The organism is uncultured Gordonia sp. (assembly GCF_937858515.1).
Classification (GTDB): Bacteria; Actinomycetota; Actinomycetes; order Mycobacteriales; family Mycobacteriaceae; genus Gordonia.
This window is the reverse complement of sequence record NZ_CALLZT010000010.1, coordinates 1-43,927: the sequence shown is the minus strand read 5'-3', so window position 1 is coordinate 43,927 and position 43,927 is coordinate 1. Positions and strand designations below refer to the sequence as shown.

The 43,927-nt window shown below is 67.2% G+C and carries 24 protein-coding genes; 12 read left to right on the top strand and 12 right to left on the bottom strand.

The window, feature by feature from the left end; genetic code table 11:
• The first annotated feature begins 189 nt into the window (after positions 1-189).
• The 5 genes from Q0627_RS22445 (at position 190) to Q0627_RS00880 (ending at position 6,312) form a co-directional block, all read left to right on the top strand.
• Positions 190-1,020, top strand: coding sequence for a DUF6529 family protein (locus tag Q0627_RS22445; RefSeq protein ID WP_367180747.1), 831 nt, complete (start codon positions 190-192; stop codon positions 1,018-1,020).
• 31 nt (positions 1,021-1,051) lie between these two features.
• Entirely contained in the window at positions 1,052-2,476 is a 1,425-nt protein-coding gene (locus Q0627_RS00895) for an FAD-binding oxidoreductase (RefSeq protein ID WP_291012817.1), read from the top strand.
• A gap of 185 nt (positions 2,477-2,661) precedes the next feature.
• Positions 2,662-3,423, top strand: a complete 762-nt coding sequence (locus Q0627_RS00890) for a decaprenylphospho-beta-D-erythro-pentofuranosid-2-ulose 2-reductase (protein WP_291012819.1) — start codon at positions 2,662-2,664, stop codon at positions 3,421-3,423.
• A gap of 95 nt (positions 3,424-3,518) precedes the next feature.
• Positions 3,519-5,477 carry an arabinofuranosyltransferase gene (locus Q0627_RS00885; protein WP_291012897.1) on the top strand — a complete coding sequence of 653 codons (1,959 nt, stop codon included), beginning with the start codon at positions 3,519-3,521 and terminating at the stop codon, positions 5,475-5,477.
• Positions 5,478-5,550: 73 nt separating this feature from the next.
• Positions 5,551-6,312 carry an MBL fold metallo-hydrolase gene (locus Q0627_RS00880; RefSeq protein WP_291012821.1) on the top strand — a complete coding sequence of 254 codons (762 nt, stop codon included), beginning with the start codon at positions 5,551-5,553 and terminating at the stop codon, positions 6,310-6,312.
• A gap of 63 nt (positions 6,313-6,375) precedes the next feature.
• Here Q0627_RS00880 and Q0627_RS00875 read toward each other — a convergent pair whose 3' ends face one another.
• Both Q0627_RS00875 and Q0627_RS00870 read right to left on the bottom strand, forming a co-directional pair.
• Positions 6,376-6,795: a type II toxin-antitoxin system VapC family toxin gene (locus Q0627_RS00875; RefSeq protein WP_291012824.1), complete on the bottom strand. Its 420-nt coding sequence runs from the start codon at positions 6,793-6,795 to the stop codon at positions 6,376-6,378.
• The gene (locus Q0627_RS00870; RefSeq protein WP_291012826.1) at positions 6,779-7,012 is read right to left on the bottom strand and encodes an AbrB/MazE/SpoVT family DNA-binding domain-containing protein; all 234 of its coding nucleotides are present in this window, start codon (positions 7,010-7,012) and stop codon (positions 6,779-6,781) included. The genes Q0627_RS00875 and Q0627_RS00870 overlap by 17 nt, the downstream gene beginning before the upstream one ends.
• A gap of 68 nt (positions 7,013-7,080) precedes the next feature.
• On the opposite strand from Q0627_RS00870, the gene aroQ reads away from it, so the two are divergent.
• From aroQ to Q0627_RS00835, 7 genes are all read left to right on the top strand, one after another.
• Complete coding sequence (gene aroQ, locus Q0627_RS00865) at positions 7,081-7,539, top strand: type II 3-dehydroquinate dehydratase (protein ID WP_291012828.1); 459 nt, start codon at positions 7,081-7,083, stop codon at positions 7,537-7,539.
• Between the two features lie 80 nt (positions 7,540-7,619).
• Positions 7,620-11,042 (top strand): arabinosyltransferase domain-containing protein, encoded by a 3,423-nt coding sequence (locus Q0627_RS00860; protein WP_291012830.1) that lies wholly within the window; start codon positions 7,620-7,622, stop codon positions 11,040-11,042.
• 90 nt (positions 11,043-11,132) lie between these two features.
• Entirely contained in the window at positions 11,133-14,507 is a 3,375-nt protein-coding gene (locus Q0627_RS00855; RefSeq protein ID WP_291012900.1) for an arabinosyltransferase domain-containing protein, read from the top strand.
• Positions 14,497-17,877, top strand: a complete 3,381-nt coding sequence (locus tag Q0627_RS00850) for an arabinosyltransferase domain-containing protein (protein WP_291012832.1) — start codon at positions 14,497-14,499, stop codon at positions 17,875-17,877. Before Q0627_RS00855 ends, Q0627_RS00850 begins: the two co-directional genes overlap by 11 nt.
• Before the next feature lie 510 nt (positions 17,878-18,387).
• Positions 18,388-20,931, top strand: coding sequence for a hypothetical protein (locus Q0627_RS00845; protein ID WP_298807179.1), 2,544 nt, complete (start codon positions 18,388-18,390; stop codon positions 20,929-20,931).
• A 202-nt stretch (positions 20,932-21,133) separates the two neighbouring features.
• On the top strand, positions 21,134-24,403 hold the full coding sequence (locus Q0627_RS00840; RefSeq protein ID WP_291012902.1) for an arabinosyltransferase domain-containing protein: 3,270 nt from the start codon (positions 21,134-21,136) through the stop codon (positions 24,401-24,403).
• The gene (locus Q0627_RS00835; protein WP_291012837.1) at positions 24,396-27,761 is read left to right on the top strand and encodes an arabinosyltransferase domain-containing protein; all 3,366 of its coding nucleotides are present in this window, start codon (positions 24,396-24,398) and stop codon (positions 27,759-27,761) included. Before Q0627_RS00840 ends, Q0627_RS00835 begins: the two co-directional genes overlap by 8 nt.
• Before the next feature lie 58 nt (positions 27,762-27,819).
• On the opposite strand, the gene Q0627_RS00830 is transcribed toward Q0627_RS00835, so the two are convergent.
• From Q0627_RS00830 to Q0627_RS00785, 10 genes are all read right to left on the bottom strand, one after another.
• Complete coding sequence (locus Q0627_RS00830; RefSeq protein WP_291012839.1) at positions 27,820-28,311, bottom strand: SRPBCC domain-containing protein; 492 nt, start codon at positions 28,309-28,311, stop codon at positions 27,820-27,822.
• 5 nt (positions 28,312-28,316) lie between these two features.
• Positions 28,317-28,679 carry a metalloregulator ArsR/SmtB family transcription factor gene (locus Q0627_RS00825; RefSeq protein WP_291012841.1) on the bottom strand — a complete coding sequence of 121 codons (363 nt, stop codon included), beginning with the start codon at positions 28,677-28,679 and terminating at the stop codon, positions 28,317-28,319.
• A gap of 98 nt (positions 28,680-28,777) precedes the next feature.
• Positions 28,778-30,043 carry an ATP-binding protein gene (locus tag Q0627_RS00820; protein WP_291012843.1) on the bottom strand — a complete coding sequence of 422 codons (1,266 nt, stop codon included), beginning with the start codon at positions 30,041-30,043 and terminating at the stop codon, positions 28,778-28,780.
• Positions 30,044-30,462: 419 nt separating this feature from the next.
• Positions 30,463-32,010: an acyl-CoA carboxylase subunit beta gene (locus tag Q0627_RS00815; RefSeq protein ID WP_291012845.1), complete on the bottom strand. Its 1,548-nt coding sequence runs from the start codon at positions 32,008-32,010 to the stop codon at positions 30,463-30,465.
• Positions 32,011-32,121: 111 nt separating this feature from the next.
• The gene (gene pks13 / locus Q0627_RS00810) at positions 32,122-37,533 is read right to left on the bottom strand and encodes a polyketide synthase Pks13 (RefSeq protein WP_298807176.1); all 5,412 of its coding nucleotides are present in this window, start codon (positions 37,531-37,533) and stop codon (positions 32,122-32,124) included.
• A 143-nt stretch (positions 37,534-37,676) separates the two neighbouring features.
• On the bottom strand, positions 37,677-39,578 hold the full coding sequence (gene fadD32 / locus Q0627_RS00805) for a long-chain-fatty-acid--AMP ligase FadD32 (protein WP_291012849.1): 1,902 nt from the start codon (positions 39,576-39,578) through the stop codon (positions 37,677-37,679).
• A gap of 319 nt (positions 39,579-39,897) precedes the next feature.
• Positions 39,898-40,893, bottom strand: coding sequence for an LLM class F420-dependent oxidoreductase (locus Q0627_RS00800; RefSeq protein ID WP_291012851.1), 996 nt, complete (start codon positions 40,891-40,893; stop codon positions 39,898-39,900).
• Between the two features lie 217 nt (positions 40,894-41,110).
• Entirely contained in the window at positions 41,111-42,097 is a 987-nt protein-coding gene (locus Q0627_RS00795) for a cutinase family protein (RefSeq protein ID WP_291012853.1), read from the bottom strand.
• Positions 42,098-42,107: 10 nt separating this feature from the next.
• Positions 42,108-42,842: a DUF732 domain-containing protein gene (locus tag Q0627_RS00790; protein ID WP_324384795.1), complete on the bottom strand. Its 735-nt coding sequence runs from the start codon at positions 42,840-42,842 to the stop codon at positions 42,108-42,110.
• Positions 42,843-43,088: 246 nt separating this feature from the next.
• Positions 43,089-43,927 (bottom strand): alpha/beta hydrolase-fold protein (locus Q0627_RS00785; protein WP_298807172.1); only part of this gene is annotated, 839 nt, incomplete at its 5' end.

The window sequence follows — 43,927 nt, the reverse complement described above, 5'->3', positions numbered from 1 at the left end:
CCCCCGCGCCCCCCCCCCTGCGGCGGGGGGGGGGCAGGCTCCCCCCCCTTTGGGGGACAGGGGGGGCCGCCCCCGCCGATGTCTCCTGACCAGCCCCGGAATCCTGACCAGCCTCGGAATCCGGGGCAACCCCCGCGCCGGGACACGCCGAGCACCCGGCCCACGCAGCAGATCGCCCGGCCTCCCCAGTTGGCCGGATCCCCGGCAGACGACGCGACGCGGCCGATCGTTCGGCCGGGGAACCCGGCCGGTCCCCAGCGTCCCGGCCCCCAGCATCCCGGTACACCGCCCGGACCTGCCCGCCAGGGTGTCCACCCTGGGCCTCCCGCCCCGTTCGGCCCGGCCCAGCAGGCGCCCTATCCGGGGCCGGGTGCGGGTTTCGGCCCGACCCAGCAGGCCCCGTTCTCGGGCCGCGTACCTCCCGGCCACGTGTCTCCCGGTGGCGCGCACCCGGCGCCGGACCCGCATCCGCCCGGAGTACCCACCGACACCCGGTCGCCGTCACCGGCGGCCGTGTTCGTCCCACTGCTGGTCGGTGCCGCGGTGTCGATCGAACTCGGCGTGTTCGCGAAAGTCCATGAGGCGCAACCAATTTCCTTCGACGTGGCGGGATTCTCCGGACCTGCGTCGATGAAGGCGTGGCTGGCCACCGTCGCGGCTGTGCTCGCACTCACCCAGGTGCTTTCGGCGGTGGTGATGGGCGCAGGATCCGGGAGCCCGAAACGGGCGCTGCGCGTGGTCCATGTGTGGACGGGACGGCTGGCGGTGCTCGTCACGGTCCCCGTGGCGGTGCACTGCCTGTACTCCCTGGGCTTCGACGCCCGCAATGCCCGCGTCCTGCTGCATTCGGTGCTCGGCTGCTTCCTGTACGGCGTCTTCGTCACCAAGATGCTGCTGCTCACGCGGGAATCGGTGCCCAAGTGGGCCGTCCCCGTCGCCGGCGGCATCCTGCTGGCCACGTTCGCCGGCATCTGGGCCACCTCATCGCTGTGGTTCTTCCACAACTCGGGCCCGCAATAGTCTCAGGTTTTCAGGAGTATTCTGTGCCCCGATGTCTACAGAAGAGCTCTTGCCGATCGAAACCCGGAAGCTGGTGGGGTGGTCGCGCACCACACCGATCACCGGGCACGTACTGTCCACGCCGTACCCCGAGGTCATCGCCGAGGCCGTCGCCCGAGTCGCCGACGACAACGCCGACAAGCCCGACTACCTCAAGCGCGGTGTCATCGCCCGTGGCCTGGGCCGTTCGTACAACGAGTCCGGCCAGAACAGCGGTGGCCTGACCGTCGACATGACGCCGCTGCAGCGGATCTACGCCATCGACGCCGACACCGCCACCGTCGACCTCGACGCCGGCGTCAGCCTCGACGCGCTGATGCAGGCGGCGCTGCCGTACGGGCTGTGGGTTCCGGTGCTGCCCGGCACCCGGCAGGTCACCATCGGCGGGGCGATCGCGCACGATATCCACGGCAAGAACCATCACAGCCAGGGCAGCTTCGGCAATCACATCGTCGAGATGCAGCTGCTGGTGGCCGACGGGCGCATCCTCACGCTGACCCCGGACGGTTCCGGCGATGACCCCGACGCGTCGATCTTCTGGGCGACCATCGGCGGTATCGGGCTCACCGGCATCGTGCTGCGGGCCAAGATCCAGATGAAGCGCACCGAGAGCGCGTACTTCATCGCCGATACCGCGCGCACGAGTTCGCTGCAGGAAACCATCGACCTGCATCTGTCCGACGGGTTCGAGGACGGCTACGAGTACGCCTCCGGCTGGTTCGACACCATCAGCGCCCCGCCCAAGCTCGGACGCGGCACGTTCAGCCGCGGCAACCTCGCCCGTGTCGACGAGCTGCCCGCGAAGTACCAGAAGGACCCGCTGAGCTTCAACAACAAGCCGCTGCTGACCTTCCCCGACGTCTTCCCGCGGGGCCTGGCCAACAAGCTGAGCTTCGGCTCGATCGGCGAGGCGTACTACCGGATCGGCCCGCCGAGCGAGGGCAAGGTCAAGAATCTCGCGCAGTTCTATCACATGCTCGACGTGTTCGGTGACTGGAACAACGCCTACGGCCGCGGCGGCGGATTCTGCCAGTACCAGTTCATCGTGCCCACCGGCAACGAAGAAGAGTTCACCCGCACGATCGAGCACATCCAGGCGTCGGGGCACGTCAGCTTCCTCAACGTGATCAAGCTGTTCGGCGACGGCAACAAGGCGCCGCTGAGCTTCCCGTTCAAGGGCTGGAACGTGTGTGTCGACTTCCCCGTCAAGCGGGGGTTGGCCGAGTTCCTCACCGACCTCGACCAGCGGGTCATGGCGATGGGTGGGCGGCTGTACACCGCGAAGGATTCGCGGACGTCGGCGGAGAACTTCCACAAGATGTACCCGCGTATCGACGAGTGGATCGCGGTGCGCCGGCGTATTGACCCGAATCGGGTGTTCATGTCCGACATGGGCCGGCGGCTCGAGCTGGCGTGATCGGTCGCGGGAGGTGGTCACGTCAGGTGTCGAAAGGTCACCGGACCCTTCGTGACCCTCGCTCCTTCGTCGCTTCGGCCTCAGGGATCAAGATGATTGGTCACTTCGGCCTCAGGGATCAAGATGATTGGTCGCTTCGGCCTCAGGGATCACGAAGCGGCACCAGAACTGAAAGAGAGAAATAGATGTTCAACGCCGTCGGCGTTCCCCAATCGATCCTGGTCCTGGGCGGTAGCTCCGAGATCGGGCTGGCCATCACCGAGGAGTATCTGAAGAAGGGGTCGATGCGGGTCGTGCTGGCCACGGTCCCCGGCGATACGGCGGCTGCCGCGGCCGTCGAACAGCTCAAGGCCGCCGGCGCGTCGTCGGTGGAGTGCATCGACTTCGATGCCCGCGCCCCCGAGACCCATCCCGATGTCATCGACAAGGCATTCGCCGGTGGGGACATCGACGTGTCGATCGTCGCGTTCGGTATCCAGGGCGACGACGAGCAGGCGTGGCAGGACCAGAAGCTGGCCGTCGCCGAGGCCGACATCAACTACACGGCCGCGGTGTCGGTGGGTGTGCTGCTGGGGCAGAAGCTGCGTGCGCAGGGGTTCGGACAGATCATCGCTATGAGTTCGGTGGCCGGTGAGCGGGTGCGCCGCTCCAACTTCGTCTACGGCTCCACCAAGGCCGGTCTCGACGGGTTCTATCTCGGCCTCGGTGAGGCGCTGCGCGAATTCGGTATCCGGGTTCTCGTGGTGCGTCCCGGAATGGTCCGCACCCGGCTGTCGGCGCACGTCGCCGAGGCCCCGCTGACCATGAACAAGGAAGACGTGGGCAAGCTCGTGGTGGCCGCCGCCGACAAGGGCAAGGAGATCGTGTGGGCGCCCGCCCCGTTCCGCGTCATCATGTCGGTGCTGCGGCACGTCCCGCGCCCCATCTTCCGCAAGCTGCCGGTGTAGATCCCCCCGTTGGTTGAGGCTCGCAAGCTCGCACCTCAACCGGCGAAGGGGCGGCTGATACAAAGAAGGGCGTGACCGCTACAGCGACCGACACCGTGCCCGCATCCGGCGATACCGGCCGGTCATCGCCCGTGTCGTCGGCGGGTGCACTGGTGGTGGCGGCCGTCGTCGGCGGGGTGGTGGCTTTCGCCGGGCTCGAGGTGATCGCGGCCGTCGACTGGCCGGCCTACAACTCGTCGAATGTGACGCGGTCACTGACGACGCTCGGACAGGTCGTGTCGATCGCGTTCCTGGTGGTCGCGGCGCTGCTGTACCGGTACGGTCGGTCGGCCGTCGGGCAGTTGCTGGCGTCGGTGATCGGCGTGGCCGGGCTGGTGACCGTGACCCTCGGGATGCCGTTGGGGGCTACCAAGCTGTACCTGTTCGGGCTCAGCGTCGATCAGCAGTTCCGCACCGAATACCTGACGCGGCTCACCGACTCGCCGCATCTGTCGGATATGACGTACGCCGACATGCCGCCCTACTATCCGGCCGGCTGGTTCTGGTGGGGTGGGCGATTCGCCGCCGCCCGCGGCCTCGACGGCTGGGAGGCGTACAAGCCGTGGGCGATCATCTCGATGGCCGTGGCCGCGGCGATCGCGGTGGTGCTATGGAACCGGATGGTGGGCACCGACAAGGGTGCCGCCGCCGCACTGGCGGTCACGGTGGCGACGCTGATGTACGCCTCCCCCGAACCCTATTCGGCGGTGCTGATCCTGCTCGGCGTCCCGATGCTGGCGACCGTGCTGTACGCGCTGCGCGGACGATCGCGGCTGGCCGGCGGGGTGGTCGATGACCTGCGCGGTGGGACGAGCTGGGCGGCGGTGGCGGCATCGGGCCTGTTCCTGGGCGTGTGTGCGATGTTCTACACGCTGTACGCGGGACTGTTCGCGTTCGTCGCCTGCCTGCTGGCGCTGTATCTCGCGGGGTCGGGGTGGATGGCCGCCCGCAACTCCTCCCGGCCGGTGGCCGAGGTGCGCGCGGCCCGGCGGCGGGTCGTCGTCGCGGTGGGTGCGCGGTTGGTGGCGATGGCGGCGGTGTCGGGGGTCTTGGCCCTGACGGTGTGGGCGCCGTACCTGCGGGACCGGCTCTCGGGTGAGGCGGCGGGTACCGGAACCGCGACACACTACCTGCCCGAACGTGGTTCGTGGCTGCCGATGCCGATGTTCGAGTGGTCGCTGCTCGGGGCGCTCACCCTGGCCGGGCTGATCTGGGTGGTGCTGCGGTTCCGGGAAAGGACCCTGGCGATGGCGCTGGGTGTCGCCGTCGTCGCCGTATACCTGTTCTGTCTGTTGTCGATGGCCGCGACCGCCGCCGGCACCACCCTGCTGGCGTTCCGCCTCGAACCCGTACTGGTGGCGATCCTTTCCGCCGCAGGTGTTTTTGCTGCCGCCGAGCTGGGTTCGTGGGCGGTGCGGCAGTTCGGCGACGTGCGGACCGTCGTCGGCGTCGTGGCTGTTGCCGCGGCCGTGGCTGTGGCGCAAGGTATTCCGGGACATCTGTCCACCGACATCACCATCGCCTACACCGACACCGACGGCACCGGCCAGCGTGCCGACAAACGGCCCGCGGGCGCCGAGACATACTTCCCGCAGATCAACAAGCTCATCGCCGAACAGACCGGGGCACCGGCGCGCGAGACGATCGTGCTGACCGCTGACTACGGATTCCTGTCGGTGTATCCGTACCGCGGATTCCAGGGACTCACCTCGCACTACGCAAATCCGTTGGCGGAGTTCGACAAACGTGCCGCGGCCATCGCCGACTGGGCGACGTCGATGACGCCCGATGAGTTGATCGGGCACCTCGACAAGTCGCCGTGGCCCGCGCCGGAGGTGTTCCTGTTCCGGCACAGCGACGATGGCTACACATTGCGCCTGGCCCGCGACGTCTACCCCAACGACCCGAACGTCGAACGGTACACCGTCACCTTCAACCCGAAGGTCTTCGCCGACAACCATTTCCAGGTCACAGCGGTCGGTCCGTTCGTACTGGTAGTCCGGAAAGCAAGGTAATCGGAATCCTGGTGCCAGGATGTGACATCAGGATTCCGAATTGGTGTGAGTTCTTAAGAGGTGAGGAGTAAGCATGGGTGAGATGATCGTGTCGCAGGTCGACGCCGGGGCGTCGACGGCGTATCTGGTGGAGACACAGGTCGTGAATTGGGTTCTGCTGCAAGAGGGTACCGATCTCACGCTGATCGACGGCGGGTATCCGGGGCAGGCCGACGCCGTGGTGGAGTCCATTGAGCGGATCGGTCGACGGCCCGAGGACATCCGCGGCGCGCTGCTCACCCACGCCCACGTCGACCATCTCGGCGGGCTGGTGAAACTCCAGCAGCGCTACGGATTCGACGTCTACATGGATCCGATCGAGGTGGCCCACGCCCGACGCGACTATCTCCAACAGGCCAACGCGGCCACCCTGGCGAGCATCCCGCTACGCAATTGGCCGCTGGTGCTGCGGTGGCTGAGCCGGGTGACCCCGCTCGGCGTGCTCAGCCGCAAAGGTCTCGACGGAATAGCTTTCGGCCAGACCGGCCCTCTCGATCTGCCAGGTTCTCCCGAACCCGTTGCCGCACACGGACATACCGATGGTCACAGCGCCTACCTCGTCGCCGGCGGCCAGGGGTTGGTGTCCGGTGACTCCCTTGTCAGCGGTCACGAGGTCTCCCGCATCACCGGACCGCAGTGCCTGCACGGCGCGTTCCAGCACGACGCCGCCGCCAACCGGCGCGCCGTCGAACACTTCACCACCCTCGACGCCGACACTCTGCTTGCCGGCCACGGCCCGTTCCACCGGGGCAGCGTCGCCAAAGCCGCACAGCAAGCCCTCAACCTCGCCAACTGATGCCTATGTGGAACGGTCTCAGGCACTGAGCAGTGTCACACCTACGGCCCATGTGGAACGGTCTCAGGCACTGAGCAGCGTTACACCCACGGCCTGATAGGTCGGTTCGGCACGACGATCGAAAGTCAGCAGCGGCAAGCCGTGCTGGACTGCGGCGGCACCGACGAGCGCGTCGTATACAGATCCACCTGATATGCCCAGCGCCGCGAAGGACCCGATCAGATCGGCACACCGTTCAGCTGGGAGGAACCGGCTCTGCGGGAAATTGGTGGCGATGAGCCGGGCCGCGGCCGCCGCCGACAACCGTTGCGGCGGTGGAAGCCTGGTCAGTACCGAGTACGTTTCGAATGTCGCATGCCCGCTCAATCCGAGCTGTCGCCCGCGAACAGCGGCGACCGCGCTGTCATGACCGTCCTGACCTGGCCGCACAAGTGCGATCGCGGCACTCGTGTCGAGAAGGATCAGGTCAGCGTTGGTCGCCAAGGCGCAGCTCCCGGATGTCGTCGGCTGAAAGCTCCGGACCACCCGCGGGAAGCATCAGCAGGCCATCCGATTCGATGAGCTGATCGGTCACCACGGGTTCGATCACCAGCGCGCTGCCCGACACCGTGATCTCTATTTCGCCCGGCTCGAGTCCGATCCGCGCACGCAGTTCCTTCGGGACGACGATGCGCCCCGAGCGATCGATGGTTGTTCTCATGGCATCAATGGTGCCATGAAAATGGCATCGGGTAGGTGCGGTGCGCCGGACCGCATAACGTAGTCGCCATGACTGAGACCCCGCAATCACCTCACCTGCCGATCCTGCTGCTCAACGGGCCCAACCTGAACACGCTCGGGACGCGGCAGCCGGAGGTGTACGGCACCGATACCCTTGCCGACGTCGTCGAGCTCGCCGAACGCACCGCCGCCGAACTCGGCTTCGGAGTGCGGGCGCTGCAGACCAACCACGAGGGCGAGATGATCGACGCCATCCACGAGGCGGTGGGCAAGATCAGCGGGATAGTCATCAATCCGGCGGGGTGGACGCACACTTCGGTGGCCCTGGCCGACGCGTTGGTGATCCCCGACGTGCCGATCATGGAAGTGCACATCAGCAACGTGCACAAACGGGAGAAGTTCCGGCAGCATTCGTATGTGTCGCCGATCGCGTCGGGCATCGTCGCCGGTTACGGCATCCGCGGCTACGAGTTCGCGGTCAGACGCCTGGCCGAGCTCGTCGGCTAGCCGGTTCAGCGGCGCCCGTTCAGGTGCGAGGCGCCTGGCCGAGCTCGTCGGCTGGTACCCGGCGACTACGATCACTGATTGTGCCAGCGCCGACCGTTCGACGAGCAAAACTTCTCGCCATCGTCACCGGACTTCTGGGACTGGTACTTGCCCTGGCCACACCGTTGATGCCGGTGAAGCAGACCAGCGCCGAAATCGACTGGCCCGCGCAGACCGGGCCGGTGACGTCGGTGTCGGCGCCGCTGACGGCGTATGTGCCGGTCACAATGTCGGCGACGATCCCGTGTGCGGCGATCGATCACCTCGGACCCGACGGCACCGTGTTGCTGTCAACCACACCGAAGGACGCCGAGAAGTCGGCGCAACGCGGCCTGATCGTCCGCAAGACCGGTAGCAGCAACGGGACTTCTGTCGAGGTCGTCATCCGCAATGTGCCGATCGTCGCGGCCACCGTGGCGCAGATGCGGGCCCAGGATTGCCGCGCCATCACCGTCCGGGCCACCGCCGACGAGGTCAGCGCCGAGTTCGTCGGCATGAGCGGTGACGACGGCACACCGCTCGCCGGAACCACCGCGACCCGCATCTCCCCCACCTATCAGGCCGACGAACGACCGCAGGTGACGGGCCTGTTCACCGACCTGACCGGCGACGTATCCGAGCTCACATCCGCACCACCGGCAACTTCGGCCGACGACCTGGCCCGGCTCAACGCGCACGTCGTCATCGATTCCCGGTACGCCACCTCCCCCTCCCTGCTGAAGCTGCTGACGCTGATCATCGGCATCGCGTGCACCCTGCTCTCGCTGGCGGCGCTGGCCGCCCTCGACGCGACCGACGGCCGGCGCCACCGACGGATCTTCCCGGCCCGCTGGTGGCGGCTGCGGCCCCGCGACTACGTGGTGATCGGGGCACTGCTGGTGTGGCACCTGGTCGGGCCCAACACCTCCGACGACGGCTACCTGCTCACCATGTCGCGGGTGGCGCAGAACAGCGACTACACGGCCAACTATTTCCGCTGGTACGGGGCGCCCGAGGCACCCTTCGGCTGGTACTACGAGGTGTTCGGCTGGCTCAGCCAGATCTCGGTGGCCAGCCCATGGGTGCGGCTGCCCGCGCTGGCCTGCGGCATCGCGGTATGGCTGATCGTCAGCCACGAGATCCTGCCGCGCCTGGGTCGGGCCGCGCTGGCCCGGCCGGTGGTCGGCTGGACGGCCGCGTTCGTGTTCCTGGCCTCCTGGTTTCCGTTCAACAACGGTCTGCGGCCCGAACCGATCATCTGCCTGGGCGTGATGCTCACCTGGTGTTCGGTGGAACGGGCCATCGCCACCGGACGTCTGCTGCCGGCCGCGCTCGCCTGCCTGTTCGGCGCGTTCAGCGTGGCCGCCGGGCCGACCGGGCTGCTGGCGGTGGCGGCGCTGATCGCCGGCGCCCGGCCGATGATCACCGCGCTGGTCAAGCGGGCACGGGTCATCACCGACCTCACCACCGACACCGACCGGGCCCCGCGCACGAACCGGCCCGGCATACCGAAACCCGCCGACCTGTGGTCGTCGGCGGCATTGATCGCCCCGATCCTGGCGGCCGGCACGTTCGTGCTGTTCGTGGTGTTCTCGGATCTGACGCTACGGTCGTTCACCGACTCGTCGTCGATGAAGACCGACCTGGGTCCGTCGATGCACTGGTACGACGAGATCAGCCGGTACACCGCACTGTTCTCATATTCTGCCGACGGCTCCCTGGCCAGGCGGTTCGCGGTATTGGCGATGCTGCTGGGCCTGGTGGTATCGGCATCGGTGCTGATCCGCAAGAACCGTATCCCCGGCACCGCGCTCGGCCCGTCGCGACGCATCGTCGGGATCACCTTCGCCTCGCTGGTGTTCCTGATGTTCACCCCCACCAAGTGGACACACCACTTCGGGGTGTTCGCCGGGCTCGCTGCGGCACTCGCGGCGATCGCCGCCATCGCGGCAAGCCATTCGGCGATGCACTCCCGCCGCAACCGGACTTTGTTCGCGGCGTTGGTGCTGTTCATCGGCGGTTTCTCGTTCGCTTCCCCCAACTCGTACTACTACTACTCGGCATGGGGGATGCCGTGGGGCTGGGCACAGACCAAGTTCGGGCCGGTGATGCTGCACGAGGCGTTCCTGTACGCGTCGCTCGCGCTGCTGGTGGTGGCGTTGTGGTTCCACTTCCGCGAACCGTTCGTCGGCGCCGACCCCACCGAACGTCCGCACACCGATGCGCCCGAACCGGGCCGCGCCGCACTCGCCCTCGGCCGAGTGTGGCGTTCGGTGGCCGGCGCCCCGCTCGCCTACCTGGCGGCGGCCGTCGTCGCGTTCGAGCTGCTCACGGCCATTTTCACCGGCATCAACCAGAGCCGCTCATTCTCGGTGCCGCAGTCCAATCTGGCCGCGCTCACCGGTAAGCAGTGCGCGATGGCCGACAAGGTCTGGGTCGAGACCGACCCGAACCGGGACATGCTGACACCTGTCGACGCCACGCTGGAGAATCCGCTCGGTGGTTCGCCGGCCCGGCCCGGTGCCGACGCCAACTACGGTTTCAGCCCGGACGGGGTGCCCGACGAGCTGTACTCGGTGACGTCGTCGGGATCGCTCGGTGTGCTCGCCGGCAACGCCACGGCCGCACCCGACGTGCTGCGATCCAATCCGGGCGGTACGGGCGGCGGAGTCCTCGACACCCCCGGCGTCAACGGCAGCCATGCCGCGCTGCCGTTCGGGCTCGACCCGGCCACCACCCCGGTGCTGGGCAGCTACTCCGAAACCGACCCCGTCCCGGCGCGACTCACCACCGGCTGGTACGCGCTGCCCGCGAACTGGCGCGACCGTCCCCTGCTGACGATGTCGGTGGCCGGGCAGTTCGACACCCCCGAGGTGATGCTCGAATACACCACCACCCCGATCACCCCCGGCATCCGGGACGACGACCTGTTCACGACGGGTGAGACCACCCTCATCGACCCGGGACCGCGGCCGTCGTGGCGCAACCTGCGGTACGAGACCGACGACCTGCCCACCGGCATCACCGCGGTGCGGGTGCGCGTCGTCGACGACAACCTGTCCGACGGACGGTTCGTCGCACTCACCCCGCCCCGGGTTCCGCAGATGGCGACGCTACAGGAGGTCGTCGGCAGCGACGATCCGGTGCACATCGACTGGACGTCGGGGCTGGCGTTCCCGTGCCAGCGCCCGTTCACCCATCGTGCGGGGGTCGCCGAGATCCCGCGGTGGCGGATCAAGCCCGGAGCGGATCTGGCGGCGGCGGTGTCGGCGTGGCAGAACTCCTTCGGTGGCGGCCCGGTCGGCTGGATGGAGCTGTCGCAGCAGCCAACGGCTCTGGCCACGTACCTGCCCGGCGACATCGGGCGCGACTGGGGCGCCCTGGAACGGTTTACGCCGTACAACGGGGTGACGCAGGAGGCCGATATCGTCAAGCGCACGGTCACCCGCAGCGGCCTGTGGAGTCCGGCGCACCTGCGATACTGAGTATTCCGACAACCGAGTACCCGAGGGTATTGAACCCTCCGGAGTGCTGATGCGGTACTGCGCACAATCGCCGGTGGCATACGATCAGACATCGTGTCCACCAGCACCCGGCTTCCCGATCCCACCGCACCCAGGCTGCGGTTGATCGCCCTGGTGGCCGGACTGATCGGCATCCTCGCGTGTGCGCTGACCCCGCTGCTGCCGGTCACCACCACCGAGGCGACGATCACCTGGCCGCAGGGGCAGAAGCTGAGCGGGGACAACTCTTCCGTGTCGGCGCCGCTGATCGCGCAGACCCCGCGCACGCTCGACGCGCGCATCCCGTGTTCGCTGCTCGCCGACGCACCCGCCACCTCGCAGGCCCCAGGTATCCGGGAAACCGCCGGAACCACCGTCACCCGGCCCACGGTCGTCGTGTCGACGACACCCTACGACGCACCGAACGCCAAGGGTTCGGGCATGTTCGTGATCGCCACCCGCGACGCCGTGACCGTCACCTTCCGCAACAATGTCGCCGCCCGCGCCACCCGCGCCGACCTGCGCCGATGCTCGGTCCTGCGGATCTGGTCGGCCCCCACCGGACCGGGTGCGCGGTTCGTCGGCGCCGGTCCGGCGACCACCCTCGAACCCGACAAACGCCCCAAGGTCAACGGCATCTACAGCGACCTGCCCCCCGAGCAGATCAAGGCCGCGCAGATCAAGGCCGCCGGGGGCCTGCGGATGAGCGTGGCCGTCGACAACCGGTACGAGAACTCACCGTCGGCGATCAAACTGCTGGTGATGGCCGTCGCGGTGCTCGCGGTGCTGGTCGCGCTGTGGGCGCTGTGGCAGCTCGATCGAGCCCGGTTCGGTGCGCGGTCGCGGCCGTCAGTGTCCCGGCTCGTGCGGATGCGCCCGACCGATGTGCTGGTCACGACGACGCTGGCGGTGTGGACGTTCCTGGGCGCCGGTTCGCCCGACGACGGCTACATCCTCAACATGGGCCGCACCGCGGATGATTTCGGCTACCTGGCCAACTACTACCGCTTCTACGGCATCCCCGAGGCGCCGTTCGACTGGTACTACTCGTTCCTCGGTCACTGGTCGTCGGTGTCGACGTCGCTGCTGTGGCTGCACGTGCCGCAGCTCGTCGCGGGCCTGGTGTCGTGGTTCGTGCTGTCGCGGGTGCTGCTGCCGCGCCTCGGGCCAGCGGTCAGCCGGGGCGGTTGGCCGGTGTGGGCGGCGGCGCTGACGTTTGCCGCATTCTGGTTGCCGTTCGCGTCCGGCCTGCGCAGCGAGACCGTCATCGTGCTCGGTTCGCTGCTCACCTGGTGGGCGGCCGAATCGGCAATCACGACGCGGCGGCTGCTGCCCGCGGCCCTGGCCGCGCTGACGGCGGGGCTGACGCTGGGGGTGGCGCCGCACGGGGTGATCGGAGTGGCGATCCTGCTGGTCGCCGCCCGGCCTATGCTGCACGTACTGCTCGATCGCTGCGACGACCGCTCACGGTGGCTGTCGGCGGTGAGCCTGGCCGCACCGCTGGTCGCGTCGGGGACGCTGGTGCTGGTGGTGATGTTCCGCGAACAGACCCTGGCCACCGTCTACGAGACGGTCAAGATCCGGTGGAGCGTGGGGCCGGTCATCCCCTGGTACCAGGAGTTCATGCGGTACTACTTCATGTCGGTGGCCACCGACGACGCCGCGCTGGCCCGCCGCGTGCCGCTGCTGCTCCTGCTCGCCTGCGTCGTGGTCACCGTGGCGGTTCTGTTGCGGCGCAGCCACATTCCGGGCCTGAACAACGGTCCGGTATGGCGGCTGATCGGGGGTGTCGGAGTGACCCTGCTGCTGCTGGCGTTCACGCCCACCAAGTGGACCATCCAGTTCGGGGTGCTGGCCGGGCTCGGCGCGGCGCTCGCCGCGACGGCCACCGTGGCGGTGGTGACCGCGGCACGCAGTTCCACCCGCAACCTGACGGTGTTCATCTCCGGGCTGTTGTTCGCGATGGCGGCGGCACTGGCCGGGTACAACGCGTGGGCCTACGTCTACGACTTCGACATCGCCTGGTTCGACCGGGCCCCGCGGATTCTGAACATCGACCTGTCCGCTGCGGCGCTGGCGCTGGCGGTGCTGGCCGCCGCGCTGGCCGCCTGGCAGCATCTGCGCCAGGACTATGTCGCGCACCGGGGTATCGCGCACACCGACAGCGCACACACCGGTGACGCGGGTGACCGACGGCGGCTGCTGGCGGCGTCGTCGCCGATCGCGGTGATCGCCGCACTCATCCTGCTCGTCGACGTGGTGGTGTTCGCCAAGGCCGCGATCACCCGCGCACCCGCCCCCACCATCCTGTCGGAGCATCTGAATGCGTTGGGCGGCAACAGTTGTGGTCTGGCCGACAAAGTGCTGGTGGAGATCGACCCCAATGCGGGGATGCTGACACCCGCGGGTGGACTCTCGGCGACCGAAGCGCTGTCGGGCACGAGGTCCGTCGGTTTCACCCCGGACGGTATCCCCACCGACCTGTATCCCAAGGGCCAGGTGCGCCGCCCCGGGCGCATGAACGTCGACCACACCGTCGCCAAGGCGTTCATCGTCACCGGCGGCCTGGGTGCGGGCACCACCGGCGGCACCGGACCCAAGACGGTCAACGGTTCGACCGCCGCATTGCCATTCGGTCTGGACCCGGCGCGCACCCCCGTGCTCGGCAGTTACGGATACAGGGGTGAGGCCCGGCTGACGACCGGCTGGTACGAGCTGCCCGCGCGGCGTTCGGTGTCACCGTTGCTGGTGTTCGCCACCGCCGGGGCCGTCTCCACCGTCGACGCCTACGGGGTGCGCACCTTCGGCCAGAAGCTGGTGGTCCAGTTCGGAAAAGGGGGCCCGGCAGGACAATTCGAGAAGTTCGGGGACGATGTGCTGCCCATCGACCCCGGCCCACAGATCATGAACATGCCGTGGCGCAACCTCCGCATCCCGATGTCGCGGGTACCCGCTGACGCCACGGTGATGCGATTGTCGTTGCTGGACAACAATCTTGGTCCGAAACAGTTCATCGCCATCACCGGCCCCCGGGCGCCGCGGCTACGCACCCTGCAGCAGGTGGTGGGCGAGAACACCCCGACGTTGATCGATTTCAGTGCGGCAGCACACTTCCCGTGTCAGCGACCGATGCAGGTTCGGCACGGCGTTGCGGAGGTGCCCCGCTGGCGCATCCTGCCCGACTACATCGTCGCCAACTCCCAGTCCAAGACGTGGCAGCGTGGCACCGACGGCGGTCTGCTCGGCATCTCGCAGGCCACGACCACGGCGCAGGCGGTGCCGACATATCTGAAGGACGACTGGGTGCGCGACTGGGGCGCGCTCGAACGGCTGATCCCGTTCGCGCCCGACCCGCCCCCGGCCGCCGTGCGAGCCACCGACATCACACAGTGGGGCTGGTCGCGGACCAGTTCGATCAGGCTGGAGCCGGACACCGATGACGACTGACACAGCACCGGGCACGAGCACCGCCGCACCGGACCGCACCCGGCTGTGGCGAATCGTCGCCGTCGTCGCCGGCCTGATCGGTGCCGTCCTGGCGATCCCGATGCCGCTGCTGCCGGTGAAACAGACCACGGCCGAACTGAATTGGCCGCAGAATGACTCCGTCGGCAATGTGTCGGCACCACTGGCCTCGTTCGTGCCGATCGACATGTCGATGACGGTGCCATGTTCGCTGGCTGCGCACCTGCCCCGCGAGGGCGGCGTCCTGGTGTCGACGATGCCGTCGAAGGGCCAATCCGCCTCGGCACGTGGACTTTTCGTCCGGGCCACCGCAGACTCGCTGACGGTGACCGACCGTGACCTGGTGCTGGTGAGCACCGATCGTCGTGCCGCGCAGTCGAATCCGGACTGCCGCATCAAGTTCTCCGCCGACGGCACCCGCACCCAGGCGCGGTTCGCCGGCATCCCCGCGTCGGCGGACCCCGACGACGAGGACGGTCCGCAGACCGAATTCACCCTCGATGACCAGCAGATGCGTCCGCAGATCGTCGGCGTCTACACCGCGCTGCCCGCCGGCGTTCCGCGCGACGGACTGTCGCTGCACGCCACGATCGACACCCGGTACGTGTCCTCCCCCACGGTGCTGAAACTCGTCGCGATCGTCCTCGGTGTGCTGCTGACGCTGGCGTCGCTGGTGGCGCTGCACATGCTCGACGTCCGCGACGGCCGCCGCCATCGACGTTTCCTTCCTGCGGGCTGGTTCAGCATCCGTCCGCCCGACGTGGTGGTGGCCGCGATCCTGGGCTTCTGGTGGATCGCCGGCGCCAACACCTCCGACGACGGCTACAACTTCGTCGTCGGCCGCATCACCGCCGACGCCGGTTACGCCGACAACTATTTCCGCTATTTCGGGGTGCCGCAGGACCCGTTCGGCTGGCATTTCCAGGTGATCTCGTGGATGTCGCAGATCTCGGTCGCCGGGCCGTGGATGCGCCTGCCCGCGTTCGCGCTCGGGCTGCTCGGCTGGTGGCTGATCAGCCGGGAGGTGATCGGGCGGCTGGGCCGCACGGTGCGGCATTCGTCGCCCGCGGTGTGGTCGGCGGCGTTCGTATTCCTGGCGATGTGGCTGCCGTACAACAACGGTCTGCGGCCCGAACCCGCCGAGGCCGTCGGTGCGCTGCTCACCTGGTGCTGCGTGGAGCGGGCCATCGCCACCCGCAGGTTGCTGCCGTACGCGGTGGGTGTGGTGACCGCCGCGTTCACGCTGGCACTGGCCCCCGGCGGGCTGATGGCGGTAGCCGCGCTGCTGGCCGGTATCCGGCCGATCGTCAAGACCGTCGTAACCCGGCTCGAGCCGAAGGACCGGTGGCTCAGCCTGGCGGCGATGCTCGCACCCATCCTGGCCGCCGGGACCGCGGTGCTGTTCCAGATCTTCGCCGACCAGCCGCTCGGGGTGCTGCTGGAGGGCAGCAGGGTGGCCACCGACGTCGGCCCGACGATGGAGTGGTGGCAGGAGCCGGTGCGGTACTACTGGCTCGATCTGCCCACCGCCGACGGCACCCTCGCGCGCCGGTTCGGGGTGCTGGCGATGATCCTGTGCCTGGTCGTCGTCCTGCTGCGGCTGTTGCGCCGCGAACACCCGAACGGCATTGCCCGCGCACCCATCTGGCGCCTGGTGGCGGTCACCCTGGGCACGATGTTCCTGATCTCGTTCACCCCCACCAAGTGGACGCACCACTTCGGTGTGTACGCGGGTATCGCGGGCGCGCTGGCCGCGGTGGCCGGTGCGATGATGTCGCCGGCGATTCTGCGGTCCCGGCGCAACCGGACGTTCTTCGCCGCCGCCGTGCTCGTCATCATGGGAATCTCGTTCGCCGGGCCCAACGGCTACTGGTTCGTCGGCAGTTACGGTGTGCCGTGGTGGGATCGGGCGCCCCGGATCGCGGGCGTCGACCTGTACTGGTTCATCCTGGCCGCGGCCATTGTCACCGCGCTGGCCGGGCTGTGGTTCCACTTCCGCGACGACTTCGTCGACGAGCAGACTCGCACCCGCGGCGGTGACCACTGGTATTCGAAGCTTAAATTCGCTCCGCTGCCGGTGATCTCACTGCTGATGGTGTTGTTCATGGTGGCCTCACTGGCCAAAGGCGCCTATGGACAGCGTGATTCGTGGTCGTGGGCCAAGTCGAATATCGCTGCATTCCAGGGAAATTCGTGTGCGCTGGCCGAGGACGTCATGGTGGAGGCAGATCCGACCACCGCACTGCTCACACCCGCCGCCGTCGGCGGAAAGCCCACACCGTCCGCGGCCGTCGCACTGGCCGGACGCTCAACCGGTTTCACCCCGAACGGTATCCCCGAATCGGTGATGATCGACGCCACCGAGGAGGAGGCCACCGACGAGGGTACGGACGAGTCGGCCGGCGCCGGGGACTCCGGCAGTACTGAAAGCACCAACAGCACAGACGATTCCGGAAGTGACGAAACCGGCGACACCGAAACCGGTGACACCGAATCCGGCGGAACACCGGTGACCCCGGCGAGCACCCGTGCACCCGGCATCAACGGTTCGACGGCACGCCTGCCGTTCGGCCTCGACCCCGCCCGCACCCCCGTTCTCGGCAACGCCACCACGCCGGGAACGTCGTCGCTGACCACCGGCTGGTACCGGCTGCCCGCCCGGTCGGCGGACCGGCCGCTGCTGACCGTCGCCGTCGCCGGCTTCGTCGCCGCCACCGATCCCGTCGGCGCGGCGGTTCCCGGCCGCACGGTGGTCGCCGAGTTCGGCCGTACCGGCAAGAACGGTGCCGTTCTTCCCATCGCCCGCCTGGCCCCGCGCGACGTCATCGACCCGCCGACGTGGCGCAACCTGCGGTTCCCCCTCGCCGACGCACCGCCCCGCGCCACCCTGGTCCGCATCGTCGTCGACGAAAAGGCCGCCCCCGGTCAGTGGGTGGCGCTCACCCCACCCCGGGTTCCGAAGCTGGCCACCCTCAATGACGTCGTCGGCAGCACCGACCCGGTGTTCATCGACTGGGTCGTCGGGCTGGTGTTCCCCTGCCAACGCCCGATGCGCGTGCAGAACGGCATCCTGGAAGTGCCCAAGTGGCGGATCATGCCCGACGCCGAGGCCACCAAGAAGAACAGCCAGACCTGGATGTCGGGCAAGTCCGGCGGCCCCCTCGGCATCAGCACCGGCCTGCTCACCCCGACGCTGGTCCCCACCTACCTGCGCAACAACTGGGGTCGCGACTGGGGTGGCCTGCAACGCTTCACCGAGATCGTCCCCGCCCCACCGGCCGACCTCACCCTCGGCACCGCCCGCCGCTCCGGCCTGTGGAACCCGGCCCCCATGCGTTCGGTCGGCTACTGACAATCTGCCGCGCCCTATTCTCTTGTTCTGCGGTTGGTTTCGATGTCGAGAATCCGCGCGTCGTTCGGGCCAGGCCGCCCCCGACAGGCATTCACAATTGTGTCCGAACCTTCAACATTCTGTACCGATTCTCAGAAATTGTGATCGATGGCTGCGTAGATGGCACAGAATGATGCGGTGAGCGACGATAACCAGAATCCTACAGGTGAACTCGATGAGATCCCCCGACGATCGTTCGCGTCGCGCATCAGATCGTTCGCGTCGCGTCATAGATACGGACTGCTTGCGATTGCCGCGCTGTCGCTGGCGGCAATATTTGCGGTACTGGCTTTGGGGGGAATATCCGCGAATTCCGGCACATGCAAAAGCAATCTGTCACTATATATTCAGTTCGCGGCGCTCCCGGGCAGCGATTCCGAGAACCAGCTGGCCGAATGCGCTTCGGTGAACCGCAATATGGTCATCGGGTGGGATTTTTTGTTCATACTCGCGTACCTTATTGCCGCCTGCGTGGTCATCAAGGTCGGCTGGTGGCGGTACCGGGCACCACAACTAACGGCGGTAGCGAAGTCCGTCAAATGCCTGCCCTTCGTTGTCGCGGGCATCGATATCGTGGAGAACACCCCCTCCTTCTTCGCCGTCCAGTGCACCACCGGCGGCTGCGAAGTGGCCCATATGACGTTGGCACGGTTCGTCACCACCTTCGCGTCCCTGAAATGGGCGCTGGCCGCGATCCTGCTCGTCGTGTGTGTGATGTCGATTGCCGTACTACTGGCACGGCCTGGAATGGAACCGCAGGACGCCACTCCCGCTTCAGTGTCTGCGCAAGGACACCTCCTCGAGGAACCCGCCATCCTCGCCGGCAGAGAACAGCAGCGGGGTGTGTGCTTGAGCGGCGGCGGAATCCGTGCAACCGGTTTCGCCCTCGGAGCCCTGTCCTCGTTGGAGTCCCAGTGCGTGGCGGAGGTAGACGGCTCCCGTCAGCCGATCATCGATACTGTCCACCGGCTGACCGCTGTCTCCGGCGGGTCATGGGCCGGTACCGCCTGGGTGCTCGACCGGGCGGGGGAAAGCATGCCGGGAGGCGGTCGGAACACCGCAGAAAGCGTTCGCGACCGGGTCGCACCGAACGCGAGAACTCCCTGGTTCACACCAATGCGATACCTGCTCAACGGCCCGGGTGGGCTCCTCGGACCAGTGCTGTGGGTGCTGTTCTGCACCGTCAGTACGCTGTCCACAATTGCCGCCATCACCTATATACCAGCGTGGCTGCTCGGCAAGATTCTCACGCTCCCGTTCCTTTTTTCGCAGTATTCCGGAAGCGCCGATGATATGGCGGGAGTCGCGGCCGTCCCCGTCAATTGGGCCAATCCAGGTGTGTTTGTCGCCGTCTTCGGCCTCGGGCTGCTCGTGGCAGTCTCGCTGCTCCGCGCAGTCAACCTGCTGTGGAAATTCTGTGCGGGGATCATCGTCGGCGGTGCCGTCATCTTCCTGTACACCGGCGTGGCACCGGTGATTCTGAGTGTGGTCGCCGAGAACGCCGGCGCCGACGACGCCAGCGCCGACGGCCAGGCCCTAGGAATGCTCGGCATAGGCGGTGCGGGGGCCACCGCGATCCTCGCCACGCTGTGGAGCCAGTCTGGCAAGACCGCGACCGGTCGGATTGCAGGAAAGCTGTGGACGAACCTGCCGCGGCTGTTCGGCGTGCTTCTCGCTCTGCTGCTCCTGCTGTGCGGGCTGGGCGTCGCCGGTGCCGCTGCGGTAGGCGCAAGCTCCGAGAAATTGTTCAGGATTCCGGTGTGGGTCGCCGACCCGAAAGCATTCTTCGCGACAGTCGCCGTCGTCGTGGTCGCGTACCTGTTCCTCAGTGCCAACTCGCCGACCCTGGCGCAGTTGTACGGCGGGCGCTTGACGCGCAGCTTCGACGGTGTGAGTACGGACGCAGCAAGCCCCCTTCGGTGGCGCCACGGACCACCGTTCCCGGCAGACATCCGGCAGGTGAACCGGGAGAATGCGACACCGCCCAACATCGACACGCTTCGGCGCACGATCAGTACCGACAACCGCCCTGGTACCTGGGCGTGGCTCGCTGACAAGAACAACGTGCCCGAATTGATCCTCTGCTGCGCACAGCAACGCACCGGATTGAGACCCGGAGCCGAGCCCGCCGAGTCGTTCACGATCTCCCCCACACAGGTGACCTGCGGCAACCTGGTACGGCCCCTCGATGACTATCTTCTGGACGCCGCAGGGATCAGCGGGGTTCTCTCCTGGCGTGCGTATCCGCGCATCGAGCACGTCTCGGCGTGGTTGGCGGTGACCGGCGCGGCGTTTTCCTCCGCGATGGGACGGCACAGTCTGGGATCGACCAATGCAGCGCTCGCCGCCTGCAATGCCGACCTCGGAGTCTGGCTGCCGAATCCGACGTGCAGGGTCCGTCCTCGACCCAAACCGCGCATCGCCTATCTCGCCAAGGAGATCCTGGGCTGGTACGAGAAGGAAGACGACTTTATCTTCGCCACCGACGGCGGGCATTGGGACAACCTCGGGCTCATCGAACAACTCCGTCGCGGCAGCACCCGCATCATCTGCATCGACGCATCAGGTGATGCGCCCGGCAGATTCACCACCCTGCGCGAGGCGATCGCCCTCGCGCAACAAGAGTTCAGCACACCTCTGACCATCGAGGATCTCGATGGCCAACTCGCACCTGTCTCGCCACCCGGCGACGGCCTGACGTCCCCCGCGTCAATGGCCGCACGTATTTCCTTCAGATGGGAATCAGGCTCAGGCATCGACGGCGTGATCTATTACGCCAAGCTGCAGATCAGCACCTCCATGAGCCGCGATCTCGCGGAGTACGGGGCCCGCGACAAACAGTTCCCCGGCTACTCGACGTTGAACCAGGTCCTCAAGAATGAGCAGTTCACCAAGCTGTTCGAGGCCGGCGAACAAGCCGGCCTCGACGTCGCCAAGCTGATCCGCGCCGACCATCTGGCCGGCCAGACCCCCTGGAATCCCGACCAGCAACCCAGTACGGAAGCGGAATCATGATGGCCCCAGGCAGGCGCGACAATCTGTCGGTCGGACAGCCCCGCCGGCACCCGGATATCGACCGCCCGCACTACACGCGTGGCGTAATTCGGTAACACTGCGCTGAGCTGACTACGATGCGCGTGTGTCAAGAACGCCGGAAGTGACCCCATCGGACGACGTTTCCGCAGGAAAATACGATGCTGACGGCGCTGCGACCGGTATGTCCCGATCCCAGCTCTACGCGCTGATTGCGACGATCGCGGGGCTGGTGGCGGTGGCCGCGGGGGTGTTGACGCCGCTGCTGCCGGTGTCGACGGTGACCGCAACCATCACCTGGCCGCAGGGGCAGCAGCTCTCGGGTGCCACGCCGTCGGTGACGTCGCCGCTGGTCGCCCAGACCGCCCGTGACCTCGACATTCGTATCCCGTGCAGGTTGCTTGCGCAGACCCCGGCCGACTCCTCGACCGTGGTGCTGGCGACGATGCCGCCGACCGCGCCGCGGGCCAAACCGCTCGGCCTGGTGGTGACAGCCGGTGCCGAACGGGTCGAGGTGTCGATCCGCAACCAGATCCCGGCCCGCGCCGCGCGCACCGACCTCGGCAAGTGCACCGAGTTGCAGATCTGGGCGAACTCGACCAACTCCGGCGCGCGATTCGTCGGGCTCACTCCCGTGGGACTGACCGACCCGGCGGCACAGCCGCAGGTCGCGGGCCTGTTCACCGCGCTCACCACCGCGCAGGTGACCGGCGCCCACGGCCTGGCGGTGCGGATCGTCGTCGACAACCGGTTCGACTCGTCGCCGTCGCTGATCAAGCTGCTGGTGATGATCATCGGTATCCTCGCGGCGATCGTCGCGCTGGTGGCCGTCTGGATGCTCGACCGCATCCACGGCTATCACCGCAGGTTCACGCGGTCGGTGAGCCGCACCCGTGCGCTGATCCCCACGCCGACCGATGGGGTGGTCGGCTTTGTGCTGGTGGCGTGGCATTTCCTCGGCGGCGGCACCGCCGACGACGGCTACATCCTGAACATGGGCCGCGACGCCCAGCACACCGGGGTGCTGGCCAACTACTACCGTTACTACGGCAGCCCCGAAGCACCGTTCGACTGGTACTACAGCTTCCTGTCGCACTGGTCACAGATCTCGACGGCCGGGGTGTGGATGCGGCTGCCCGCGCTGGCGGCCGGGTTGCTGAGCTGGCTGCTGCTGAGCCGGATCCTGCTGCCGCGCCTGGGCCGCACGGTCCGGCATTCGCGGTGGGCGATGCTCACCGGCGCCGCGGTGTTCCTGGCGTTCTGGCTGCCGATGTGTTCGGGTCTGCGCGCCGAACCGATCATCGTCGCCGGCACCCTGCTGACCTGGTGGGCCGTCGAGGTGAGCGTGGTGAGCAGGCGAGTACTGCCAGCGGCGCTGGCCGGACTGGCCGCCCTGGCAACACTGGCCGCCGCCCCGCAGGGCGTGATCGCGCTCGCACTGCTGTTCACCGGCGCCCGGCCGATGATCCGCACCCTGGTACGCAGGCGCGGCGAGGCGGGTCTGCTGCCGCTGGTCGCGCCGATGGCCGGCGCACTCGCCGCCGTCGTGATCATTGTGTTCCGCGACCAGACCCTGGCGACGGTGGCCGAGGCGGTGCGCATCAGATACGCCGTCGGCCCCACCCTGGCGTGGTATCAGGAACTGCTGCGCTACTACTTCCTGCTGGTGCCCTCGGCCGACGGCTCGCTGGTCCGCCGGGCACCGGTATTGCTGCTGATCACGGCGCTGCTGGTGATCCTCGCCATCATGTTGCGCCGCAAACGGATCACCGGCGTCGACTCGGCCGTCGTGTGGCGCCTGGTGGGGGCCACCCTCATCACGATCCTGCTGCTGTCGTTCGTCCCCACCAAGTGGACCATCCAGTTCGGGGTGTTCGCGGGCTTCGGCACCGCGCTGGCCGCGCTGGCCTGCGTGGCCGTCGAACAGGCCGCCCGCCGCACAGTGCGCAACTTCTCGCTGTTCGCCGCGGCGCTGCTGGTGGTGTGCGCAATCGTCGCCGCCGGCCGCAACGCGTGGCCGTGGCCGTGGTACTTCGGCATTCCCTGGTACGACAAGGCGCCCGTGCTGGCCGGCAAGCAGATCTCCACCGCCATCCTCGTGCTGGCCGCCGCCGCCCTGCTGATCGCCCTGTGGCAGCACCTGCGGATCGACTACGTCGACGACGCCGGCCTCGGTCACGACAAGGGTGCCGAGCCCGCCCGGTGGAAGGTCGCGGTCGCGTCGTCGCCGATCGCGGTGATCGCGGTCGTGGTGGTCCTGGCCCAGCTCGCGGTGTTCGCCAAGGCGGCCGTGGCCCGGGAGGACACGTTCAGCATCTTCGGCACCAATGTGTCGGCGCTGGCCGGCAACACGTGCGGTATGGCCGACGACGTGCTCGTCGAACCCGACCCCAACAAAGGCATGCTCACCCCCGTCGGCACTCGCGACGTGTCGGCGGCACTCAGCGGTGAAGGCGTGGGCGGCGAGTCCGTCGGTTTCGACCCGAACGGCGTCGCCGACGAACTGCACGCCAAGGGTGAGATCCAGCGTCAGGGCGCGATGCACGCCTCCGGCGACCTGACCACCGGCCTCGTCTCGTACGGTGTCAACCCCGGCACCACCGGCGGCACCGGACCGGTCGGCATCAACGGCAGCACCGCCAAACTGCCGTTCGGCCTCGATCCGTCGACCACCCCGGTCCTCGGGTCGGCCGACGCGACCGGCGCGGCACGCCTGACCACCGGCATGTACCGGCTGCCCAAGAACCGGTCCGCCGGCAACCCGCTCATCGTGATCTCGGCGGCCGGCGCCATCGCCACCCCCGACCGCGACGGCGTGGTCAGCAACGGCCAGTCGCTGACCGTCGAATTCGGTAAACCCGAGAACGGCAAGTTCGTGCAGGTCGGGCGGCCTGCTCCGCTGATCGACGTGATGCGCGCCAAAGGTCCGTGGCGTAACCTGCGGCTGCCGCTCGACCGGGTACCGCGCGGAGCGACGGTGCTGCGGCTGGTGGCCAAGGACAACAACCTCGACACCGCGCAATGGCTGGCGGTGACACCGCCGCGGCTCGCACAGCTCAAGACGCTGCACGAGGTGGTGGGCTCGGAAGATCCGGCGCTCATCGACTTCCCGGTCGGTGCGGTGTTCGCCTGCCAGCGGCCGATGTCCTCGAACGACGGGGTCAGCGAGATCCCCAAGTGGCGGATCCTGCCCGACACCACCACCGCCGGCCTGCAGTCGCGGACCTGGATGTCGGTCAACGGCGGCGGTCCGCTGGCCGTCGTCGAGACGCTGACCACGCCGACATCGCTGGCCACGTACCTGAACAACGACTGGTATCAGGACTGGGGCGATCTGCAGCGTCTCGACCCCCTCGACGACAGTGCCGTGCCCGCGAAGGTGAGCACGGGTACCGAGTCCACCTGGGGCTGGTCGCGGCCGGGAGCGATCCGGGTGGTAGCCGACGATGAGTGATTCGCGTGCCGATACCAGTGACGAGAGGACTTCGCCGGTGAGCGAGGAAACCACAGCAACCGGGGACCGCTGGGAGCGCCTGGCGCCCAGGGCCCGCATCGTCGCAGTCGTCGCCGGGATCGTGGGAGTGCTGGCGGCCGTGCTGAGCCCGATCCTCCCGGTCGACTACACCAAGGCCGAATTGTCTTGGCCGCAAAATGGCTCGGTGGAGAATGTGGCGGCGCCGACTGTGTCGTTCGTGCCGGTGTCGATGACCCTTTCGGTACCGTGCGCGCTCGGTGCCGAACTGCCCGCAGCGGGCGGGGTACTGCTGTCGACGGTCCCCGAGGACGGCGAGGACGCCGCCAAGGTCGGCCTGTTCGTGCGCGCGACCGCCGACTCGCTCCAGGTCACCTCCCGCAACGTGGTGCTGCTGGATGTGCCACGCGCACAAGCACAATCGGCACCCGGCTGTGTGGTGAAGATCCGCGGCGGCGACGACGGCGTGCACGGCGCCATCGAGAACATGCCGCCCACCCCGAATCTCGGTACGGCCGAGGATGATTCGCCGTACAGCTTCGACATCGCCGAACCCAACAAACGGCCGCAGCTGATCGGCGTGTACACCTCGCTGCCCGCAGGCGTGTCGACCGAGGGGTTGTCGTTCCACGCGACGCTCGACACGCGGTTCATCTCCACCCCCACCTCGCTCAAGTTCTGGGTGCTGGCGCTGGGCATCGCCGCCACTATCGCGTCGATCCTGGCGCTGGCCGTACTCGACGCCCGCGACGGCCGCAGCTACCGATTCCGGCTGTCCGCGAGCAAGTGGCGGCCACGCTGGGTCGACGGCTTCGTCGCCGGAATCCTGCTCGTATGGCTGTTCGTCGGCGCCAACACCGCCGACGACGGCTACCAGGTGACGGTCGGCCGCGTCGCCAAGGACGCCGGTTACCTGGACAACTACTACCGGTACTTCAGCGCGCCGCAGGATCCGTTCGGCTGGCACTACCACTACCTGTCGATGTGGATGCAGGTCAGCACCGCGACGCCGTGGCTGCGGTTGCTGCCGTTCATCTTCGCGCTGGCGTCATGGTGGCTGATCTCGCGGTTCGCGATTCCGCGCCTGGGCCGGGGCGTGCGGCAGTCCACGCCCGCGCTGTGGGCGGCGGCGCTGGTGTTCCTGGCGGTGTGGATGCCGTACAACAACGGCCTGCGAGTAGAACCGCTGATCGCGCTCGGTGCGCTGTTCACCTGGGTGTGTGTGGAGCGGTCGATCGCCACCGGCCGGTTCCTGCCGCTGACCATCGGCATCATGGCGGCTGCGCTCACGCTCACCGCCCACCCGACGGGTGTGATGGCCGCGGTCGCGTTGCTCGCCGGGCTGCGTCCGCTGCTGCGCCGGTTCATGGCCCGGCGCCATCGCGACGGCATCCTGCCGATACTGATGCCGATCCTGGCTTCGGGGCTGGCGATCCTGTACCTGATCTTCGCCGATCAGGCACTCGCACCGATCCTCGAAGGTGTGCGCGTCAACGGCGAGGTCGGACCCACCAACAAGTGGTGGGAAGAGCCGCTGCGCTACTACATGCTGATGAACCCGACCGCCGACGGTTCGATCGCCCGGCGATTCGGCATCCTGATCACGTTCGTCTGCGTGATGCTCGTGGTGATCATGCTGCTCAACCGCAAGCGGCTCACCGGGATCGCGACGGCGCCCACGTGGCGCCTGGTGGCGATGGCCCTTGGCTGCACGGCCCTGCTGGCGTTCCAGCCCACCAAGTGGACCCACCAGATGGGCATCTACGCGGCGATCGCAGGAGCGCTGGCGGCGGTCGCCACCACCTGCGCCGACCGCGCCATCATGCGCCGACGGCGCAACCGGACCCTGTTCGCGGCAGCCTGCACCTATGTTCTGGCCGTGGCATTCGCCGGCCGCAACCAGTGGTGGTACGTCGGCAACTACGGCATGCCGTGGCGCGACAGCACCCCGGAGATCAAGGGCATCACATTCTCGTCGGTGTTCCTGGCCTGCGCGGTGGCCTTGACGATTCTCGGTGTGTGGCAACACTTCCGGGACGACTACGTGCCCGACGACCGGCGCCAGGGCGTGCCCGCGGGGATCTTCTCCCGGCTGCGCAGCCCGTCGCTGATCGTCGTGTCCGCGGTGATGCTGCTGTTCACCCTCGTCAGCTTTGCCAAAGCCGATATGACCCAGCGTCATTCGTGGTCGTGGGGCAAATCCAACGTGGACGCGTTACGGGGTAAACCGTGTGCACTCGGCGAGGCCGTGCTGGTGGAGGCCGACCCCAACGACGGCCTGCTGACGCCGGCAAACGTTGCCGGACAACGTAATCTGACACCCGGAGCGGCGCTGGCCGGTAAGGGGATGACCGGATTCGACCCGAACGGGGTCGGTACCGATCTGGCGGCCGACGCATCCGAGGAAGCCCAGAACGAGGTGGACCGGTCCGATGCCGATCCCACCACCGACTCGACGGGAACCGAGGATGCAGGCGGCGACGACTCGACCGCAGGTGGCACCGGAGAACAGCTGGGCGTCAACGGTTCCCGGCAGAAGCTGCCGTTCGGGCTCTCTCCCCGCAAGACCCCGATCCTCGGTACATACGGAAGCCCCGGCGGCACAGGACATCTCGTGTCCGCGTGGTACCAGATGCCGAAGCGTTCCGCCGATCGTCCGCTGATCACGATGTCGGTGGCCGGGCAGGTCGAGTACATCGACGACCTGTCGGTCACCCACAAGGGACAGACGGTGCGCGTGGAGTACGGCCGGGTGGAGGCCGACGGTTCGGTGACCCCGGTGGGTCAGCGGGTGCCGATGGACACCGACCACGCCCCCGAGTGGCGCAACCTGCGGTTCCCGCTCGATCAGGCGCCGCCGCGGGCCACCGTGGTACGCGTTGTCGCCGAAGACACTTCGTCGGTCCCCGACCAGTGGCTGGCGATCACCTCGCCGCGCATGTCGAAGCTGACGGTACTGACCGAGTTGGTCGGCGAGGAGGATCCCGTGCTGCTGGACTGGTCGGTGGCGCTGGCGTTCCCGTGCCAGCGACCCGCCCGCGCCCGGTACGGCGTCCTGGAAACACCGTTGTGGCGTATCGCCCCCGACCGGATCGGCGAGGAGATCAACTCCCAGCGCTGGATGGCCGGCGACTACGGCGGACCGCTCGGCATCATCGACAACGAACTGTCCTCGACAGTGCTGCCGTCGTACCTGCGTAACGACTGGGCCCGCGACTGGGGTGCCCTCATGCGCCTGGAACCGCTTGTGCCACAACGCACAGCCGACCTGGACATCAGCACTGACACCCACACCGGCCTGTGGTCGCCGGGTCCGATGCGAGCGGTCCGCAACAACTGACAGGAGCCGTCACCCCCACCACCGGTTGAGGATCCACCTCAACCGGTGGTGGGCCAGTTCAGCTTGCAAGCAACTCGTCGATCTGGTTGATCGCGGCCGAGGCGCCCTCGATGACGCCCATGTCGAGGACCTGCTGGAGGGCTTCTGCGGTCTCGTAGACGCTGGTGAACACGGCGGTGGTGGTACCGTCACCCTCGGTGAACTTGTAGTCGTTGAACGAAACAGGCATCGAGTCAACGGGTTTGAGATCGTTCGCGGCGTCGGCGAAGCCGTCCTTGAAGGTGAACCCGTTGGGCTTGTCGACGGTGATCATCTCCCACCAGCCGCCGAACTTCTCCCCCTCGGGGCTGGTCATGTAGTAGGTGACCTTGCCGCCGGGCACGAAGTCGTGCTCGACGAAGGTGGCCGGGTAAGTCGGTGGGCCCCAGATCTTTTCGAGCTGACGCGGGTTGGCGTACACCTCCCAAACGCGGTCGCGGGACGCTGCGAACTCGGCGGTGATAACGATGGTGCGGGTGTCGATGTCGTGGGTGACATTGGTGACGGGCATGGCGGCTACACCTCTGATTGTGGTGACGGGGATGGTGGTGACGGGTCTGCGAACAGGAGGTCGTCGATACGTGCGATCCTGCCGCGCCAGACCTGTTCAAGGTCGGCGAGCATGTTCGACACCGCGCGTACCGCTTCGACGTCGCCGGAAGCGAGTTGCTCACGGCCACTGCGTCTTTTGGTGATCAGACCAGCCCGTTCAAGCACGGCGACGTGTTTTTGTACCGCGGCGAAGCTCATGTCGTAGTTCGCCGCGAGCGCCGATACCGAATGCTCCCCGGTCAGCACCCGCCGCAGGATGTCCCTGCGGGTGCGATCGGACAGCGCGTGGAACAGGGCATCGGCCCTGTCCTCGTCGGTCTCGGCCACGACTCCAATATACAACCAAACGGTTGTACGTTGTCAAGAGCGGCCTCCATCTTGTTCGGCCTGTAGGTGGCGTTGGGTAGCGGTAGCCGGTGGCCCGCTCACTGTTGCCACAGGCGGGCGATGGGTAGGACGTGGATGCGGTCTTCGTGTGTGTAGCTGTGGTTTCCGGTGTAGAAGACGATTCCTGCGACCATGGAATCGCCCAGGTGGTCTCGCAGGGCTCGCAGGCCGGTGAAGTCTCGTCCTGTGGTTCGGCCCGCCGCTTTGATTTCGAACGCGAGTACGCGGCCGTTGTCGTCCTCGATGACCAGATCGACCTCTATCCCGTCGCGTGTTCGCCAGTGGCCGGCGGCTGCGATCCCGTCCGTCCACGTGGCTTGGGCTAGGAGTTCACCGATGACGAATGTCTCCAACAGGTGCCCGAACTGCGTCAGGACCGACGGGTCTCGCACAGCGAGCTTGCCCGATGAGAGCCTGGTGAGGCGAGCCGCGATTCCTGAGTCGACTACATGGACCTTGGGTCTGGCGGTCGTCCGTTTGGTCAACGTCCGATCCCAGGGTGGCAGCATCCGAACGACGAATACGGCTTCAAGGAGGCGTACGTAGTCTCGGATGGTCTTCTCTCCGACGCCGAGTCCTTCAGCGAGCTGGGCAGTGTTGAAGACCTGCGCGGTCTGGCCTGCGAGACGCTGAAGGAGTCCGGGCAGTATATGTGCCTGTCGAATACGTGAGAGTTCCTGCACGTCGCGTTCAAGAGTGAGCCGAACCCAATCGTCGATCCACCGTGAGCGGGCCGATTCGCTTCGCGCTGCAAGCTCAAGCGGAAAGCCACCTCGTACAACGCGGCTGATGTACTCGTCCCTGGTCGTCGCCGAGTCCGTTGCACGAGCCGATGCGTCGGGTTCGTGAAAGAGACTCTCGATCAGGCCGCTGCCCGCGTGTTCGATCTCGTTCTGAGACAGAGGAAGAACCTGTAATCGCTGTAGACGGCCAGTAAGCGCCTGTGCTGCACGAGGCAACGATTCGTGGCGGGCAGACCCGGTAAGAACGAACTGGCCAGGCCTGCTCGATCTGTTGAGTCTGGCCTTGATCGCATCGAGCACCACCGGCACGTGCTGGTACTCGTCGATAAGTACCGGACCGGGTCCGCCGATCATCATCGCCGGGTCGCTGGCTACAGCCGCGCGTGTATCGAGGTCATCAAGGTCCAGGATGTTGCCGCCGAGCCGGTCGGCCAACGTTCGCAGGAGTGTCGATTTTCCGACAGTTCGCGGCCCCTCTAGGAGGACGACCGGACTCTCCGCGCACCGTTCTGCGGCGATCGGCAGAATTCGTCGTTGAACCAGGTCACGCTCGTCAGACATACAGCGACCGTACCTGAACTACAGAACTGCCAGCCTACGAACTACAGAACTGCCAGGCCTTGAGTTACAGAACTGCCGCCCTGATAAGTACAAAACAGCCGTCATCCGCGTTGCCGAGGTGGCGGCACTCGACGCTACCACCGCCCCCTCCAGTACCCGAGAGTATCGGTCGGGGTGTCGTCGGGTGCGTATGACCACCGGCTATTGCTCGGCCTGCGTCAGGTCGGTGTTGTCTACGCTGCCGGGCAGAACGTGCACCGGATGCGCAACGAAGCCACCTTCGCCAAACTCTGCGCAGTGGCACCTCGCTCCTCCGTCGCTTCGGCCTCAGGGATCAAGATGGTGGGCGGGGTTCGAGACGGGTGAAAACGTTGTCGGCTCACCAGGTTTCGAAAGGGGCCAAATCAGGCCCGACCAAATCAGATGGGCATGAGGAGGTGTTTGCGTTCGATGAGGCGGTGTTCCTTGTCGCGGAGCTGAGCCAGGGCCTTGCGGAGTTCGAGGCGGGTCTGGCTGGGTTCGATGACGGCGTCGATGTAGCCGCGTTCGGCTGCCTGGTAGGGCGTGGCCATCGTCATGTTGTAGAAGTCGATGAAGTCGCGGCGGACGCGGTCGGCGTCGGCCGCGGACATGTTCTCGGTCTGCCGACGGGTGAGGATGGCGGCGGCCGACTCGGCTCCCATGACCGCGATCTTGCCGGTGGGCCAGGCGAAGTTGATGTCGGTGTGCAGGTGTTTGGAGCCCATGACGGCGTAGGCGCCGCCGTACGCCTTGCGCAGGATGACCGTCACCTTGGGTACCGAGGCTTCCAGGGTGGCGTATCCGAGGCGTCCGGAGCGCCGGATGGTGCCCTTTTGTTCTTCGGCGAGGCCGGGCAGCACACCGGGGGTGTCGACGAGGAAGACGAGCGGGATGTTGTAGGCGTCGCACAGCCGGATGAAGCGGGTGGCCTTCTCGGAGCTGTCGGTGTCGAGGACACCGCCCATGACGGCGGGCTGGTTGGCCACGATGCCCACGGATCGGCCGTCGACGCGGGAGAAGCCGGTGATCATGTTGGGGGCGTACAACTCGCCGATCTCGTGGAACGCACCGTCGTCGAAGACCCGCATGATGATCTCGCGAACATCGTAGGGCGCGTTGTCGCTGTCGGGCATGTAGGTGTTCAGCGACAGATCCGATTCGGTGATCTCCGGTTCGAGACCGGGATTGATGATCGGCGGCGCTTCGTGAGCGCTCGACGGCATGTAGTCGAGGTAGTCACGGACCCATTCGAAGACGGACTTCTCGTCGGGTGCGACGTGGTGCAGGTTGCCCCAGCGCGCCTGGTTGTGGGCACTGCCGAGATCCTCGGGCGAGACGTCCTCGCCGGAGACCTGCTTGATGACGTCGGGCCCGGTGAGGAACATGTAGCTGTTGTTCTCGACGCCGACGAGGACGTCGGTGTTTGTGGGGCAGTACACCGCACCGCCGGCGCATTTGCCGAGGATCACCGACACCTGGGGGGTCAGGCCGGACAGCAGTTCACCGTGCTGGGCCATCTCGCCGTACCAGGCGAGGGAGACCACGGCGTCCTGGATGCGGGCGCCGCCGGAGTCGTTGATGCCGACGATAGGGCAGCCGAGTTTGCCGGCCCATTCCATTAGGTAGCAGACCTTGCGGCCGAACATCTCACCGACCGAGCCGCCGTAGACCGTCTGGTCGTGGGAGAACGCGGCGACGGGCCGGCCGTTGACGAGTCCGTGACCGGTGACGACGCCGTCGCCGTAGCCCGATTCGGCCGCGCCCGGAGCCTTGACCAGCGCACCGAACTCGACGAAGGTGCCGGGGTCGAAGAGCATGTCGAGGCGCTCACGCGGCGACGGAATACCCTTCTTGGCGCGTTTGGCGACGGCCTTGGCACCACCCGGCTCCCGGGCCGTTTCCAGCTTGGCCCGCAGGTCGGCCAGCTTCTCGGCTGTCGTGTTCATTCGCACTCCGCTTCCTTGCGCCCGGCGACGCGGTTGTCGGGCCCTGTCGTGATCGGCCACTGTGGTGCCCATTCGGCGGGGGACGCCGCCTCGGACGTCCCCCTTCTCTCTTTAGTTTTTACCAAGTCCGTTCAGGCGTGCGGTCAGGTCCGCCCCGATCGACGAGATGTACGGTTCGTCGACCATCGACAGGTGGTCGCCGCCGATGTGCACGATCTCCAGGTCGGAGACGATCGGACCCCAGCCGCCGTCGGGATCGATCTTGGCCCATTGTGGGTCGAGTTCGATGGCCCCGTCGTGCATGCGGTCGGCCCGATACAGCACCACCTTGCCGTCGAACGCGGTCGGCTCGATGTTGGTGAGGGCGCGATTGTCGATGAACGAGGTGCGCTGGTGTTCGATGATGCCGCCGGGGATCTTGGCCCCCGACATCGACACCATTTCCATGATGATGCGGAACTGGCCCTCGTCGTCGGCCTCGACGAGCCGGTCCAGCGGGATCGGCACGTCCGGGTCGAGGTCGTAGGTCTTGACCGCGAAGTCCTTCCAGCGTTGTAGCCGGGCACGTTTGGTGTCGGGGGTCTCGATCTCGCGTTCGGCCGGCATCACCGTGTCGATGAGGCCCACGAACGCGACCTGCTCACCCTCCTGAAGCATCAGCTGCGCCGCACCGTAGGCCAGGCCACCGCCGAGCGACCAGCCGACGAACACGTACGGGCCGTGCGGCTGCACCTCGCGGATTCGCGGAAGATATTGGCGCACACGCTCTTCCAGTGAACCTTCGACGCGGTCGAAGCCGATGACCGGCTGATCGGCGGGCAAGCGCTTGAGCAAGGTCTCGTAGGCGGAGGTGTTGCCACCGGCGGGATGGAACAACAGCACCGGAACCCGATCTCCGGCTGTGGTGTCGTAGGACTTCTTGCCGTCCGGCACCAGCCGCAGGTAACGCACGAATCCGTCGACATCGGCTGCGGCGTCGAGGTATTCGCGGACGTAATTCGACATCTCCTCGATGGTCTCGGAGTCGAGGATGTCCTCAATGTCGATGTCGCCGCCGGTGCGTTCGTTGAGGCGATCGGTGAGTGCCTGCGCGGCGTCCTCATCGAGGACGGGCAGCTTATTGAAGATGCCGCCCGCGGAGCGCTTGGTGACCACGGCGTAGACGCCGAAGGTGAGACGTTCGGCGGCGTCGCGGGGTGGGACGTCCGATCCTGCTGCGGCGGCTGCGGCTTCCTGGGAGGAGATACTTTCGGCGGCAGGGGTTTTCGGGGTTTCCGGGACACTGTCGGCTTGCGGGGTCTCGAGGCTCGTCGCTTGTGCTCCTCGCTCCTCAACCGTCGGAGGGGTGGGCTCCTCAACCGGCGAGGGAGTGGGCTCCGTAGCCGACGCCGGTGAGGGGGTCTCGACCGGTGTGGGAGCGGCGGCGTCCTTGGCGAGTTGCTCGTCGATGTAGGCGTTGATGGCCTCGGTGTTGAGTTCGCCTCCGGCGGCGGCGTTTTCGGCGAGGTTGTCGAGCTGATCGCGGTGGGTGACCGCGAACGCGGTGAACTTCTCGACGTCGGCCAGACATGCCGAACGCATCGCCTGCAATTGAAGCTGCGGGATGTCGAACTCGTACTCGACGCGGTTCTTGATGCGTACCGCCATCAGCGAATCGAGGCCCAGGTCGATCAGCGGAACCTCGAACGGCAGGTCCTGCGGGTCGTAGCCCATCGACTCACCGACGATGGTGGCGAGCCGATCATGTACGGACTCACCCGATTCCGCTGTCCACCGGTCGCCCGCGTTCTCGATGATCTCCTCTTCGACGACGAGGGTGTTGTCGGCGAACACTGCGGCCGGCGAGGACTCCGGATCCACCGGCGCCTGCACCGGTGCCGCTCCAGCGGTGACCGCAGCCTCGAACAGGAGCCGGAAGTTCTTGCCGTCCTGGGCGTACAGGGCCACCGATGCGCCGCCGGGGTGGGGGCTGAGGGTGGTGGTGACGGTGCCCGACGCGGGAATCGGTGCGTGGGTTTCGACGGCTCCGACGGCGACGTCGGCCAGGACCTGTCCGGCGGCCGCGGCGACGAGGGCCCGCGGGTCGGTCACCACCGAGGCGTTGACCTCCCAGGCGTGCCGACCGTCGGGCAGAGCCACGTGCGCGCCCGGCACCGCACCGCTGCCGCTCGCCGAATAGCTTGCGGTGAGCCAGAATTGCTTGCGCTCGAACCGGGTGCGCGGCACGTCTGCGTAGCCACGGTCGGCGCCGTCGACGCCGAACAGCGACGCCACGTTCACGGGATGACCATGCACGTACAGCTTCATCAGCGCGTTGATGAGGCCGAAGCTCTCGTCCTCCTTGCGACGCAGCGTCTCGATGAGTTCGGCGTTCTGGATACCCGCACCGAACGTGGTACCCGCGACGGAGATGAGCACAGCCGGATTCGGGGACAGCTCGATGAACGTACGGTGGCCCACCTCAACGGTTTTCGCGACCGCCTGAGCAAACCACACCGAATAACGCAGACCCTTGAGGAAGTATTCGACCTCGTGGATCGCCTTGCCGCCCGGACGGTAGAACTCCTCCCGGTCGATGGAGCTGTAGATGCCGTATTCCAAAGGCAGCGGGTGGATTCCGGCGATCTCGTAGGCCAGTTCGCCGAGGATCGGCTCGACCTGCGAGGTGTGGCTGGCGCCCTTGGTCTGCAGCTTGCGGCCGATCTTGCCCTCGGCCTCGGCGCGCGCGACGATCGCGTCGACCTGCTCCGGCGGACCGCCGATCACCGTGTGCGTGGGTGCGGCGTACACGCAGATCTCCAGATCCGGGTAGTCCACCAGCACGCTCTTGATGTCGTCGGCCGAGTATTCGACCAGCGCCATGAAGCGGACCTCGTCCTCGGTCAGCGCCGCCTCGCCCTCGGCCATCAGCCGCGAACGATGGCAGATCACCCGGGTCGCGTCCTCCAGCGAGAGTCCGCCCGAAATGTAGGCGGCCGACGCCTCACCCATCGAATGCGGCACCAGCACACCGGGTTCGGCGCCGAAATGCCGCAGCGTGTCGGCGAGGGCCACCTGGATGGCGTAGATGGCGACCTGCGCCGACTCACTGCCGTAGGCCTCGGCGTCGTCGAGCACCAGATCGGCGATCTTGTAGCCGAGTTCGTTGTCGATGAACTCGTCGACGCGGTTGAGATACTTGGCGAACACCGGGTTCTCGGTGTAGATCTGCTTGGCCATCTTGCGGTGCTGCGAACCGTAACCGGACAGCAACCACACCGCCGACGCCGCGTCGGGGGCATCGGCCGAATACACGAGCGGGTTGGACTTGCCGTCGGCGATCGCGCGCAGGCCCTTGATCGCATCCTCGTGGGACCGGGCCATCACCACCGCGCGGGAACGGCCGTGGTTGCGGGAGGCCAGGGTGCGGCCGACGCTGACGAGCGAAGCCGACTGTCCCGCTTCGGTTTCCAGCCAGTCGGCGATGTCGGCGGCGCTCTTGCGGCGGCGGGACGGGAGGAAGCCCGAGACCACCAGCGGGACAACGGATCCCTCGGCGGCGCAGGGGGCGAAGCCTTCGGCGGGGTCCTTTTCGGTTGCGGTGGTGTCGGTTTCGGACTTGCGGGCCTGGGCGGCGAGGATCGCGCGTTCGGCTTCGGTCAGGTATTCGTCGTCGTCATCGGTGTCGTCGGCCATGGTGGCGTCAGGCAGGTCGGTCGCCGGACCCTTCGAGACGCGGTCGGCTCCTTCGTCGCGCGACTGCTCCTCAGGGATCAAAAGGCCGGCCCCGGCGGCTCCTTCGTCGCGCGACGGCTCCTCAGGCTTCAAGAGGAGGTCGGTGGGGAGGGGTTCGCGGACGACGATGTGGGCGTTGGTGCCGCCGAAACCGAAACCGGAGATGCCGGCGACGGCGTGACCGCTGTAGCGCGGCCATTCGGTGGCCTCGGTGGTGACCTGCAGGCTGTTGGCGGCGAACTGGATGTACGGGTTCGGTTCGGTGAAGTTGAGGGAGGCCGGGATCTCGCCGTGCTGCATCGACAGCACCACCTTGGCGAGCGCGCCGGCGCCGGCCGCGGACTCCATGTGGCCGTAGTTGGTCTTGACCGAACCCATCAGCAGCGGTTTGCCGGGCAGCCGGCCGCGGCCCACGACGCGGCCGAGGGCGTCGGCCTCGATCGGGTCGCCGAGCACCGTACCGGTGCCGTGCGCCTCCACGTAGTCCACCGACGACGGGTCGAGCGCGGCGTCGGCGTAGGCCGCCCGCAGCACGTCGACCTGCGCCTCCGGGTTGGGGGCGGGCAGACCGTTGGAGCGGCCGTCGGAATTGACGGCCGAGCCGGTGATGACCGCGAGGATCGGGTCACCGTCGCGGCGGGCGTCGGCAACACGTTTGAGGACGAACACGCCGCCGCCCTCGGCGCGACCGATGCCGTCGGCATCGGCGGAGAAGGTCTTGATCTTGCCGTTGGCGGCGATCATGCCGATGCTGTCGAAGCCCAGGCTCGCGGCCGGAGTGAGGATCATGTTGACGCCACCGGCCAGCGCGATCGTCGACTCGCCGTTGCGCAGGCTGCGCACCGCCTGATGTACCGCCACCAGCGACGACGAGCACGCCGTATCGAGCGCGACCGACGGCCCGCGGAAGTCGAAGTAGTAGGAGACGCGGTTGGCGATGATCGATGTCGAGGTGCCGGTCAGCGCGTATGCGGCGGTGTCGGAGGCACCGTCACCGAGGCCCATCGTGGCGAGCATCTGATAGTCGTTGGTGGAGGTGCCCAGGAAGACGCCGACGTCGGTGCCCTTGAGGTCGCTGGCAGGGATGTGCGCGTGTTCGAGCGCCTCCCAGCTCAACTCCAGTGCCAGCCGCTGCTGCGGGTCGACCATCTCGACCTCGCGCGGGCTCATCTGGAAGAAGTCGGCGTCGAACGCCTTCACGTCGTCGAGGTAGCCGCCCTGTACGTTGGCCTCGGCGATGATCTTGGCCAGCTTCGGGTCCTGCTTGAACTCGGCCCAGCGGTCCTCGGGCAGATCGGTGATGCCCGACCTGCCTGCGGCGAGTGCCTCCCACGTGGACTCGGGGGTGTGGCCCGCGCCCGGAAAGCGGGTGGCGAAACCGACGATCGCGATGTCGTCGGCAGCGTCACGCTCACGCTCCCAGAACCGGTCGTCGTCGCCCTTGCCCTCGTCCGGATCGCCCTCGATGATGCGTTTGGCCAGCATCGCGATGGTCGGATGGTTGTAGGCGACGGTCGCGGTGAGCACCACGCCGGTGCGGTCCTCGATGTCGGCGGCCAGCGTCACCGCATCGCGCGAGGCCAGGCCGAACTCGTCCATCGGCCGATCGTCGCCGATCTGGTCGGCGGGCAGCCCGGTGGCCTTCGACACCCAGCTGCGCAGCCAGTCGCGCAGCTCGGCGACCGTCATCCCCCCGGCGGTCTCGGTGTCATGAGTTTCTGGGTCATGAGTTTCGGGGTCATGAGTGCCGGGGTCGGCCTGGGCGTCTTCGGAGGGGTTTACCGGCTGGTCGGTATTCAGTTCAGACATCGCTTCCAGACTACTGTTCGGGGCCCCCGCGACGACCGGCAAGGCGCGACCGCCTCACATACCGGCACATCGTCGGGCGACGAAGTGCCGGAAGCGGGTGAAGGACATGACGTGATCGGCATGGGTGCGTTGCGCCCCGAACGTCATTCGAGGGCGTCGGGGAAAGCGGTCTGCTGGTAGCCGCCGCGCAGGGTGCCGTCGATGTACGCCGCACGCGAGGCCCGGCGGGCGATCTTGCCGCTGGAGGTACGCGGAATCGAACCGGCCGGAACCAGCAGCACGTCGCGGACCATCACGCCGTGCCGGGAGGCGACCGCGGCGCGGACCGTGTCGGCGACGTCCTGCGGATCGGTCCGTTTACCAGGCCCGCGTTCGGCGACGATCACCAGTTGCTCCGACGCGTCGTCAGGATCGTAGGTCAGGCCGCTCGCCGCGAACTCGAATACCTCGGTCGGCAACTGGTTGACGGGTACGGCGAACGCCGAGACGAACCCCGGACGCAGCGCGGTACTGGTTTCCTGCGCGGTGAACTCCAGGTCCTGCGGGTAATGGTTGCGGCCGTCGACGATCACCAGGTCCTTGACACGGCCGGTGATGTACAGCTCGCCGTCGACCCACACGCCGTAGTCACCGGTACGCATCCACTTGGCGTCGTCGGGGACGCCGTCGGCATGGCTGCCCTCGGCGAGCCGGGTGACCAGGCGGTTGTCGAAGGTTTCGCGGGTCTCGTCGTCCTTACCCCAGTAGCCGGCGCCGATGTTGGCGCCGTGCAGCCAGATCTCGCCGATCTGCGCGTCGGGGAGTTCGGTCGCGGTGTCGGCGTCGACGATGGTGGCCCACTGATCCCGGGCGACCTGACCGCACGAGACCTGGGTGACCGCACCCGGTGCGTCGGCGTCGACGAACGCGAAGCGTCCCGCGTTGAGTTCCTCGCGGTCGACGTGGACGACCTTGGCCTCGTTCTCGCGCTTGGTGGCCGACACGAAGAGAGTGGCCTCGGCCATGCCGTAGCACGGCTTGATGGCCGTCTTGGACAGCCCGTACGGCTCGAACGCGTCGTTGAACTTCCTCATCGAACTGACGGTGACCGGCTCCGAGCCGTTGATCAGGCCGATGACGTTGGACAGGTCCAGCTCTTCACCAGGACGTGGCAGGCCGCGCAGCGCGGCGTGCTCGAAGGCGAAGTTGGGCGCGGCGGCGTAGGTCTCGGCGCCGTCGGCGGAGGCGAGTTCCTTGATCCAGCGGCCGGGGCGGCGGATGAACGCCTGCGGGCTCATGATGGTGATGTAGCTGCCGCCGAGCGCGGGCAGGATGACCGTGAGCAGGCCCATGTCGTGGAACAGCGGCAGCCAGGTGACCCCACGTGCGGACTTGTTGATCTCGATGGTGTCGCAGATCTGCAGCACGTTGGTGGCCACGGCCCGGTGGGTGATCTCGACGCCCGCGGGGGTGCGGGTGGAGCCGGACGTGTATTGCAGGTAGGCGATGGTGTCGAGGTTGTGTTCGGGGCCGACGACCGGCGGGGTCCAGCCCGAGCCGACCGAATCCGGGACCGCGTCGACCGCGATCACCCTGGGGCGCTGCTTGGCAGGCAGGGGGGCGAAGTAGTCGCGCACCGCCTCCGCCGCCTTGGTGGAGGTGAGGATCGCGGCGGGCGTACAGTCGGCGAGCACCGCCTCGAGCCGGTCGGTGTGGCCGGGCTCGTCGGGCGAGAACAGCGGCACGGCCACATTGCCTGCGTAGAGGGCGGCGAAGAAGCCGATCACGTACTCGAGCCCCTGCGGGGCGAGGATCGCGACCCGGTCGCCGCGCGCGGTGACCTGCTGCAGGCGGGCGGCCACGGCACGCAGTCGTTTACCGAACTGGGCCCAGGTCAGGTCCTGCGGTTCGCCGTCACGTTCCCGGCTGTAGTCGATGAACCTGTACGCCAGCGTGTCAGCCTGCTCGCGTACGTTGCGTTCGACATAGGCGACGAGCGTCACATTCTCCTGTAGCCGGAGATGTCCGTCCTCATCGACGAACTCCGAGAGTTCGGTGTTCAGCATCACTTCTCCTGTGGTCCCGGTGGACCTGTTGTCTCCACCCCGTATGCCGTGCCACCGGTCCCCGCACCGGCGTTGGCACGACCCTGCATTTCCCTACACCACCGGTTTCCCTGTGCCCCCACCAATTGCGACCTGGTAGTGACGCAACCGTAGCGCAAACGTTATCTCAGTGGAAACGGACTCCGTATCATCAATTGCCAGTTCAGCGGCCTGAACCGGCGTTCTTGCCGGGGCCAGGTCGTATTTCGTCAAAGCTGCCACAGAGGTTACTCGCGACAGTCGGACATCGTACTTGAGTCCGCTCAATATCCGGGAACGCTCATTCGCCCTTCAGCAACGCCAGCACCGGCGCGAACGCGTCGAGTTGCGTGGGGAACACACCGACGTACGACATCGTCGTGCGTCGACGCACCTCACGGATCTGGTCGGCGATCTGCTCGAACGTCCCGAACGCCAGGTACGGCGACTGCAACACGTCCTCGACGGTCAGCTCGACGTCCTTGGCGATGTTCGGCGGGTAGCCCTGATCGATCGCCTGCAGGGCCATCTCGGCCGTCGCCTCCCGGTCGTCGGTGATCACGATGGTGGCGATCGTCCAGTTCAGCTCGATCTCGCTGAACCGGTCACCGGCGGCCTGCCTGATCCGGTCGACCCGTTCGAGCGTCTTCTCCATCGTCATGTCCGACAGCCGCAGCTTGCCCTCGGCAGTGGTGCCTGTGGCCACCGAGATGATGTTGGCGTGCTTGGCGGCCAGCGCCAGCATCCTGGGGCCGCCGCCGCCGACCGCGATCGGCGGACGCGGACCCTGGCGCGGGCGCGGAGTGCCCTGCAAACCGTTGATGGTGTAGAACTCGCCCTCGAAATCGACCGTCTGTCCGCGCATCAGGCCGTCGAGGATCGTCAGCGCCTCATCGAGCCGGCGGATGCGCACACCCGGCTTCTCGAACTCCAGACCGGCCTTGTCGAACTCCTCTTTCATCCAGCCCGCACCGATGCCCAGCTCGAGCCGCCCCTTGGACAGGACGTCGATGGTGTTGGCCTCCTTGGCCAGCAGCGCGGGGTGACGCCACCCGTTGGCCAGCACCGAGGTGCCCAGCCGGATCCGGTCGGTGGCCTGCGACAAAGCGCCGAGCGCGGCGAGCGGTCCGACCTGGTTGCCCAGGTGATCGGGCACCGCGAAGGTGTCGTAGCCGTACTCTTCGGCGGTCTGGGCGAGCTGGACGAACTTGCGCGCACCACCCTCCTCTTTGTTGCCCTCGCCGCCCGCGCCGAAGCGGAACTTGCGCAGGCCCTCAGGCGTGGTGACCTCGCTCAAGAGAACTCCTCTATTGTCTCCGTCATGTGTGGGCAGCCAGGTGGGGGCAACGACCACGGTGGTGGCCGCTTCCCGGTCTGCACGACGTGGCTATTTTTGCACGCGCCCGACGTGGCTCTGCCGGGAGTCACCTGTTTGGGGACGTTTCGGCGGCGCGTGGATCTCAGCCATTGTCACACGTGATCTTACTCACGAGTAAGGGAGATGTTGACGAGCACTAGTAGTGCTCGGGCACCGGAGCCTCATCGATGCGTTTGGCGGCCCAGCCGTACAGCCAGTCGGTGGCGCTCATGCCGCCGGCCGACCAGTACCTGGTGGTTCCGTACATCGCGTGGACCGGGCTGTTGAGCGCGCCCGAGAGCTGCGAGATCGCCTTGATCGGATTGGTGACCGTCGGTGCGTCGCAGATCATGTCACCTGACGCGCAGATCGAGTACACCCGGTCCCCGAGCTCCCCGAAACCCCCGCGACCACCGGTCATGGTGATGCCGGGGACGAGGCTGCCGAAACCGCTGAGCGACACCTCCGCACCGACACCGTCCGGGCTCGGGCCGACGTCGTGCTGCTTGCCGGACTCGCGCCGCCCGTCGGCGATGAGACCGACCCCGAGGACCAGATCCTGATCGGAGGCGGCGATCGGTCCACGACCCGCGGCAATGCTCTGGGCCAGGTCACCGACGATGACCGCACCCTGCGAGAAACCCATCAGCACGAAGCCGGTCAACGGACACTCGCGGTTGAGCTTGGCCATCTTGGCAGCGGCCCGCTGATACCCCTGCTTGCGTGAGTCGTTGTAGTCCATCTGCCGGTCGGCCAGATTGGTGGGATTCCGGAACTGCGCCGTGTACGGCACGGTGTACACGTCGGTGCGCGATTGCTCGAACTGCTTCTGCAGCGGTGCGGACACCTTCAGCAGCAGCGACCTCGGGTTGGCCGTCGGGTTGTGCGGATCGTCGTCGGCGGACGACTCCCAGGTGCCGGGGACCACGAGCGTCAGCACATCGGGACAGTCGGCCGGTTGCGCCGTCGGTCGCGGGGTGGACGGTGAACTGGGCGGATTCTCGGGTATCCAACCGGTTCCGGGTTTCAGCAGCATGACCACCAGGACGACGACGAGGGCAATCGCCACCACCGCGAGAAGTCCCAGGAACAGCAGAAACTTGGGCACTCGCCGCTTGGGCGGTGCCGCTTTCGAGCGGGCCATCGACGACTCGCTAACAGTATTCGGTGCGCGCGGCCCGGATCACCTTGTCGGCCTTGGCACTGGCCTCGGTGACGGAATTGGTGCCCGGCCCCACGGACGCGGTCACATACGCCTTGACGGTCACCGGATCGGTGCCCTTCTTCTTCTCGCTGCAGATGTACGCGCCCATGGTGAGAGCGACGTTGTTGTCGGTGTCACCCATGAACGTGACGTTCTGGCGTTTGAGGGCCCGCAGGTAGTTCTCCTGCTTCGGGGTGAGCTTGACGTTCTGGGGTGCGGCAACGCTCTCGGTGGCAGCGTCGTTCTGGGCAGGGGTGTTCCGGCTCCCGCCGTTCTGGGCTCCGCCGTTCTGGGCTCCCCCGTTCTGGGCTCCCCCGTTCCCGTTGTCCTGGCCACCGTTGTTGCGGACGCTGTTGCGCCGGGTGCTCGGCGCGTTGGTCACCTCGGTCGACTCGTCCGCACCGGCGGCTGTGGATTCGGCGCCCGTGCTCTCGGCGCCGGTCCCGTTGTCGTCGGGCTCCTCGGTGCGGGACTCGGAGCTGGAGATCTTGTCGACCGTCGTGCCGGCGGTGGCTCCCGACCTCATCGACGTGGTGGTGACCTGGTTATTGGTGAGCGGTGCCGAGGCCGTCGAATCATCCGAGCAGGCGGTCATGGCTCCGGCCACCAGTGCCGCACCGGCCGCCAGCATCGCCGACCGAATGATCGTCCTCGTCGTCGTCATCGCCACTTCCTCTTGTGTCACGCGTTTGCACCCCGCCAGAGGCCAGGCTACAACCGCGTGGCGACGATTCTTGCCGCCGGAACGCCCCACCAGCGGAAACACCGCAATTCCTCAGCGAAGATTTAGGCTTTTGGGCGCCTCACACCCAGACAAGCGCCTCTCCGGCGGGCCCTGATGAACCGGCCGGAGAGGCGCTTGCGTGTCGCTGTCCGAAGATCGCTGAGCTGAAGATCCCCTATCTGAAAGATCCCCTATCTGAAAGATCCCCTATCTGAATATCTTCGTCCCGTTCTTCGCATCCCAGGTGATTCTGCCGCGCTGGAACGTGTTGTAGCGGCCCTTGCGGTCGCGCGTGGAAAGTTCGTCACTGGTGGGCAGTCCGAGAGGACCGCCGGGACCGCCGGCGCCGGAGTAAGCGCCGCCGATCGCGCCGACCACGATCTTGGGACCCTTGGGTCCGGAGATGATCCGGCCGCCGAAGAAATCCTGGGCCCGGCCACCGGGCACCGCGTAGTCGGGTGTCAGGCAGTTCCCGAGAACCTTCTTGTGCTTGGCGGCGGCCTTCTTGAAGTTGCCGTAGACGGCGCAGTTGACCTTGTCACCGGCCAGGCCCAGCGCCGACGCCGCCTGCGGCCAGGCCTGCTGCATCTCGAACTGCCAGTACGGCCAGGTGTGGGTGCCCGACGGCCGGTACACCACACGTGCTGCGACGCCCTCCTCGGCGAGCTTGATGGCGAACTGCTGGCTGGTGACGCGGGAGAGCAGTTCGAGGCCGACACCGGCGTAGTTGGTGGCCAGCAGCGGAATGTCGGACGGTTGGTCGTGCGGACCGATGACACCGTTGCCCGACGAGATGTAGAGGCTGGTGCCCTGCAGCTTGTCAGCGAGCAGGTAGGGGTCATGTTCCTGCCAGGCCGGGTCGCTCGGCTTGCCGAACATCTTTTCCGAGTCGTAGCCGCCACCGTCATTCTGGGCGAACTGGATGGCCTGGGCCATGCCGGGCGAGGTGAACTGCAGAATGCCGGAGAACGACGCCGCGAACTTGTAGAAGCCGGGGATGCGCGCAGCGAGCATCATCGCCGCCGAACCACCCACCGCCACGCCCA

Excerpts from the sequence above, each read along its gene's own strand:
- Q0627_RS00895 (WP_291012817.1), top strand. The coding sequence starts at position 1,052 with ATGTCTACAGAAGAGCTCTTGCCGATCGAAACCCGGAAGCTGGTGGGG.
- Q0627_RS00890 (WP_291012819.1), top strand. The coding sequence starts at position 2,662 with ATGTTCAACGCCGTCGGCGTTCCCCAATCGATCCTGGTCCTGGGCGGT.
- Q0627_RS00880 (WP_291012821.1), top strand. The coding sequence starts at position 5,551 with ATGGGTGAGATGATCGTGTCGCAGGTCGACGCCGGGGCGTCGACGGCG.
- Q0627_RS00870 (WP_291012826.1), bottom strand. The coding sequence starts at position 7,012 with ATGAGAACAACCATCGATCGCTCGGGGCGCATCGTCGTCCCGAAGGAA.
- aroQ (WP_291012828.1), top strand. The coding sequence starts at position 7,081 with ATGACTGAGACCCCGCAATCACCTCACCTGCCGATCCTGCTGCTCAAC.
- Q0627_RS00850 (WP_291012832.1), top strand. The coding sequence starts at position 14,497 with ATGACGACTGACACAGCACCGGGCACGAGCACCGCCGCACCGGACCGC.
- Q0627_RS00840 (WP_291012902.1), top strand. The coding sequence starts at position 21,134 with ATGTCCCGATCCCAGCTCTACGCGCTGATTGCGACGATCGCGGGGCTG.
- Q0627_RS00835 (WP_291012837.1), top strand. The coding sequence starts at position 24,396 with ATGAGTGATTCGCGTGCCGATACCAGTGACGAGAGGACTTCGCCGGTG.
- Q0627_RS00830 (WP_291012839.1), bottom strand. The coding sequence starts at position 28,311 with ATGCCCGTCACCAATGTCACCCACGACATCGACACCCGCACCATCGTT.
- Q0627_RS00820 (WP_291012843.1), bottom strand. The coding sequence starts at position 30,043 with ATGTCTGACGAGCGTGACCTGGTTCAACGACGAATTCTGCCGATCGCC.
- Q0627_RS00815 (WP_291012845.1), bottom strand. The coding sequence starts at position 32,010 with ATGAACACGACAGCCGAGAAGCTGGCCGACCTGCGGGCCAAGCTGGAA.
- pks13 (WP_298807176.1), bottom strand. The coding sequence starts at position 37,533 with ATGTCTGAACTGAATACCGACCAGCCGGTAAACCCCTCCGAAGACGCC.
- fadD32 (WP_291012849.1), bottom strand. The coding sequence starts at position 39,578 with ATGCTGAACACCGAACTCTCGGAGTTCGTCGATGAGGACGGACATCTC.
- Q0627_RS00795 (WP_291012853.1), bottom strand. The coding sequence starts at position 42,097 with ATGGCCCGCTCGAAAGCGGCACCGCCCAAGCGGCGAGTGCCCAAGTTT.